Annotated in this window: 48 protein-coding genes (2 of these 48 running past the window's edge); 30 read left to right on the top strand and 18 right to left on the bottom strand. The window is 66.7% G+C overall.

Annotated features, from left to right (window positions below; genetic code table 11):
• From G481_RS0101620 to dnaE, 13 genes are all read right to left on the bottom strand, one after another.
• A protein-coding gene (locus tag G481_RS0101620; RefSeq protein WP_028028452.1) for a F0F1 ATP synthase subunit alpha crosses the window boundary here: on the bottom strand, positions 1-1188 show its 5' portion. 306 nt of this gene lie to the left of the window's left edge; the window shows 1188 of its 1494 coding nt (coding positions 1-1188); it begins with the start codon at positions 1186-1188; the stop codon falls past the left edge of the window.
• Entirely contained in the window at positions 1169-1897 is a 729-nt protein-coding gene (locus G481_RS0101615) for a F0F1 ATP synthase subunit B family protein (RefSeq protein WP_028028451.1), read from the bottom strand. The genes G481_RS0101620 and G481_RS0101615 overlap by 20 nt, the downstream gene beginning before the upstream one ends.
• Complete coding sequence (locus G481_RS0101610; RefSeq protein ID WP_028028450.1) at positions 1894-2142, bottom strand: F0F1 ATP synthase subunit C; 249 nt, start codon at positions 2140-2142, stop codon at positions 1894-1896. Before G481_RS0101610 ends, G481_RS0101615 begins: the two co-directional genes overlap by 4 nt.
• On the bottom strand, positions 2139-2828 hold the full coding sequence (locus G481_RS0101605) for a F0F1 ATP synthase subunit A (protein ID WP_035024768.1): 690 nt from the start codon (positions 2826-2828) through the stop codon (positions 2139-2141). Before G481_RS0101605 ends, G481_RS0101610 begins: the two co-directional genes overlap by 4 nt.
• Positions 2828-3091 (bottom strand): N-ATPase subunit AtpR, encoded by a 264-nt coding sequence (locus G481_RS0101600; RefSeq protein WP_028028448.1) that lies wholly within the window; start codon positions 3089-3091, stop codon positions 2828-2830. The genes G481_RS0101605 and G481_RS0101600 overlap by 1 nt, the downstream gene beginning before the upstream one ends.
• Positions 3088-3363 (bottom strand): AtpZ/AtpI family protein, encoded by a 276-nt coding sequence (locus tag G481_RS0101595; RefSeq protein WP_028028447.1) that lies wholly within the window; start codon positions 3361-3363, stop codon positions 3088-3090. The genes G481_RS0101600 and G481_RS0101595 overlap by 4 nt, the downstream gene beginning before the upstream one ends.
• Positions 3360-3800 carry a F0F1 ATP synthase subunit epsilon gene (locus G481_RS0101590; RefSeq protein ID WP_028028446.1) on the bottom strand — a complete coding sequence of 147 codons (441 nt, stop codon included), beginning with the start codon at positions 3798-3800 and terminating at the stop codon, positions 3360-3362. The genes G481_RS0101595 and G481_RS0101590 overlap by 4 nt, the downstream gene beginning before the upstream one ends.
• Positions 3797-5194: a F0F1 ATP synthase subunit beta gene (gene atpD / locus G481_RS0101585; RefSeq protein WP_035024766.1), complete on the bottom strand. Its 1398-nt coding sequence runs from the start codon at positions 5192-5194 to the stop codon at positions 3797-3799. Before atpD ends, G481_RS0101590 begins: the two co-directional genes overlap by 4 nt.
• A 207-nt stretch (positions 5195-5401) precedes the next feature.
• Positions 5402-7114, bottom strand: a complete 1713-nt coding sequence (metG, locus tag G481_RS0101580; RefSeq protein WP_028028444.1) for a methionine--tRNA ligase — start codon at positions 7112-7114, stop codon at positions 5402-5404.
• Between the two features lie 90 nt (positions 7115-7204).
• Positions 7205-8017: a glycoside hydrolase family 25 protein gene (locus G481_RS0101575; RefSeq protein ID WP_035024764.1), complete on the bottom strand. Its 813-nt coding sequence runs from the start codon at positions 8015-8017 to the stop codon at positions 7205-7207.
• Positions 8018-8405: 388 nt separating this feature from the next.
• Entirely contained in the window at positions 8406-8750 is a 345-nt protein-coding gene (locus tag G481_RS0101570) for a carboxymuconolactone decarboxylase family protein (protein ID WP_028028442.1), read from the bottom strand.
• A 94-nt stretch (positions 8751-8844) separates the two neighbouring features.
• Positions 8845-9921, bottom strand: coding sequence for an NAD(P)/FAD-dependent oxidoreductase (locus G481_RS0101565; RefSeq protein ID WP_051294233.1), 1077 nt, complete (start codon positions 9919-9921; stop codon positions 8845-8847).
• A 156-nt stretch (positions 9922-10077) separates the two neighbouring features.
• On the bottom strand, positions 10078-13575 hold the full coding sequence (dnaE, locus tag G481_RS0101560) for a DNA polymerase III subunit alpha (protein WP_028028440.1): 3498 nt from the start codon (positions 13573-13575) through the stop codon (positions 10078-10080).
• A gap of 243 nt (positions 13576-13818) precedes the next feature.
• Here dnaE and xdhA point away from each other — a divergent pair, with 243 nt between their 5' ends.
• From xdhA to dtd, 24 genes are all read left to right on the top strand, one after another.
• Positions 13819-15225 (top strand): xanthine dehydrogenase small subunit, encoded by a 1407-nt coding sequence (gene xdhA / locus G481_RS0101555; protein ID WP_028028439.1) that lies wholly within the window; start codon positions 13819-13821, stop codon positions 15223-15225.
• On the top strand, positions 15222-17585 hold the full coding sequence (gene xdhB / locus G481_RS0101550; protein WP_028028438.1) for a xanthine dehydrogenase molybdopterin binding subunit: 2364 nt from the start codon (positions 15222-15224) through the stop codon (positions 17583-17585). Before xdhA ends, xdhB begins: the two co-directional genes overlap by 4 nt.
• Positions 17578-18582 (top strand): xanthine dehydrogenase accessory protein XdhC, encoded by a 1005-nt coding sequence (gene xdhC / locus G481_RS22540; protein WP_051294232.1) that lies wholly within the window; start codon positions 17578-17580, stop codon positions 18580-18582. The genes xdhB and xdhC overlap by 8 nt, the downstream gene beginning before the upstream one ends.
• A complete protein-coding gene (locus G481_RS0101540; protein WP_028028437.1) occupies positions 18509-20059 on the top strand; it encodes an ABC transporter ATP-binding protein in 1551 nt (516 codons plus the stop codon). The genes xdhC and G481_RS0101540 overlap by 74 nt, the downstream gene beginning before the upstream one ends.
• Positions 20056-21141, top strand: coding sequence for an ABC transporter permease (locus G481_RS0101535; RefSeq protein ID WP_028028436.1), 1086 nt, complete (start codon positions 20056-20058; stop codon positions 21139-21141). Before G481_RS0101540 ends, G481_RS0101535 begins: the two co-directional genes overlap by 4 nt.
• Positions 21141-22070, top strand: coding sequence for an ABC transporter permease (locus tag G481_RS0101530; protein WP_028028435.1), 930 nt, complete (start codon positions 21141-21143; stop codon positions 22068-22070). The genes G481_RS0101535 and G481_RS0101530 overlap by 1 nt, the downstream gene beginning before the upstream one ends.
• Positions 22071-22127: 57 nt before the next feature.
• Complete coding sequence (locus G481_RS0101525) at positions 22128-23219, top strand: BMP family ABC transporter substrate-binding protein (protein ID WP_028028434.1); 1092 nt, start codon at positions 22128-22130, stop codon at positions 23217-23219.
• A gap of 295 nt (positions 23220-23514) precedes the next feature.
• Positions 23515-26976 carry a pyruvate carboxylase gene (locus tag G481_RS0101520; RefSeq protein WP_028028433.1) on the top strand — a complete coding sequence of 1154 codons (3462 nt, stop codon included), beginning with the start codon at positions 23515-23517 and terminating at the stop codon, positions 26974-26976.
• Positions 26977-27464: 488 nt separating this feature from the next.
• Positions 27465-28427 (top strand): malate dehydrogenase, encoded by a 963-nt coding sequence (mdh, locus tag G481_RS0101515; RefSeq protein ID WP_028028432.1) that lies wholly within the window; start codon positions 27465-27467, stop codon positions 28425-28427.
• Positions 28428-28604: 177 nt separating this feature from the next.
• Entirely contained in the window at positions 28605-28784 is a 180-nt protein-coding gene (locus G481_RS0101505) for a hypothetical protein (protein WP_028028431.1), read from the top strand.
• Between the two features lie 26 nt (positions 28785-28810).
• The gene (locus G481_RS0101500; RefSeq protein WP_035024762.1) at positions 28811-29482 is read left to right on the top strand and encodes a methyltransferase; all 672 of its coding nucleotides are present in this window, start codon (positions 28811-28813) and stop codon (positions 29480-29482) included.
• Positions 29483-29540: 58 nt separating this feature from the next.
• Positions 29541-30038 carry a hypothetical protein gene (locus G481_RS0101495; protein WP_154664494.1) on the top strand — a complete coding sequence of 166 codons (498 nt, stop codon included), beginning with the start codon at positions 29541-29543 and terminating at the stop codon, positions 30036-30038.
• Between the two features lie 67 nt (positions 30039-30105).
• Entirely contained in the window at positions 30106-31062 is a 957-nt protein-coding gene (locus G481_RS22535) for a hypothetical protein (RefSeq protein WP_051294231.1), read from the top strand.
• Between the two features lie 177 nt (positions 31063-31239).
• Positions 31240-32433 carry an ADP-forming succinate--CoA ligase subunit beta gene (sucC, locus tag G481_RS0101485; protein ID WP_028028428.1) on the top strand — a complete coding sequence of 398 codons (1194 nt, stop codon included), beginning with the start codon at positions 31240-31242 and terminating at the stop codon, positions 32431-32433.
• Between the two features lie 5 nt (positions 32434-32438).
• Complete coding sequence (locus G481_RS0101480; protein WP_028028427.1) at positions 32439-32912, top strand: hypothetical protein; 474 nt, start codon at positions 32439-32441, stop codon at positions 32910-32912.
• Positions 32913-32987: 75 nt separating this feature from the next.
• Complete coding sequence (sucD, locus tag G481_RS0101475; protein ID WP_028028426.1) at positions 32988-33872, top strand: succinate--CoA ligase subunit alpha; 885 nt, start codon at positions 32988-32990, stop codon at positions 33870-33872.
• 51 nt (positions 33873-33923) lie between these two features.
• On the top strand, positions 33924-34373 hold the full coding sequence (locus G481_RS0101470) for a DUF805 domain-containing protein (protein WP_028028425.1): 450 nt from the start codon (positions 33924-33926) through the stop codon (positions 34371-34373).
• Positions 34370-37336: a 2-oxoglutarate dehydrogenase E1 component gene (locus G481_RS0101465; RefSeq protein WP_028028424.1), complete on the top strand. Its 2967-nt coding sequence runs from the start codon at positions 34370-34372 to the stop codon at positions 37334-37336. The genes G481_RS0101470 and G481_RS0101465 overlap by 4 nt, the downstream gene beginning before the upstream one ends.
• A gap of 2 nt (positions 37337-37338) precedes the next feature.
• Positions 37339-38538 (top strand): 2-oxoglutarate dehydrogenase complex dihydrolipoyllysine-residue succinyltransferase, encoded by a 1200-nt coding sequence (odhB, locus tag G481_RS0101460; protein WP_035024760.1) that lies wholly within the window; start codon positions 37339-37341, stop codon positions 38536-38538.
• Between the two features lie 78 nt (positions 38539-38616).
• Entirely contained in the window at positions 38617-38853 is a 237-nt protein-coding gene (locus G481_RS0101455) for a hypothetical protein (protein ID WP_028028422.1), read from the top strand.
• A 29-nt stretch (positions 38854-38882) separates the two neighbouring features.
• The gene (locus G481_RS0101450; RefSeq protein ID WP_028028421.1) at positions 38883-39800 is read left to right on the top strand and encodes a glycosyltransferase family 2 protein; all 918 of its coding nucleotides are present in this window, start codon (positions 38883-38885) and stop codon (positions 39798-39800) included.
• Positions 39797-40186: an MAPEG family protein gene (locus G481_RS0101445; protein ID WP_028028420.1), complete on the top strand. Its 390-nt coding sequence runs from the start codon at positions 39797-39799 to the stop codon at positions 40184-40186. Before G481_RS0101450 ends, G481_RS0101445 begins: the two co-directional genes overlap by 4 nt.
• An 86-nt stretch (positions 40187-40272) precedes the next feature.
• Positions 40273-41661: a dihydrolipoyl dehydrogenase gene (gene lpdA, locus G481_RS0101440; RefSeq protein WP_028028419.1), complete on the top strand. Its 1389-nt coding sequence runs from the start codon at positions 40273-40275 to the stop codon at positions 41659-41661.
• A complete protein-coding gene (gene dtd, locus G481_RS0101435; protein WP_028028418.1) occupies positions 41661-42098 on the top strand; it encodes a D-aminoacyl-tRNA deacylase in 438 nt (145 codons plus the stop codon). The genes lpdA and dtd overlap by 1 nt, the downstream gene beginning before the upstream one ends.
• Positions 42099-42369: 271 nt before the next feature.
• Here the strand turns inward: dtd and G481_RS0101430 are convergent, their stop codons facing one another.
• Positions 42370-44148, bottom strand: coding sequence for a peptidoglycan -binding protein (locus G481_RS0101430; protein ID WP_028028417.1), 1779 nt, complete (start codon positions 44146-44148; stop codon positions 42370-42372).
• A 3-nt stretch (positions 44149-44151) separates the two neighbouring features.
• Positions 44152-45255 (bottom strand): hypothetical protein, encoded by a 1104-nt coding sequence (locus G481_RS0101425; protein ID WP_051294266.1) that lies wholly within the window; start codon positions 45253-45255, stop codon positions 44152-44154.
• Between the two features lie 259 nt (positions 45256-45514).
• Between G481_RS0101425 and eda the strand changes: the two genes are divergently transcribed.
• Entirely contained in the window at positions 45515-46165 is a 651-nt protein-coding gene (eda, locus tag G481_RS0101420; protein ID WP_028028415.1) for a bifunctional 4-hydroxy-2-oxoglutarate aldolase/2-dehydro-3-deoxy-phosphogluconate aldolase, read from the top strand.
• Between the two features lie 70 nt (positions 46166-46235).
• Entirely contained in the window at positions 46236-47165 is a 930-nt protein-coding gene (gene rocF, locus G481_RS0101415; RefSeq protein ID WP_028028414.1) for an arginase, read from the top strand.
• Positions 47166-47173: 8 nt separating this feature from the next.
• Here the strand turns inward: rocF and G481_RS26840 are convergent, their stop codons facing one another.
• The gene (locus G481_RS26840) at positions 47174-48832 is read right to left on the bottom strand and encodes a reprolysin-like metallopeptidase (RefSeq protein WP_051294230.1); all 1659 of its coding nucleotides are present in this window, start codon (positions 48830-48832) and stop codon (positions 47174-47176) included.
• Positions 48833-49010: 178 nt separating this feature from the next.
• Here G481_RS26840 and prpE point away from each other — a divergent pair, with 178 nt between their 5' ends.
• The 3 genes from prpE (at position 49011) to G481_RS0101395 (ending at position 52900) form a co-directional block, all read left to right on the top strand.
• The gene (prpE, locus tag G481_RS0101405; protein ID WP_028028413.1) at positions 49011-50903 is read left to right on the top strand and encodes a propionate-CoA ligase PrpE; all 1893 of its coding nucleotides are present in this window, start codon (positions 49011-49013) and stop codon (positions 50901-50903) included.
• Positions 50904-51069: 166 nt separating this feature from the next.
• Entirely contained in the window at positions 51070-51489 is a 420-nt protein-coding gene (locus tag G481_RS0101400; RefSeq protein WP_028028412.1) for an Hpt domain-containing protein, read from the top strand.
• Positions 51482-52900 carry a sigma-54-dependent transcriptional regulator gene (locus tag G481_RS0101395; RefSeq protein ID WP_028028411.1) on the top strand — a complete coding sequence of 473 codons (1419 nt, stop codon included), beginning with the start codon at positions 51482-51484 and terminating at the stop codon, positions 52898-52900. Before G481_RS0101400 ends, G481_RS0101395 begins: the two co-directional genes overlap by 8 nt.
• A 442-nt stretch (positions 52901-53342) precedes the next feature.
• Here G481_RS0101395 and uvrA read toward each other — a convergent pair whose 3' ends face one another.
• Positions 53343-56201: an excinuclease ABC subunit UvrA gene (gene uvrA, locus G481_RS0101390; protein WP_028028410.1), complete on the bottom strand. Its 2859-nt coding sequence runs from the start codon at positions 56199-56201 to the stop codon at positions 53343-53345.
• A 252-nt stretch (positions 56202-56453) separates the two neighbouring features.
• On the opposite strand from uvrA, the gene G481_RS0101385 reads away from it, so the two are divergent.
• Positions 56454-56777, top strand: coding sequence for a rhodanese-like domain-containing protein (locus tag G481_RS0101385; protein ID WP_245594905.1), 324 nt, complete (start codon positions 56454-56456; stop codon positions 56775-56777).
• A 75-nt stretch (positions 56778-56852) separates the two neighbouring features.
• On the opposite strand, the gene G481_RS0101380 is transcribed toward G481_RS0101385, so the two are convergent.
• Positions 56853-57375 carry the 3' portion of a 3-hydroxybutyrate dehydrogenase gene (locus G481_RS0101380; protein ID WP_028028408.1) on the bottom strand. Its footprint extends 251 nt past the window's final position, so only the last 523 of its 774 coding nucleotides appear in the window; the start codon falls outside the window, past its right edge; its stop codon occupies positions 56853-56855.

Here is a 57375-nt window from a genome sequence, read left to right as displayed (position 1 = left end):
GAACATCTTCATTTCCAGATATTGCGCATAGTCCAGCCGCAGCCGCCCCGCGACCGCCTTCAAGGCGCCAGGCTGGGCCTTGCCGCCCACCCGGCTGACCGACAGGCCCACATCCACCGCCGGGCGCTGGTTGGCGGCGAACAGCGTGGCCGAGGTGACGATCTGCCCATCCGCGATGGAAATGAGGTTGGTCGGGATATAGGCCGACAGGTTGCCCGCGTCGATCTCGGCCACCGGCAAGGCGGTGATCGCCCCGCCGCCGCGCGCCGCCGACAGCTTGCCCGCCCGCTCCAGCAGCCGGGCATGCAGATAGAAGATGTCGCCCGGATAGGCCTCGCGCCCCGGAGGCTGGCGCGCCAGCAGCGCAAGTTCGCGGTGCGTCGCAGCATGTTTGGTCAGATCGTCATAGACGATCAGCACATGATCGCCCCGGTCGCGGAACCATTCCGCCATGCTGGTGGCCGAAAATGGCGCCAGCCAGCGCAGCCCCGGCTGATCGGCCGCCGGGGCGATGACAAAGATCGTGCGATCCAGCCGGCCATGGCGGCGCACCGCCTCGATCACCCGGCGCACCGCCGACATGCGCTGACCGATGGCGACATAGATGCAGACCGTGCCGCGCAAGGACTGGGTGATCAGCGCATCGACGGCGATCGCGGTCTTGCCGGTCTGACGCTCGCCCACGATCAGCTCGCGCTGGCCCCGGCCGATGGCGAACATCGCATCGACGACCAGAAGCCCGGTCTCCATCGGCTCGCTGACGAAATCGCGTTCAATGATCGCGGGGGCGGGGCGTTCGGCGGGCAACAGGGCATCGACGTCCGGCGCGGGCGCACCATCCAGCGGGCGGCCCAGCGGGTCCAGCACCCGGCCCAGCAGCGCCGCCCCTACCGGCACCGACAGCACCTTGCCAGTGCGCAGCACGGTGGCACCGGCGGAAATGCCTTCGGGCGGGTCAAGGAACACGGCATGCAGCGCGTCTTCTTCCAGCGACAGCACAAAGCCGCGCGCGCCGGTGGGAAAATCCAGCACCTCGTTCAGCCCGGCGCCCGGCAGGCCGGCCACCCGCGCCAGCCCATCGGCCAGCGACAGAACGATCCCGCGCTCTTCGGTTGCCGCGCCAAGCGGAACGGCGGCGATCCGCGCCTTCAGCGCGTCGATGGCAGGATCAGAGGGGGCTGCGCTCAAGGGTCATGGCCTTTGCGATGGATTCCAGATCATGGCGCAGCGAATTGCGCAGCGATCCGCTGGCCGAGGTCAGCTCGACCCCGGCGATCAGAGCGGGATCGGTGGTGATTTCAGGCGCGGCCCCATGGCGGTGCAGCAGGTCCAGCGCGGCCTGCCGGTCTGCCGCCGTCAGCGGCCCGGCCAAGACCAGCCGCAGATCGCCCGCCCCCAGCAGCGCCGCGCGCGGCCCCGGCGCCATCGCGGCCAGCGCCTGATCCAGCCGGTCCAGATAGCCTGCAACCGTCGGCGGCTGCGCTGCCAGCGCCCGCGCGGCGATGCTCGAGGCCAGATCAAGCGCGATGCTCAGCACATGCTGCGCGCTGGCCGCCTGCTGACGGGTCAGCGCCGCCTGCCCGTCGGCGATGATCCGGGCGGCTTCGGTCCGCGCGGCCTCGAGCAGCTTGGCGCGTTGCACGGCGGCCTCGGCCTGCGCCTTGTCCAGCAGCCCCCGCCGGTCGGCGGCGGTCGCCTCGGCCTCGGCCCTTGCGCGGGCGCTGTCGGCCTCGGCCTCGGCGCGGGCCTTGCGGGCAGCGTCGAGTTCGGCCGCCGTGAGCGCGCGGCGCTCGGCGATGATCGCGGCCACGCGCCGGAACAGCAGCCGATGCAGGATCGCCAGCAGAACCAGCACATTGACCAGCTGCAGCGCAAAGGTGGTCCAGTCGAAGGTCATCGCACGAATGGATTTGCAAACAACAGCAGCAGCGCGATCACCAGGCAGTAGATCGCCATGGTCTCGATCATCGCAAGGCCCACGAACAGCGTGCGCGAGATGGTGCCGGCCGCCTCGGGCTGGCGGGCGATCGCCTCTAGTGCGGCGGCGACGGCGCGGCCTTCGGCAAGCGCCGGGCCGATGGCGCCAAGCCCGACCGCAAAGGCGGCGGACAGGATGCTGGCGATCTGGATCAGGTCGGTCATGCGGGCTCCTTTGATGCGGGCTCGCCCCCTTCGCCGGTCACGGCCGAGCCGATGAACACCAGCGCAAGGGTGGCAAAGATATAGGCCTGAACGGCGCCGGTCAGCAGATCCAGCGCCATCAGCGGAATGGGCACCAGCAGGCCGGCCAGCGACAGCACGATGCCGACGACGAAGACCCCGCTCATGACATTCCCGAACAGGCGCACCATCAGCGAGAAATGCCGCGTGATCTGTTCGACAAGGTTCAGCGGGATCATCACCCAGCTGGGCCGGGCGAAACTGGCCAGCCAGCCGCCAAAGCCCTGCGCCCGGATCCCCCAGCCGATCCCGGCGGCAAAGACGATGAAGGCCAGCGCGGCATCGGTTTCCAGATGCGCTGTCGGCGGCTCGACCCCCGGCACAAGCGAGGCCCAGTTCGCCGCCAGCACGACCAGCAGCAAGGTGCCGATCAGCGTGCGGAACCGGGCCGGATCGCCGGGCACGGTGCCCCGGATCTCGCTATCCAGCGTCTCGACGATCAGCTCCAGCACCGCCTGCGCGGGGCCGGGGTCATCTTTCAGTCGCCGTGTGGCCCACAGGCAGGCCAGCACCAGAACGGCCATCACCCCCCAGGTTGTCACCACCGTCCAGCTTATCGCCAGCGGGCCGAGGGTGAAGGCGGTCGTCGTATGCAGCGGCGTGTCCATCAGCGCACCCTCCGCAAGACGATGGCGCGCCCGGCCAGCACCCCGGCGGCGCCTGCCAGAAGCGGCGCGGCCCCCGCGCGGGCGCAAAGCCACAGGAACAGCGCCATCACCGCCAGCCGCGCCAGTTGCAGCCCCACGGCCACCAGCCGCCCGTTCAGCAGCATGTCACTGACCCGGCGCAGCGTCAGGAAATGCAGCGCGCCAAGGCCGCCGCCCGCCAATGCGGCGAGAATGGTGATCAGGGTGGGCGCCAGATCGCTCATTGCTCGTGCATCCATCGTAGCGCCAGCCACAGGCCAAGCGCCGCCCCGACCATCAGCAGCGCCGCCGACAGCATGATCCCGGTGCCCAGCCAATGGTCCAGCCGGTTGCCGGCGAACAGGCCCAGCAAGACCGGCCCGACGATCAGCCAGCCCAAAACGCCGATCTGGCCAAAGCGGCGGGCCAGCGTGGGTTCGGGGTCGGCCTGCCCGGCGGCCTGCCGGTCCTGCGCGCGCCGGGCCGCAGCTTCGGTCTTGTCGTCGGTCCCGCTCATGTCCCGCCATCCCCGTCAAAGACCAGCGTATCGCCGCCGCTGGCCAGATCCTGCATCAGCCGCCGGATCGCCCGCGAATGCAGCCGGGCCGAGCGGCTGCGCTGCTGCCGTCCGGCATCGGTGCTGTCCTGCCGGGCCTGCGCGATGCGTGCTTGCAGGCCGGGCAGATCATCGCCCAGGATCGCCTCGCGGCAGGCCACGGCAACCGCGGTGCCGCCCAGAACCGACAGAACGCCGCCCCGCACCGCGCCATACTGCCAGGGACCATCGGCGCCCCGCCAGCGCAGGACGCCCGCATCGATCACCGTCACGAAATCGGCATGGCCAGGCAGAATGCCGAAGCCCCCCGACGCATCCTCGCCCCGCAGCGAGGCGATGCCCTCTTGCCGCAGCGCGATGGACAGGGGCGTCGTGATGGTCAGGCTGAGCCCGGTCATGCCGCCGCCCCCTGCGCCCGCGCGCGCGCCTCGGCCAGGGTGCCGATCATGTAGAACGCCTCCTCGGGCCAGCTGTCGCACTGCCCGTCGATGATGGCCCGGCAGCCGGCGACGGTGTCGGCAATCGACACGCTGCGCCCCTCCATCCCGGTGAAGGGCGCGGCGACAAAGAACGGCTGGGTCAGGAAGCGCTGCAAGCGGCGGGCGCGGCCGACCAGCAGCTGTTCCTCGCGGCCCAGTTCCTCGACGCCCAGCATGGCGATGACATCGCGCAGCTCATCGTAATGTTCCATCAGCTCGCGCACATCGGCGGCGGTGCGGGCATGATCGGCCCCGACGATGGCCGGGTCCAGCATGGCCGAAGTGGTGCGCAAGGGGTCGATGGCCGGATAGATCCCCTGCGCTGCCAGATCGCGCGACAGAACGACGGTGCTGTCCATATGCGTGCTGATGACGGACACCGCCGGATCGGTGAAATCGTCGGCCGGGACATAGACCGCCTCGATCGCCGTGACCGAGGCCCGCGCGCCCGAGGTGATGCGTTCATGCAGCGCCGCAACTTCGGTTTCCAGCGTGGGCTGATACCCCACGCGCGAGGGCATCCGGCCCAGCAGCCCCGACACCTCGGCCCCCGCCTGCACAAAGCGGAACACGTTGTCCATCAGCAGCAGCACGTTGCGCCCGTCGGCATCGCGGATATGTTCGGCCATGGTCAGCGCGGTCAGCGGCACCCGCCAGCGCGCGCCGGGGGGCTCGTTCATCTGGCCATAAACCAGGACGGTGCGGTCCAGCACGCCATAATTGGCCATGTCGTGCAGCATCTCGTGCCCTTCGCGGGACCGCTCGCCCACCCCGGCAAAGACCGAGACACCATCATAGCCCGTCACCATGGCATGGATCAGCTCGGTCACCAGCACGGTCTTGCCGACCCCTGCGCCGCCGAACATCGCCGCCTTGCCGCCCTGCACCAGAGGCGCCAGCAGATCGAGGATCTTGATGCCGGTCGAGAACAGATGCACCTCGGCCCCGCGGGTGCCAAGCGGCGGCGCCGGCTGGTGGATCGCCCGGCGCGGGGTATCGGCGGGCAGCGAGGGGCCGCCATCGGTGGTGCGCCCGCGCACGTCCAGCATACGGCCCAGAACCGCAGCCCCCACCGGCACCGCCAGCGGCCCGCCGGTCAGCCGCGCGGGCATCAGCCGGGCCAGCCCCTGCGTGGGATCGAGCGCAATGGCGCGAAAGCGGGTCTCGGACAGATGGGCCTGCACCTCGCAGGTCACCGCAAGGCCGTCCGGGTCAGCGATCACTGCATCGTCAATCGCCGGCAAGGCGCCATCGCAGGCGAAATCCACCACCGGGCCGCGCACGGCCACGATATGCGGCGCCTGCGCGGTCATGGCCACAGCCCCCGACAGCGGTGGCCGCTTCTGCGGCCTGCCGGTGGCCCGGGCAGATCAGTGGTGGGCAGATGGTCAGAAGCCAAAGCCAAGGCCCCTTTTCCCGATCACGGAGCGAGTCCGTCACCAGGAAGGTTAGCCAAGGTCGCGCCGCGCTTCAATTTCCTTTCGCGGCTGCGGCAGGTCGGATTGCCGCAGCCGGCACCGTCAGTCGCGGCGCCCGGCGAAGCGGGCCTGCCATTCGGCGCGTTCCTCGTCGGTGATCTTGCGGAACAGCACATCCGGGGTCTGGAAGGCGTGACCCGGTTTCAGCACCTGCAACGCCTCGGCAATGCTGCCCGGCCAGGTCCAGTCGTCGCAGCCCATCGCCGCCATGGTGCTGGTCGCCGCATCCGGGATGAACGGGCGCGACAGCACGGCATAAAGCCGGATCAGGTTCAGCGCGAGGCGGATCTGCGCCTCGGCCCGGGCCGGGTCGGTCTTGACGACCGTCCAGGGCGCGGCGGATTGCAGGTATTCGTTGCCCGCGACCCAGATCGCCCGCAACTCGATGGCGGATTTGCGCACCTCCATCGCGTCCATCGCGGCCTCATAGGCGCGCACCCGGGTTTCCAGCTCGGCCACCAGCTCTGCCTCGCGCTCGCCCGTGGTGCCGCCGGCCGGAACCGCCTCGCCAAACTTGGAGCGGCAGAACTTCGTGACCCGGCTGACCAGGTTGCCCAGCACATCGGCCAGATCCTTGTTCACCGAGGCCTGGAAGTTTTCCCAGGTGAATTCGCTGTCGGCTGATTCAGGCGCATGGGACAGCAGCCACCAGCGCCAGTAATCCGCCGGCAGGATCGACAGCGCCTGATCCATGAACACCCCCCGCCCGCGCGAGGTGCTGAACTGGCCACCATCATAGTTCAGATAGTTGAACGACTTGATGTAATCGACCAGCTTCCACGGCTCGCCCGAGCCAAGGATCGTCACCGGGAAGGACAGGGTATGGAAGGGCACGTTGTCCTTGCCCATGAACTGGGTATAGGTCACGTCATCGGCGCCCTTGTCGGTGCGCCACCAGCGTTCCCAGTCGGCGCCCTTGCCCGCGTCCACCCATTCCTGGGCGCAGGCGATATATTCGATCGGCGCGTCGAACCAGACATAGAAGACCTTGCCTTCCATCCCGGTCCAGGGCGCGCCGTCGTATTGCACCGGCACGCCCCAGTGCAGATCGCGGGTGATGCCGCGGTCCTGCAGCCCCTCGCCATCATTGAGCCATTTCTTGGCGATCGAGGTGGTCAGCACCGGCCAGTCGGTCTTGCTGTCGATCCAGGCCTCCAGCTCGGCCTTCATGGCGGACTGGCGCAGATGCAGGTGCCGCGTCTCGCGCAGCTCCAGCTCGGTCGAGCCCGAGATGACCGAGCGGGGGTTGATCAGCTCCCACGGGTCAAGCTGCTTGGTGCAGTTGTCGCACTGATCGCCGCGGGCGGACTCATAGCCGCAGTTCGGACAGGTGCCCTCGATGTAGCGGTCGGGCAGGAAACGGCCATCGGCGAGCGAATACATCTGCTTTTCGGTGACTTCGCGGATCAGCCCGGCCTCGGCCAGACGGGTGGCGAAATGCTGGGTCAGCTGGCGGTTCTGCGCGCTGGACGAGCGGCCGAAATGGTCGAAGGACAGGCGGAACCCTTGGGCGATCTGCGCCTGCACCTCGTGCATCTCGGCGCAATAATCGGCCACCGGCTTGCCGGCCTTGGCCGCGGCCAGCTCGGCCGGGGTGCCATGTTCGTCCGTGGCGCACAGGAACAGCACCTCGTGCCCGCGGCCGCGCAGGTAGCGGGCATACAGATCGGCAGGCAGCTGGCTGCCCACCAGATTGCCGAGGTGCTTGATCCCGTTGATATAGGGAATGGCGGAGGTGATGAGGTGCCGTGCCATGCGCTGTCGTATCCCATGCGGTTCGCCGCGCGGGTTTAGCCCATGGTGCCGCAGGATTAAACGGGATTCTGCATCGCCGCCGCAGTTGCCCTATTGCCGGCGCGCCTGAAGCCATCCGGCCCAGGCCGCCGGGCTGCCGCGAAAGGCGTTGATGTCGACCTTGCCGGGGATCCCCTCGATCAGGCCGGTTCCGGTATGTTGCCAGAAGGTCCAGTCGCCCCCCGGATAGACCGACGAGGGATGATCCGTCACCGCCCGCAGCCAGAATTCTGCCCGCAGCCTGCCAATGCCGGTGTCCTTGTAGAAATCCGGCGTGGTGTAGATGATCGGGCGCTGGCCATAATAGGCCTCGAGCCGGTCCAGGAAGATGCGCGCCTCGCGCCGCACATGCGCGCCGTCCGGACGATGCGGGCAATTGCGCGAGCGCGGCCATTCCAGATCCAGCACGGGCGGCAAGGCGCCGGCCTCGCGCGGGACATTGCGGATGAACCAGTCCGCCTGTTCGGCCCCGGTGCGGCAATGATACCAGAAATGATAGGCCCCGCGCGGCACCCCGGCCCGGCGCGCGGCGGCCCAGTGATGGCGGAACTCGGGGTCGACATGATCGCCGCCTTCGGTCGCCTTGATGAAGGCGAACGACACCCCGGCCGCCTGCGCGACCGGCCAGTCGATCCCGCTATTCCAGCGCGAGATGTCGATCCCATGCACCGCATAGGCACGCGGCGTGCGCCCCGGCCAATCCACCGGCTTGGCATCGTCAAAGCGCGGCGCCGATTGGGTGACGGGCGCCATCGGCCGATGATGCGGCGCAGGCCGGCCGCAGGCCGCCAGCAGCGCCAGAGCCGCGATGGGCAAAAGGGTCACGATACGGGGAAGCAGGCGGGCGGTCAGGTCGGCAGGCATGGCGGCTCCGGTCAGGCCGGCCCGTTGTGCCTTGCCGCTGCGGGGCTGTCACGCCCCGCCCAGGGGGCCGTCATTCACGAAATCGTCAGCCACGCAGGACCGGCGGCAAGACCTGCTCTCCGTCCCGGGCGCCAGCGCAAACGGCAAGGGTGGATGCCTCCGGCGGGGATATTTTCATCAAGGCGAAAGACCAGATTGATCTCGGAACGACAGATGAGGAGGAGCCGCGCCCCTCCTTTTCGCCTTGATCCAAATATCCTGGGGGGCCACGATGACAGGGCCAGAGGCGCGGCGCCAGATGTGGGGGCTAGCCCCCCCCTCGCGCCCCAGCCACCACACGCCCCACAGCCTTGCAAGGCAGAGGGCTGACGCCCCGGCATCTGTCGCCTCAGGACTGTGCCGCTGCCAGCTCATCCCAGCACGCAAAGGCCTTGGCCGCATACATCAGCGCCGGGCCGCCGCCCATCTGCACCGCCATGGCAACCACATCGCCCATTTCCTCGCGCGTGGCGCCTGCCTTCATCAGCGCCTCGACGTGAAAGCCGATGCAAGGCTCGCAGCATTGCGCCACGGCAATCCCCAGCGCGACATATTCCTTGTGCTTGAACTCCAGCACGCCGCCTTCCTTGACACCCTTCGACAAGGCGGCAAAGCCCTTGGCAGTCTCGGGAATGGCCTTGTTCAGCAGGCGCAGATCATCGCGTTGCTTGGCGTTCTTGGCAATCCAGTCCATGGCGGTCTCCTGTCTTTTGTCCCCTGTTGACCGATCCTGCGGTGCCCCGCCTTGATCCAGGTCAACACATTCCTGTTGTGCGATATGTCTCGCCTCATCCAAACCGTGCCGGGCTGACCGCCGCGGCCAGCGCAGCGCCCACCTCGGGCGCACGCCCCAGCACCAGGTCTGCCCCCAGCCGCGAGGCGGCCGGGGCCGTCTGGAACCCGTAGCCGCCCTGCCCGGCCTGCCAGAAGAACCCAGGCGCCACCGGATCTGGTCCGATCACCAGCACCCGGTCGGGCGAGAAGGTCCGCAAGCCCGCCCAGCTTGACAACAGCCGCGTGACCGGCGCGTCGGCATACTCCTCGAACCGCGCGATCCCCTCGGCCAGCACCATATCCTCGGGCCAGGCGTCATGCGGCTCCATCGGATGCTCTTCGGCAGGCGAGACGATCAGCGCCCCGGCATCGGGCTTGACATACCAGCTCTCGCCCGGGCCAAAGGTCATCGGCCAGCGCGACACATCCAGCCCCTCGGGCGCCGGCACCCGCGCCATCGACCGCCGATAGGGCTGGAACCGCGGTCCCGCCACCCCGGCCATGGCCGCCACCTCGTTGACCCATGACCCGGCCGCATTGACCAGTGCGGGTGCGCACAGCTCCTCGCCGCCCACGCGCACGCGCCAGACGCCGCCGTCACGCCGGATCGCCTCGGCCCGCGCCTTCAGCCGCACCTCGCCGCCGCCGGCCCGGATCGCCTTGACACTGTCTTGCAACAGCCGGTCGGTGTCGATGTCGAACACATCCTCGCGCCCGGCGGCCAGCGCCACCACATCGCGCCGCAACACTGGCATCCGGGCGAAAACCTCGTCCAGATCCAGCCGCGTCATCGCCATGGCCTGCAGATCATCCTCGAAGGTCTCACGCTCGTCGGCCCGCGCCACCAGCAACACCCCCCGCGGCGACAGAAGACCCGAGCCATGATACCAATCCGCGCTGGCAAACGACAGATCGCGCACCGGCGCCAGACCATAGGTCGGCTCGAACAGCGCGGCCGAACGGCCCGAGGTGTGGTACCCCACCGCCGCCTCGGCCTCCAGCACCACAACCCTGCTCGCCGCCTCGGCCAGCCGCGCGCCCAGCGTCAGCCCCGCAACGCCGCCCCCGATGATCAGAACATCCGCATCCATCGCCTGCCCCTTTGCCTTTTTCCAAATACCCCCGCCGGAGGCATCCGCCCTGTCCAACCCGCACACCGGCCGCGATCCAGCGCACGCCGCGCCAGCGGCGCCCGGCCCAAGGCCCTGTGACGGGCCCCGCCCGTCTCAGGGGTGCGGGAGCCGCCGCTACAGCTCTTCCACCGCCAGAACGCCTTGCACCGCCTTCAGCGCCCCCTTGACCTGCGGCCCCAGCGGCCACTGCCCCGGCAACGCGATGTCGATCTCCTGCCCGCTTGCAGCATCCGCAACGCAGACCGTCACCTGCCCCTTGGCCATGCGCCCCGCATCGGCCCGGGCGCGGTCCAGCAGCGCGGCCACCGCCGCCGCCGCATCCACCTCGGCCAGATGCACGCGCAAGGCCTGCGCCCCGGCGTCAGCCGCCAGTGTCTCGACCGGCTGCGCCCCGCGGGCCAGCAGCTTGAGGCTGTCACCCTCCAGCGTCGCCTCGACTGTCAGCACCACGTTCATGCCGGGCTCCAGGAACTGGCGCGCCTGATCGAGCACGTCCGAGAACACCGTTACCTCATAAAGGCCCGTCGGATCCGAACAGGCCACAAAGGCAAAGCGGTTCCCGCGCGAGGATTTGCGTTCCTGCCGCGCACCGACCGATCCGGCCAGCTTGGCCACCACCGGCCCGCCTTCGGCCCGGCGGGTGACCTCGGCCAGCGTCATCACGTTCTTGCGCTTCAGGGCCCCCATCCAGTCGTCCAGCGGATGGCCCGACAGATAGAACCCGATCGCCTGATGTTCCTGTTGCAGCCGTTCCACCGGCAGCCAGTCGTTGCGCCCGATGATGCGCGGGGGCGGCAGGTCGGCCCCTGCCTCGCCGAACAGCGACACCTGGGCCGAGGCGCGCGCCTCGTGCACCGCCGCCGACCAGGCCACCAGCCCGTCCAGCGCCTCGAACACCTTGGCGCGGTTGCCGTCCAGCAGATCGAACGCCCCGGCCCGCGCCAGCATTTCCAGCGGCCGCTTGCCGACCTTTTTCAGATCCACGCGGCTGGCAAAGTCGGCCAGATCGCGGAACGGCTGGCTGCCGCGCGCGGCCACGATCATCCGCATCGCCTCGACGCCCACGTTCTTCAAGGCGCCAAGCGCATAGACGACCCGGCCCTTGTCCACGGTAAAGGTCGCGTCGGACCGGTTGACGCACGGCGGGACCACCTCGATCCCCATCCGGTCCACCTCGCGCTTGTAGACGTTCAGCTTGTCGGTCAGGTGGATATCGCAGTTCATCACCGCGGCCATGAATTCGACCGGGTGGTTCGCCTTCAGCCAGGCGGTCTGATAGCTGACCACCGCATAGGCCGCCGCATGCGACTTGTTGAAGCCATAATTCGCGAATTTCTCCAGAAGATCGAAGACTTCTCCGGCCTTCTTCGCGTCGATCCCATGGGTCGCCTTGGCACCTTCGACGAATTTCGGCCGTTCCTTGGCCATTTCCTCGGGGATCTTCTTGCCCATCGCCCGGCGAAGCAGGTCGGCGCCGCCCAGCGAATAGCCCGCCATGACCTGCGCGATCTGCATCACCTGTTCCTGATAGACGATGATGCCCTGCGTCTCCTTGAGAATCGGGTCAATCGTCGGATGCAGCGATTCCAGCGGCTTGAGGCCGTGCTTCACCTCGCAATAGACGGGAATGTTCTCCATCGGGCCCGGACGATACAGCGCCACCAGCGCCACGATATCCTCGATGCAGGTGGGCTTCATGCGCCGCAGCGCATCCATCATCCCCGAGCTTTCCACCTGGAACACCGCCACCGTCCGGGCGGCGGCATAAAGCTGATAGGTTGCTTCATCATCCAGCGGTATGGCGTTGATTTCATTGACCGCGCCTTCGGGCGGGGCATACAGCTGCCGCCCGTCCGCGGATTCGTGCAGGTTGCGGCCCTGTCCCCGGATCAGATCCAGCGCGTTCTGGATCACCGTCAGCGTCTTGAGGCCGAGGAAGTCGAACTTCACCAGCCCCGCCGCCTCGACCCATTTCATGTTGAACTGGGTGGCCGGCATGTCCGACCGCGGATCGCGGTAAAGCGGCACCAGCTCGTCCAGCGGCCGGTCCCCGATCACCACCCCCGCTGCGTGGGTCGAGGCATTGCGCAAGAGCCCCTCGATCTTTTCGGCATGTGCCAGCAGCCGCCCGACCACCTCTTCCTTGGCCGCCTCGCGCAAGCGGGGTTCATCCGCCAGGGCCTTGGTGATGCTGACAGGTTTCACCCCTTCGACCGGGATCATCTTCGACAGCTTGTCGACCTGGCCATAGGACATCTGCAGAACGCGGCCCACATCGCGCACCGCCGCCTTGGACAGCAGCGCGCCAAAGGTGATGATCTGCGCCACCTTCTCGCGGCCGTATTTGCCCTGCACATACTGGATCACCTCTTCGCGGCGATCCATGCAGAAGTCGATGTCGAAGTCGGGCATCGACACCCGCTCGGGGTTCAGGAAGCGTTCGAACAGCAGCGCATAGCGCAAGGGGTCAAGGTCGGTGATCGTCAGCACATAGGCCACCAGCGAGCCTGCCCCCGACCCACGCCCCGGACCCACCGGGATACCATGCGCCTTGCCCCATTTGATGAAGTCGGCGACGATCAGGAAATAGCCGGGAAAGCCCATCTTCTCGATGATCCCCAGCTCAAAGCGCAGGCGTTCCTCGTATTCCTCGCGCGGGGCGGCCAGCGGGATCACCGCAAGGCGCTTGTCCAGCCCCTCCCAGGCCTGACGGCGCAGCTCCTCGACCTCATCCTCGGCAAAGCGCGGCAGGATCGGCTTGCGCTTTTTCGCGGCATAGGCGCAGCGGCGGGCAATCTCGACGGTGTTCTCGATCGCCTCGGGCAGGTCGGCGAACAGCGCGGCCATTTCCTCGGCCGTCTTGAAGCTGTGATGCGGGGTCAAGCGCCGGCGCGGCGCGGTCTGGTCGACATAGGCGCCCTCGGCAATGCACAGCAGCGCATCATGGGCCTCGTACATGTCGGCCTTGGGGAAATGCACATCGTTGGTCGCGACCAGCGGCAGACCCTTGGCATAGGCCATCTCGACAAAGCCGCGTTCGGTCGCGCGCTCGGCCTCGGTATGGCGGCCATCCTCGCCCGGATGGCGCTGCAGTTCGACATACAGGCGATCGGGATAGATCGCCGCCAGCCGGTCCAGCAGCGCTTCGGCCCGCGCGGCCTGACCGCCTTGCAACAGCCGCCCCACCGGCCCCTCGGCCCCGCCGGTCAGGCAGATCAGCCCGTCCGAATATTGCGCAAGTTCCTCCAGCGTGACCTGCACCGCCTCCATGCTCTGCGGCAGGTAAAGGCAGGAATTCAGCTTCATCAGGTTCATGTAGCCCGCCTCGGACTGCGCCAGCAGCACGATGGGGGCCGGGGCGCGGGGCTTTTCCCCTGGCGCCGCCGGATCATGGCGCACCGAGATCTGGCATCCGATGATCGGCTGCACCCCAGCCCCGCTTGCCGTCACCGAAAATTCCAGCGCGGCGAACAGGTTGTTGGTATCCGTCACGGCAATCGCCGGCATTCCGGCCGCCGCCGCCGCCTTGACCAGCGCCTTCAGCGGAAAGGCGCCTTCCAGCAGCGAATATTCGGTATGGGTGCGCAGGTGGATGAATCGGGGCGTGCTCATGGGCGCAGACTAGCCATGGCCAGCCCGCCAGTTCCACCCCGAAACCGCCTTGCCCGGAAATGCGGCAGACTTCCATTCTTCGGGCAAACCCGAAGCTGTTTCCGCCCAAACCGTAAACAAGCCGCTGGACAAACCCCATGCGCCCGCGCTTTGCTGGCCCTAACGGAGTGCGCCCTGCCTTACGCCGCATCGGGACGGGCGCGAAACTCCACCATCAGGGACGTATCGCGGCGGAACGACACGATGACCGAGATCGCGTTTCTTCTGAACGGAACGCCTGTCCGCCTGCGCGATATTGCGCCCACCCGGACCCTTCTCGACTGGCTGCGCGAGGAACGCGGCCTGACCGGCACCAAGGAGGGCTGCAACGAAGGCGATTGCGGCGCCTGCACGGTGATGGTGACCGATGCCCAGGGCGCGCGGGCGTTGAATGCCTGCATCCTGTTCCTGCCGCAACTGCACGGCAAGGCGGTCCGGACCGTCGAGGGAATGGCCGCCCCCGATGGCAGGCTCCACCCCGTCCAACAGGCCATGGTCGATTGCCATGGCAGCCAATGCGGCTTTTGTACCCCCGGAATCGTCAATTCGCTGGTGGCCGCCCATCTGACCGGCGAGACCGACCATGACACGGTGCTGGCCGGCAACCTGTGCCGCTGCACCGGATATGCCCCGATCATCCGCGCCGCCGAAGCGGCCCGGCAGGCGACACCGCCGGACTGGGTCCGTGACGACCCATCGTCCTTTGCCTTTTCCGAAATACCCTCGGGGGGGTCCGGGGGGGCAGACAGCCCCCCCGGCGCCGCCATCCCGCGCAGCGTTGACGAGCTGGCCGACTGGTATGCCGCCAATCCCGATGGCCGGCTGATCGCGGGCGCCACCGATGTCGGGCTCTGGGTCACCAAGGGACTGCGCGATCTGGGCCCGGTCGCCTTCATCGCCGGTATTCCCGATCTGCAAGGCGTCAGCGTCACCGAAGACGAGATCCGCATCGGCGCCGCCACCACCATCGCCGATCTGCGCCGCGCCCTTGCGCCCTTTCACCCGGATCTGGCCGAGATGCTGCGCCGCTATGGCTCGACCCAGGTGCGCAATGCGGCGACCATAGGGGGGAATATCGCCAACGGCTCGCCCATCGGCGACGGCCCGCCAGCCCTGATCGCGCTTGGCGCCACCCTGCACCTGCGGCGCGGCGGCGCGCGCCGATCCCTGCCGCTGGAGAAGTTCTTCATCGACTATGGCAAGCAGGACCGGCAACCGGGGGAATTCGTCGAGGCCGTCAGCATTCCGCGCCAGCCCGACCGGCTGAAATGCTACAAGCTGTCGAAGCGCTTCGATCAGGACATCTCGGCCGTTCTGGGCGCCTTCAGCATCACCGTTGAAAACGGCCGTGTCACCGCCGCCCGCATCGCCTTTGGCGGCATGGCCGGAACACCGAAACGCGCGGCAGGGGCCGAGGCTGCCTTGCTGGGCGCCGAATGGTCCGAGGCCACCATGAATGCTGCCTGCGCGGCGCTGCGCGCGGATTTCACGCCGCTCTCGGACATGCGCGCCTCGGCCGGCTACCGGATGGAGGCGGCCATCGGCATGCTGCGCCGCTACTGGCTGGAAGATCAGGGCCTTGCCCCCCGCGTGCTGGAGATCGAGGCATGAGCGTTGCAAAGCCCCTGCCCCATGATTCGGGCCCGCTGCATGTGACGGGCCAGGCCCGCTATGTCGATGACATGCCGCTGCCGGCCAATGCGCTGCATCTGGCCTTTGGCCTCTCCGAGGTGGCGCATGGCCGGATCCTGTCGATGGATCTGTCTGCCGTGCGCGCCGCGCCCGGCGTGGTGGCGGTGCTGACGGCAGCCGATCTGCCCTTTGCCAATGATTGCAGCCCCTCGGCCCATGACGAGCCGCTCCTGGCGGTCGAGACCGTGCATTATGTCGGCCAGCCGGTGTTTCTGGTCGTGGCCGAAACCCATCTGGCGGCCCGCAAGGCGGCGCGGCTGGGCAAGACCGTCTATCAGGAATTGCCCGCAATCTTGACCCATGATCAGGCGCTGGCGGCGGACAGCCGTTTCGGCCCCCCCGTGGTCTGGTCGCGCGGCGATGCAGCGGCGGCCATCGCGGCGGCGCCTCGGGTGATCGAGGGGCGGCTGGAGGTCGGCGGGCAGGAACATTTCTATCTGGAAGGTCAGGCCGCGCTGGCAATGCCCGGCGAATACGGGGACATGCATGTCATCTCCTCGACCCAGCATCCGACCGAGATCCAGCACAAGGTGGCCGAGGCGATCGGTCTGCCGATGCATTCGGTGCGGGTGGAATGCCGGCGGATGGGCGGCGGCTTTGGCGGCAAGGAAAGCCAGGGCAATGCGCTGGCCGTGGCCTGCGCGGTGGCCGCGCGGGCAAGCGGGCGGCCCTGCAAGATGCGCTATGACCGCGATGACGACATGGTCATCACCGGCAAGCGCCACGATTTCCGCATCGACTACCGCGTCGGTTTCGATGAGGGCGGGCGGATCCTGGGGGTGGAGTTCGTGCATGCCACCCGCGCGGGCTGGGCGCTCGATCTGACCCATCCGGTGGCCGACCGGGCGATGCTGCATGCCGACAACGCCTATTTCATTCCGGCCATGCGTATCGAGAGCCACCGTCTGCGCACCAACACCCAAAGCGCCACCGCCTATCGCGGCTTTGGCGGGCCGCAAGGCATGGTGGGGATCGAGCGGGTGCTGGATCATGTCGCCCATGCCGTGGGGCGCGATCCGATGGAGGTGCGGCGGCTGAACTTCTATGCCGCGCCTGTGGCAGCCCCGGGGGGCCGTCTGCCCCCCGGCCCCCCCGAGGGTATTTTGAAAAAGGCAAAGCAGGATGGGGGTATTCAGACCACCCATTATGGCCAGGAGGTGCGGGACTTCGTGCTGCATGATCTGGTGGCGCGGCTGGAAGAGACGTCGGACTATGCGGCGCGGCGGGCGGCGGTGCGTGCGTGGAATGCCCGGAATGCGGTGATCAAGCGGGGGCTGGCACTGACGCCGGTGAAGTTCGGGATTTCCTTCACGCTGACGCATCTCAACCAGGCGGGGGCCTTGGTGCATGTGTATCAGGACGGGTCCATCCATCTGAACCATGGTGGCACCGAGATGGGACAGGGGCTGTTCCAGAAGGTGGCGCAGGTGGCGGCCGAGGAATTCGGCGTGCCGATGGATCTGGTGCGCATCACCGCGACGGATACGGCGAAGGTGCCCAATACCTCGGCGACGGCAGCATCCAGCGGGTCGGATCTGAACGGGATGGCGGTGCAGGCGGCCTGCGCCGAGATCCGGGGCCGGATGGCCGCGCATCTGGCCGAGCGTCATCAGGTGGCGCCGGAGGCTGTGGTGTTCCGGGGCGGGCGCGTGCAGGTGGGTGGGGCGGACTATGGCTTTGGCGATGTGGCCGCCATGGTCTATGCCGCGCGGATCTCGTTGTCGGCGACGGGGTTTTATCGCACCCCCGAGATCACCTGGGACCGGGTCAAGGGTCAGGGGCGGCCGTTCTTCTATTTTGCCTATGGCGCGGCGGTGACCGAGGTTGCCGTTGACACGCTGACCGGCGAGAACCGCATCCTGCGCGCCGATATCCTGCACGATACCGGCGCCTCGTTGAACCCGGCGCTGGATATTGGCCAGATCGAGGGCGGCTATGTTCAGGGTGCCGGATGGCTGACCACCGAGGAACTGGTCTGGGATGACAAGGGACGGCTGCGCACCCACGCGCCCAGCACCTACAAGATCCCTGCCTGTGGCGACCGGCCGCGCGTCTTCAATGTGGCACTTTACGGGCGAGAGAACCCCGAGCCGACGATCTACCGGTCCAAGGCCGTGGGCGAGCCGCCGTTCATGCTGGGGATCTCGGCGCTGATGGCGCTGTCGGATGCGGTGGCGGCTTGCGGCGACGGGTCGGTCTATGCCGATCTGAACGGCCCGGCGACGGCCGAGCGGGTGTTGGCCGCGATCCGGCGCCAGGAGGGGCGGGGCGATGTTTGACCTGGCGGCGTTGCGCCGCGCGGTGGCTGCCCATGGCCGCGTGGCCCGCGTGGTGATCGCCGCGCATGAGGGATCATCCCCCCGCGAGGTGGGGGCGGCGATGCTGGTCTGGGCCGATGGCGCCGAGGGCACGATCGGCGGCGGCGCGCTGGAATGGGAGGCCATGGCGCGGGCGCGGGCGATGCTGGCCGCGGGCGGCACCCGACTGGACCGCGAGGCCCTGGGGCCCAAGCTGGGCCAGTGCTGCGGCGGGGCGGTCAGCCTGCTGACCGAGGTGCATGATGGCGCATCCGTCGCCGCGCTGGAGGGGTTTGAGGTGATCGCCCGCCCCGTGGTGCCGGGGCCGATGCCGCTGGCGGTGCGGCGCATCCTGGCCGATGCGCGGGGCAAGGGGCGGGTGCCGCCCTCGGCGCTGGTGCAGGGCTGGATGGTAGAGCCGGTGGCGCGGCCCGCGCGGCAGATCTGGATCTGGGGCGCGGGCCATGTCGGGCGGGCGCTGGTGGGCGTGCTGGCCCCCCTGCCCGGGTTGGCGCTGACATGGGTGGATACGGCGCGCGCGCGGTTTCCCGAGACCATCCCCGAAGGCGTCACGCCAATCTGGACCGAGGCGCCCCAGGGGTTGGTGCCCCATGTGCCGCAAGGGGCCGAGCATCTGATCGTCACCTATTCCCATGCGCTGGATCTGGAGCTGTGCCACCGGCTGCTGGGCACCGATTTCGGGTTTCTGGGCCTGATCGGGTCAGCGACGAAATGGGCGCGGTTTCGCGCGCGCCTTGCCGCGCTGGGGCATCCGCCTGCACAGATATCGCGCATCACCTGCCCGATCGGCGATATCGGCCTCGGCAAGCACCCGCAGGCCATTGCCATCGGGGTGGCCGCGCACCTATTGAGACGACAAGAAAATTCCGGGACGGAGATCACGGATGACATCAGGGAACGCGGATCTTCTGCGCATCGAGGGGCTGACCAAGGCCTATCCGGGCGTCGTCGCGAATAGCGACGTCTCGTTCGCCATCAGCCCCGGCGAAGTCCACGCCCTGCTGGGGGAAAACGGCGCCGGCAAGTCGACGCTGGTGAAGATGATCTATGGTCTGGTCCGGCCGGATTCGGGCCGGATGCTGCTGCGCGGGGCGCCCTATCAGCCCGCGAAACCCTCCGAGGCGCGGCAGAATGGCGTGGCGATGGTCTTCCAGCATTTCAGCCTGTTCGAGGCGCTGAATGTCGCGGAAAACGTCGCGCTTGGCATGGAAAACCCGCCGCCGATGCGCGAGCTGGCCGAACGGATCCGCGCGGTCAGCCAGGAATATGGCCTGCCGCTGGACCCTGCCAAGCTGGTGGGCGATCTGTCGGCCGGGGAACGCCAGCGGGTCGAAATCATCCGTTGCCTGCTGCAAGATCCCAAGCTGCTGATCATGGACGAGCCGACCAGCGTGCTGACCCCGCAAGAAGTGGGCATCCTGTTCCAGACCCTGCGGCAGCTGTCGGCCGAGGGCACCGCGATTCTTTATATCAGCCACAAGCTGGAAGAGATCCGGTCGCTGTGCGACGAGGCAACGATCCTGCGGCGTGGCAAGGTGGTGGCTACATGCACCCCGCGCGACAAGACCGCGCGCGAGCTGGCCGAGCTGATGGTGGGTCAGGTGCTGACCCCGCCGGCCAAGGCGCCCAAGCCCCCCGGTCCGGTCGCGCTGGAAGTGACGGGGCTGTCGGTTGCCTCGCCCAACCCGTTCGGGACGGCGCTGAAGGATGTGTCCTTCACGCTGCGCCAGGGCGAGGTGCTGGGCATCGCCGGGGTGGCCGGCAACGGGCAGGATGAATTGCTTCTGGCGATGTCGGGGGAAATCCTCTCGCCCGAGGCGGCGGTGAAGATCGCGGGCCAGCCGGTGGGACGGCTGGGCCCCAATGCGCGCCGCGCGCTGGGGCTGGTCGCCGCGCCCGAGGAACGGCTGGGCCATGCTGCGGCGCCGGACATGAGCCTGACGGAAAACGCGCTGCTGTCGAGCTATGTGCGCAAGGGGTTTCTCAAGCGCGGCTTCATCGGCTGGGGCGCGGTCGAGGAATTCGCCCAAGGCATCATCAAGGCCTTTGACGTGCGCACCCCCGGCAGCCATGTCGCGGCCCGCGCGCTCTCGGGCGGGAACCTGCAAAAGTTCGTCATCGGGCGCGAAATCCTGCAAGAGCCTTCGGTGATCGTGGTCAACCAGCCCACCTGGGGCGTCGATGCGGCCGCGGCTGCGGCGATCCGCCAGGCGCTGCTGGATCTGGCTGCGCGCGGGGCGGCGGTGGTGGCGATCAGTCAGGATCTGGATGAGCTGGTGGAAATCTCGGACAGTTTTGCCGCGCTGAACGAGGGACGCATGACCCGGCCCCGGCCGGCGCAGGGGCTGACGGTGGACGAGATCGGCCTGATGATGGGCGGCGCGCATGGCATGGATGTGGCGCACCACCATGAACAACAAGGGGCAAGCGCATGATCCGGCTGGAAAAACGGCCCACGCCGTCGCGGTTCTGGGTGGGGGCGACCCCGGTGATTGCGGTGATTTTGACCATGATCGCGGGCGGCATCATGTTCGCGGCCCTGGGCAAGAACCCGTTCGAGGCGATCCGCATCATCTTCTGGGATCCGCTGTTCGACCCGAACCTGTCCAGCTATTCGCGCCCGCAGCTGCTGGTCAAGGCCGGGCCGCTGATCCTGATCGCCATCGGGCTGTCGCTGGGCTTTCGCGCCGGGATCTGGAACATCGGGGCCGAGGGGCAATACATCATCGGCGCGATCTGCGGCGCGGCGGTGGGCCTTGCGTTCTATCCGGCAGCGGGCTGGTACATCTTTCCGCTGATGGTGGTTGCGGGGGCGCTTGGGGGGATCGTCTGGGCGATGATCCCGGCCTTGCTGCGCACCTTCTTCAACACCTCGGAAATCCTGGTCTCGCTGCTGCTGGTCTATGTGGCACAGGCGCTGCTGGCCTCGATGGCGCTGGGGGCGCTGCGCAATCCGCAAGGCGGCGGCTTTCCCGGCTCGCGCAATCTGGCGCAATACCCTGCGGCGTCGAACCCGGAGCTGTTCGCGGGCACCGGCATTCACTGGGGCGTGATCGTCGCCTTTGTCGCGGTGATCGCGGCCTATGTGATGCTGCAGCGCCATATCCTTGGCTTCAACATCAAGCTGACCGGACAGGCGCCGCGGGCGGCGAAATTCTCGGGCGTCTCGCCCATGGCGCTGGTGCTGATCTGCATGGGCACCTCGGGCGCGCTGGCCGGGCTTGCGGGCCTCTTTGAGGTGGCGGGGCCGTCGGGCAAGATCTCGATCGACTTTGCCAGCGGCTATGGGTTCACTGCGATCATCGTGGCCTTCCTGGGCCGGCTGAACCCGATCGGGATCCTGCTGGCCGGCCTTCTGATGGCGCTGACCTATATCGGCGGGGAACTTGCGCAGTTCATGCTGGGCCTGCCCAAGGCCTCGATCCAGGCGTTTCAGGGGATGCTGCTGTTCTTCCTGCTGGCGCTTGATCTTCTGTCCAACTACCGGCCCCGGCTGGCAAAGCGTGAGGCGGCGTGATGGATCTGTCGGCAATCAACCCTGCGGTCCTGTTCGCATCCTTGATCGTGGCGGCAACCCCGATCCTGCTGGCGGGCCTGGGCGAGCTGGTGGTGGAAAAGGCAGGCGTTCTGAACCTGGGCGTCGAGGGCATGATGATCGTCGGCGCGATCTGCGGCTTTGCGGTTGCGGTCAATACCGGCAGCCCGGCGCTGGGGTTCATCGGCGGCGCGCTTGGCGGCGCGGCGCTCAGCCTGATCTTTGCGGTTCTGACGCAATATCTGCTGGCCAATCAGGTGGCGACCGGCCTTGCGCTGACACTGTTCGGCCTGGGGTTCGCAGCGCTGATCGGTCAGGGCTATGTCGGCATCAAGCCGCCCTTGACCGAGCGGCTGTCGTTCGGCCCGCTGTCGGATATTCCGGTGCTGGGCACGGTGCTGCTGCGCCATGACCTGATGGTCTATCTGGCGCTGCTGGCGGTGGCGGGCATCTGGTATGTGCTGAACCGCACGCGGGTCGGGCTGATCTTGCGGGCGGTCGGGGAAAACCATGATGCCGCCCATGCGCTTGGCTACAAGGTGGTGCGCATCCGGCTGCTGGCCATCATGTTCGGCGGCGCGATGGCGGGTCTGGGCGGGGCCTACCTGAGCCTTGTGCGCGTGCCGCTCTGGACCGAGGGGATGACCTCGGGCGCGGGCTGGATCGCGCTGGCGCTGGTGGTCTTTGCCAGCTGGCGGCCGGGGCGGCTGATGCTGGGGGCCTGGCTGTTCGGCGGGATCACCGTGTTGCAGCTGAACCTGCAGGCGGCGGGGGCCAAGGTGCCGGTCGAATACTTGCAGATGTCGCCCTATGTGATCACCATCCTTGTGCTGGTCGTCATGTCGGCCCGCGGCGGGCGCGCGATGGGGGCACCAGCGGCGCTTGGGCGCAGCTTCCACGCAACCCATTGACTTGCCGCTTTCTTATGTAAACACAGGGGAAGAAACCCCATGAACAGGGAGACTACAATGTTCCGCAGAACCCTTCTGGCGACCAGCGCCGCAATCGGCCTTGGCCTGGCATTCGGCGCCCCCGTGGCGGCCGCCGGCATGGACAAGGTGAAAGCCTGCTTCGTCTATGTCGGGCCGATCGGCGATGGCGGCTGGACGTTCCAGCACGATCAGGGCCGTCTGGCGGCAGTCGAGAAGTTCGGCGACAAGCTGGAAACCATGTATCAGGAATCGGTTCCCGAAGGCGCCGATGCGGAACGCGTGCTGACCCAGATGGCGCTGTCGGGCTGCAACATCATCTTCACCACCTCGTTCGGCTACATGGACCCGACCAACACGGTCGCCGCCAAGTTCCCGAACGTGAAGTTCGAGCACGCCACCGGCTACAAGCGCGAGCATGCCAACGTGTCCACCTATGATGCGCGCTTCTACGAAGGCCGCGCCGTGATCGGCACCATCGCGGGCAGCATGACCAAGTCGAACAAGATCGGCTATATCGGGTCCTTCCCGATCCCCGAGGTCATTCAGGGCATCAACAGCTATTTCATCCACGCCCGCAAGGTGAACCCGGCGGTCGAGCTGTCGGTGGTCTGGGCCTATACCTGGTTCGACCCGGCGAAAGAGGCGGATGCCGCCAAGGCGCTGATCGAGCAAGGCGTCGACGTGATCGCCGCGCATACCGATTCCACCGCGCCGCTGGCCGAGGCACAAAAGGCCGGCAACGTGATCGGCTTTGGCCAGGCCTCGGACATGGCGGCCTACAAGCCCAGCCCGCGCGTGGCCTCGATCATCGACAACTGGGGCCCCTATTACATCGAGCGGATCGGCGCCCTGCTGGACGGGACCTATGAGCAGAAGGCCACCTGGGCGGGAATCCCTGGCGGCGAAGTGCTGATCGGCGAGATCACCGAGGCCGTCCCGGCCGATGTGAAAGCCGCCGCCGAGAAGATCCGCGACGATATCGCGGCAGGCACCTATCACCCGTTCACCGGCCCGCTGAAGAAACAGGACGGCTCGGACTGGCTGAAGGATGGCGAAGTGGCCGACGATGGCACGCTGGCCGGCATGATGTTCTTTGTCGAAGGCATCAAGGCCGACATTCCGAAATAAGCCTGACACCAGACAGGTTTGCGGCCCCGCGGCATCTGCTGCGGGGCCGTTTCGTTTCAAAGGGTTACGACGGGGCAAAGGGGGCCTTCTGCCCCCTCTGCGCGCCAGGGCGCGCATTCACCCCCGAGGATATTTGGATCAGGTCGAAATCAAGGATCAGAGCCAGGATCGAGGATCGCGGGCGCAAACTGGCGAATCCGGTCAGCAAATCTTGCCAATTCCAGCAGTTTCACCTTGCGCTGCATCGCGGCATCGGTAGTGTTACGCCCCAAACGAACCGGGTAGAGGAAGCACCATGGCCGAGTTCCGCAAGATCCTTGTTGCCAACCGGGGCGAGATCGCCATCCGCGTCATGCGGGCTGCGAACGAGCTGGGGAAGAAGACCGTCGCGGTCTTTGCCGAGGAAGACAAGCTGAGCCTGCACCGGTTCAAGGCCGACGAGGCCTATCGGATCGGCGAAGGGCTGTCGCCCGTCGGGGCCTATCTGTCGATCCCGGAAATCATCCGGGTGGCGAAGATGTCGGGGGCCGACGCGATCCATCCCGGCTATGGGCTGTTGTCGGAAAACCCCGAATTCGTCGAGGCTTGCGCGGCGGCTGGCATCACCTTCATCGGGCCGAAGGCGGAAACGATGCGCGCGCTTGGCGACAAGGCCAGCGCGCGGCGGGTGGCGATTGCGGCCGGTGTGCCGGTGATTCCGGCGACCGAAGTGCTGGGCGAGGATTTCGCCGCCATCCGCACCGAGGCCGAGGCGATCGGCTATCCCTTGATGCTCAAGGCCAGCTGGGGCGGCGGCGGGCGCGGGATGCGCCCGATCATGGCCGAGAACGAGCTGGAGACCAAGGTGCGCGAGGGTCGGCGCGAGGCCGAGGCGGCCTTTGGCAATGGCGAGGGCTATCTGGAAAAGATGATCCTGCGCGCCCGTCATGTCGAGGTGCAGCTCTTGGGCGATACCCATGGCGGGCTGTATCACCTGTATGAGCGGGACTGTTCGGTCCAGCGGCGCAACCAGAAGGTCGTCGAACGCGCCCCGGCCCCCTATCTGTCCGACGCGCAGCGCGCCGAGATCTGCGAGCTTGGCCTGAAGATCGGGCGCGCTGTCGGCTATCAGAACGCCGGCACGGTCGAGTTCCTGATGGATATGGAGTCGGGCAAGTTCTACTTCATCGAGGTGAACCCCCGCGTCCAGGTCGAGCATACCGTGACCGAAGAGGTCACGGGCATCGACATCGTGCGGGCCCAGATCCTGATCGCCGAGGGCAAGACGCTGGCCGAGGCGACCGGCACCCCCGGCCAGTCCGAGGTGCGGCTGAACGGCAATGCCATTCAGTGCCGTGTCACGACCGAGGATCCGCAGAACAACTTCATCCCCGACTATGGCCGCATCACCGCCTATCGGGGCGCGACCGGCATGGGGATCCGGCTGGATGGTGGCACGGCATATTCGGGCGCGGTGATCACGCGCTATTACGACAGCTTGCTGGAAAAGGTGACGGCCTGGGCGCCGACGCCCGAGATGGCGATTGCCCGCATGGACCGCGCCTTGCGCGAATTCCGTATCCGGGGGGTGGCGACGAACATCGACTTTGTCATCAACCTGCTCAAGCACCCGGTGTTCCTGTCGAACCAGTATACGACCAAGTTCATCGACACGACGCCCGATCTGTTCAACTTCCGCCGCCGCCGCGACCGGGCGACCAAGATCCTGACCTATATCGCGGACATCACCGTCAACGGTCACCCCGAAACCGCAGGCCGGGCAAAGCCTGCCGAGGCGCGCACCCCGCGCCCGCCAGAGCTGATGGCCGCACCCGCGCCCGGCACCGCCGATCTGCTCCGCGCGCATGGGCCGAAAGGCGTGGCCGACTGGATGCTGGCGCAAAAGCGCGTGCTGATCACCGATACAACGATGCGCGACGGCCATCAGTCGCTGCTGGCAACCCGGATGCGCAGCCTGGACATGATCCGCGTGGCGCCGGCTTATGCGGCCAACCTGCCGGGTCTTTTCTCGGTCGAATGCTGGGGCGGGGCGACGTTTGACGTGGCCTATCGCTTCTTGCAGGAATGCCCCTGGCAGCGCCTGCGCGATCTGCGCGCGGCCATGCCGAACCTGATGCTGCAGATGCTGCTGCGCGGCGCGAACGGGGTGGGCTATACCAATTACCCCGACAATGTGGTGCGGTCCTTCGTGCATCAGGCGGCGGAAACCGGGATCGACGTGTTCCGCGTGTTCGACAGCCTGAACTGGGTCGAGAACATGCGCGTTGCGATGGATGCCGTGCAGGAAACCGGCAAGATCTGCGAAGGCACGATCTGCTATACCGGCGACATGCTGGACCCGGACCGGTCCAAATATGACCTGAAATACTATGTCGGCATGGCGCGCGAATTGCGCGACGCCGGTGCCCATGTGCTAGGGCTCAAGGACATGGCGGGCCTGCTGAAACCCGCTGCCGCCCGGCTGCTGGTCAAGGCGCTGAAGGAAGAGGTCGGCCTGCCGATCCATTTCCACACCCATGACACGGCGGGCATTGCCAGCGGCACGATCCTTGCCGCCGCCGAGGCCGGGGTGGATGCCGTCGATTGTGCCATGGATGCGCTGTCGGGCAACACCAGCCAGGCGACGTTGGGCACGGTGGTCGAGGCGCTGAAGGGCGCCGAGCGCGACACTGGCCTTGACATGGCGCGGATCCGCGAGATCTCGGATTACTGGGAAGCGGTGCGGGGCCATTACGCGGCCTTTGAATCGGGGATGCAGGCGCCCTCGTCCGAGGTCTATCTGCACGAGATGCCGGGGGGCCAGTTCACCAACCTCAAGGCGCAGGCGCGCTCGCTGGGGCTGGAATCGCGCTGGCACGAGGTCGCCAAGACCTATGCCGATGTGAACCGGATGTTCGGCGATATCGTCAAGGTGACGCCCTCGTCCAAGGTGGTGGGCGACATGGCGCTGATGATGGTGGCGCAAGGTCTGACCCGCGCGCAGGTCGAGGATCCGGCGGTCGAGGTGGCGTTTCCCGACTCGGTCGTCGACATGATGAAGGGCAATCTGGGCCAGCCGCCGGGTGGCTGGCCGGCCGCGATCCAGAAGAAGGTGCTCAAGGGCGAGACAGCGTTCACCGACCGCCCCGGCCTGCATGCTGCCCCGGTGGATCTGGAGGCAACCAGCGCCGAGCTGCTGGAAAAGGTGCGCGCCGCCGCTGGCGAGGATGCCGAGACCGAGACCGTCGATGGCGAGGATCTGAACGGCTATCTGATGTATCCCAAGGTCTTCATGGACTACCGCGCGCGCCATGCGATCTATGGCCCGGTGCGGGTGCTGCCGACGCGGACCTTCTTTTACGGCATGGAGCCGGGCGAAGAGATCACCGCCGAGATCGACCCTGGCAAGACGCTGGAAATCCGGTTGCAGACCGTGGGCGAGACCACCGATGACGGCGAGGTCAAGGTGTTCTTCGAACTGAATGGCCAGCCGCGGGTGATCCGGGTGCCGAACCGCTCGATCAAGGCGGCCACCGCGCGCCGGCCCAAGGCCGAGGATGGCAACGCCGCCCATGTCGGCGCGCCGATGCCGGGATCCATCGCATCGGTCGCGGTGTCGGTCGGCCAGAAGGTCAGCGCGGGCGATCTGCTGTTGACGATCGAGGCGATGAAGATGGAAACCGGCCTGCATGCCGACCGGGCCGGAACGGTCAAGGCTGTCCATGTCTCTCCCGGTGCCGGGGTCGAGGCCAAGGATCTGCTGATCGAGCTGGACTGAGAGTAGGCGGGGGGCTGCCGCCCCCCGCACCCCCTGCTTCAAGGGGGCTTGCGCGCCCCCTTGAAAATCCCGCGGGGTATTTGCGGCAAGATGAGGCAAAGCCCGCCGCGGCCTTCGTCTGTTCAAGTTATCGCGGGGTGACTTGGCGCGGCAGCCAGCAAGCGGGAGCAACAGGGCCCCAAACCTGAGGCGACCCATGACCGGGCGTGGCCCGCGTGGCCCCAACACCTTGCGTGCCCCGCAGAATCGGGGGGCTGTGCGCCCTGCCCCCGGTGCCCGTCACGCGCCCGCAGCACGGCCAGCCCACCCCGTCCCACCCCACAGTGCCCTGAAATCCGGCGCAATCCGCCCTGGCCCGGTCTGCACCGGACGATTTAGCGCAAACGATCACATCCGCCGACCAGCCCGGATCACGCCCGGGCTTGCGCCGCGCGCGCGGGGGGCTTAAGCCCATGCCCGTCATTCACCCTCAACCGGAGAGGACCACCATGGCCAGACCCAAGATCGCGCTGATCGGCGCGGGCCAGATCGGCGGCACGCTTGCCCATCTTGCCGCACTGAAGGAACTCGGCGACGTCGTGCTGTTCGACATCGCGGAAGGCACCCCCCAGGGCAAGGCGCTGGACATCGCGGAATCGGGCCCCTCGGAAGGGTTCGACGCGACGCTCAAGGGCACCAACACCTACGAGGACATCGCGGGCGCCGATGTCTGCATCGTCACCGCCGGCGTGCCGCGCAAGCCGGGCATGAGCCGCGACGACCTGCTGGGGATCAACCTCAAGGTCATGAAATCGGTCGGCGAAGGCATTGCCAAATACGCCCCCGACGCCTTCGTGATCTGCATCACCAACCCGCTGGACGCGATGGTCTGGGCGCTGCGCGAATTCTCAGGCCTGCCGCACAACAAGGTCGTCGGCATGGCCGGCGTGCTGGATTCGGCCCGTTTCCGCCACTTCCTGTCGGTGGAATTCGGCGTGTCGATGAAGGACGTCACCGCCTTTGTTCTGGGCGGCCATGGCGACACGATGGTCCCGCTGGTCCGTTATTCGACCGTTGCCGGCATCCCGCTGCCCGATCTGGTCGAAATGGGTTGGACCACGCAGGAAAAGATGGACGCCATCGTCCAGCGCACCCGTGACGGCGGCGCCGAGATCGTTGGCCTGCTGAAGACCGGCTCGGCCTTCTATGCCCCGGCGACCTCGGCGATCGAGATGGCGGAAAGCTATCTGAAAGACCAGAAGCGCCTGCTGCCCTGCGCGGCCTTCGTCAAGGGCGCCTATGGCCTTGACGGCATGTATGTCGGCGTTCCGACCGTGATCGGCGCCAAGGGCATCGAGCGCATCGTGGACATCAAGCTCAACAAGGACGAGCAGGTGATGTTCCAGAAGTCGGTCGACGCGGTGAAGGGCCTTGTCGAGGCCTGCAAGGGCATCGACCCGTCGCTGGCCTGATCCAGCTTATGCAAGGCCCGCCGCGCCCCATCTGGTGGCGCGGCGGGCCGCTTGATTCCGGGCCCTGTCCGAGCTGTCACAGCGATCAGCTGGCCAAGGGCCTTTCGGCGGACCCCGCCTGATGCTAACCGGAATGCAACCGTCCCCGGCAGGGGCGACGGACAGCAGGAGACCACCATGGATTATTCGAAATCCGGCAATCCGAAATCCGGCAAGGGCACGCCCCGTCATATCGAACACAACCAGAAGGGTCAGGCCGCAAACCCCTTTGGCCGCAAACCCTCGCGCGAGGATCTGCTGGAGCGGATGAAATCCGCCGCCGCGCGCAACGCCGCCAAGACCACTCCGAAACCTTAAGCCGCGCCCAGGTCAGGATGACGGCGATGTCCGGCCATGTCTCGCCCTATCTGGTCCCCGGGTTCTACGAGACCGCCCTGACCCGCGGCCGGCACCGCGACATCATCGGCGGGCGCTGGGACGAAACGGGCAGGATCCAGATGGACATGCTGCTGCGGCTGGGGTTGCAGCCGCAGCACAGGGTGCTGGACATCGGCTGCGGGCCACTGCGCACCGGCTGCCGGCTGGTGCCGTTCCTTGATCCGGGCAACTACTGGGGCACCGATCTGTCTGGCGCGCTGATGGCGACCGGCTATCGGCAGGAACTGACCGAGGCTGACCGCGCCCGCCTCCCCGAAGGCCAGCTGGTCGAGGATGGCAATTTCGACTTCCCCGGCCTGCCACGCGCCTTCGACCTCGTGCTGTGTTTTGCGGTCTTTACCCATCTGCCCCTTGCCCATCTTGGCCATGGTTTGCGTCGGGTGGCCGAGCGGCTGGACTTTGGCCTGTTCGCCTTTACCGTCTTTCTGGCGCCCGATGCGGTGGCCGCCGCCCGCCCCTATCGCCAGCCGGATGGCGTGGTCACCCATGGCGACCGCACGCCCTGGCATGTTCTGGCCGAGGATGTGACCCGCCTTGCCGCAGACGCCGGGCTGAAGGTCGACTTCCGCGACGACCGCCTGCCCCGTGGTCAGGTGCTGTGCGTGGCGCAAAGATGAGCAACTTGAGGTTGCGTCACGGCTGAAGCCATGCCACCCTGTGCCCATGCGCTTTCCGTTGATCATCGCCGCATGTCTGGCACTGGGAGCCTGTGTCGAACCCGGCGCCGAGGGCTATGAACTGGCCAATATGCGCCCCTCGAACATCGTGCCAAAGTCCTCGCCTGCCCGGCTGGTCGCCATTTTCGAAGACATATGCCTTGACGGTCCGACCGATGCCAATGCGACGGCTGGGCGCCTGCGGACAATGGATTATGTCGAGGTTCCCTCTCGCCAGCCACGGGCAATCCGCAGCTTTGTGGTGGATGACAGCCGCCCCGCCATCATGTTGGGTTCTGACGGGCGGTCCTGCGCCGTCGCTGCCCGGTCCCGGACCGGCCAGACCGAACGGCTGCGCAGCCTGATCGCCCGGCGATATCCCGGTGCCACCGCGCTTGGCGGTGCGGGGATCGAGCAGGGTTGGTCCCTGGGCGGCGGCAACGGCGCGGTGCTGGTGCGCCGCGTGGTCCGGCCCGGCTATCCTTCGGAACTGATCGTCATCCACCAGCGAAGCTAAGGCCGCTCTGGCAAAGCGGTCACAGTCCCGCTAGCCTGTGCGGGTAGTTCCCAGTCTGGACCGACCCTTGAGCGATCCGTTCCGTGCCCTTGCCGCCCGCTTTCAGCCCGGCCCCACAGCAACGCCCCTGCCCCCCGGCCTGGATCGGATCCGCGCGATCTGCGAGGGCGAGGGCGGGTTCTGGCTGGAAACCGATCACCACATCCTGTGCTACCGGCCTGGCGCGGATCGGCTGGTGGTCAGCTTTGACAACCTGTCCTCGGACCGCGAGACCAGTTTCCGCAAGCCCTTTGGCCATGATCTGATCATCGCGCAGGGCTGGGGCAACCTTGGCGTGATCGTCAAGCGCAAGGACTGGTTCCAGTGCCCGCAGCTCAAGGCCGCCATGGTGGCGGTGGCTCAGGCGGGGCTGTTTGCGCGCTATCCGGCGGTCAGCCTGTATGGCTCGTCGATGGGGGCGTTCGGCGCGGCGGCCTTTGCCGGGCTCGCGCCGGGGGCGGTGGTGCTGGCCTATGCGCCGCAATCCACCTTGCGGCCCAGGATCGTGCCGTTCGAGACGCGCTATCGCTATGGCCGGGGCCTTGGTGACTGGTCGGGCGATTTCACCGATGCCGCGCGCAGCATCCGCACCGCAAGCCGGGCCTATGTGCTGTTCGACCCTTGCGTCCCCGAGGACCGTCAACATGCCGCCCGGCTGGCCGGGCCGCAAGTCGTGCAGATCCCGCTGCGCCACTTTGGCCACAAGTTGCCGCCGATGCTGCTGCGCATGGGTGTCTTGCGCGAGATGACACTGCTGGGGCTGCGCGGCACGCTGGACGCGCCACAGGCGCAGCGCCTGCTGCGCAAGCGGCGCGATGCCATACCCTATGTGCTCTCGGTGCTGGGCGCCGCGCAGGCGCGGGGCCATGCGCGGCTGGCGCTGGCCGCGGCCGAAAGCGTGGCGCGGCGCATCGACAATCACCGCTTGCGTGCCTTGCGCCGGTCCCTGTCGGCCGCGCTGCGCGGGGACCGGCCCGACAGCTGAATCGCTGCATCGCGGCATCCTGATTACGATTTCCATAATTGTGATCACAAGGAAAAATCGTGTGATCACATCGGGCGGATTTCCGCTGCTTCCATGGTGTTCGGGCCGGAATCCGGTTTGTTACCGCGCCGACATGTGCCATGACGCCACCAAATCTAACCAGGACGGGACGACGTCATGAACATCCATGAATATCAGGCCAAGGCGCTGCTGCGCAGCTACGGGGTTCCGGTTTCGGATGGCCGCGCGGTTCTGCGCGCCGAGGAAGCCAAGGCCGCCGCAAGCGAGCTGGGCGGGCCGCTCTGGGTCGTCAAGGCCCAGATCCATGCGGGTGGCCGTGGCAAGGGCAAGTTCAAGGAAGCCGAAGCCGGTGAAAAGGGCGGCGTGCGCCTGGCGAAATCGGTGACCGAGGCCGCCGAGATGGCGCAGCAGATGCTGGGCCGCACGCTGGTGACGCACCAGACCGGCCCGGCCGGCAAGCAGGTCAACCGCATCTACATCGAAGACGGCAGCGACATCAGCCGCGAGCTGTACCTGGCCCTGCTGGTCGACCGTGGCACCAGCCGCGTGTCCTTCGTCGTCTCGACCGAAGGTGGCATGGACATCGAGGAAGTCGCAGCCCATACCCCCGAGAAAATCGTCTCCTTCTCGGTTGATCCGGCGACCGGCATCCAGCCGTTCCACGGCCGCAAGGTTGCCTTTGCGCTGGGTCTGGAAGGCAAGCAGGTCAAGCAGTGCGTCGATCTGATCGGCAAGCTCTACAAGGCGTTCGTAGAAAAGGACGCCGAGATGATCGAGATCAACCCGCTGATCGTGACCACCGATGGCGATCTCAAGGCGCTGGACGCGAAAGTCGGCTTCGACAACAACGCCCTGTTCCGCCAGCCCGACATCCTGGCCCTGCGCGACGAGACCGAGGAAGACCCCAAGGAACTGGTCGCCTCGAAGTTCGACCTGAACTACATCGCGCTGGACGGTGAAATCGGCTGCATGGTGAACGGCGCGGGCCTGGCCATGGCGACGATGGACATCATCAAGCTTTATGGCGCAGAGCCGGCCAACTTCCTGGACGTCGGCGGCGGCGCCACCAAGGAAAAGGTGACCGAAGCCTTCAAGATCATTACCTCGGACCCGAACGTCAAAGGGATCCTGGTCAATATCTTTGGCGGCATCATGCGCTGCGACATCATTGCCGAAGGCATCATCGCCGCGGTGAAAGAAGTCGGCCTGCAGGTTCCGCTGGTCGTGCGTCTGGAAGGCACCAACGTCGATCTGGGCAAGCAGATCATCGCCAATTCCGGTCTGAACGTGATCGCGGGCGACGACCTGTCGGACGCGGCGAAGAAGATCGTCAAGGCGGTCAAGGGCTAAGGCTGATGGCGCGCGGCGCGATCCATCTGGGGCTGTGCGGGGCGATGGGCCTTGCTGGCTGTTCGGGTCCGGCTGTGCCGGAGTCGGCAACCGGCGCCATGTCCGCGCTGGCCGCCGAGGTGGTCGCCGTCACGCGCCTGTGCCTTGACAACGGCCTTGCGCCCGAGCCGGTGCAACAGGGGCTGCGCGCCCGCGGCTATGCTGCGCGCGTGCCGCTCAGCCCGCTGATGGCGCCTGCCGACCCTGCCGTCGGGCTGCGGGTCCTGCGCCCTGCCCCCTGCACGCTCTATGTCGCACGCTCCGAGGCCCGTCTGGCCTCGCGCGCGGTCGAAAACGAGCTGCGCCGGCAAGGCTTTGCCCGGACCGACGACAAGGCGGTCTGGTCAGACGGCCCCCGCCGCATCCGGGTGGATCGCGAGACGGCCCCAACCGCCCGCTACATCGAGAACAACGCCGCCATCAGCCTGACCTCGGGCTGAGCGCATCCGAAATCGCGGCCTTGCCGCATCCGCATGATCACGGGGCTTGCCCCGTCAGAACAAAGGAACGTCACGATGGCAGTCCTCGTCGACAAGAACACCAAAGTCATCTGCCAGGGCATCACCGGCAGCCAGGGCACCTTCCACACCGAACAGGCCATTGCCTATGGCACCCAGATGGTCGGCGGCGTGACCCCGGGCAAGGGCGGCTCCAGCCACCTGGGCCTGCCGGTCTTCAACTCGGTCCATGAGGCTGTGGAACGCACCGGCGCCGATGCTTCGGTGATCTACGTCCCGCCGCCCTTCGCGGCCGATTCCATCCTTGAAGCGATCGACGCGGAAATCCCGCTGATCGTGTGCATCACCGAAGGCATTCCGGTGCTGGACATGATGAAGGTCAAGCGCGCGCTGATCAATTCCAAGTCGCGCCTGATCGGGCCGAACTGCCCGGGCGTGATGACCCCCAGCGCCTGCAAGATCGGCATCATGCCGGGCAACATCTTCTCGGTCGGCTCGGTCGGCGTCGTGTCGCGCTCGGGCACGCTGACCTATGAAGCCGTGAAGCAGACCACCGACGTTGGCCTTGGCCAGTCGTCGGCCGTGGGCATCGGCGGTGACCCGATCAAGGGCACCGAGCATATCGACGTGCTGGAAATGTTCCTGGCCGACCCGGACACCCATTCGATCATCATGATCGGCGAAATCGGCGGCTCGGCCGAAGAGGAAGCCGCGCAGTTCCTGGCCGATGAAAAGAAGAAAGGCCGCTGGAAACCCACCGCCGGCTTCATCGCGGGCCGCACCGCGCCGAAGGGCCGCCGCATGGGCCATGCCGGCGCCATCGTCTCGGGCGGCAAGGGCGACGCGGAATCGAAGATCGAGGCCATGAAGTCGGCCGGGATCATCGTGGCCGACAGCCCGGCCGGTCTGGGTGAAGCTGTGCTGAAAGCGATCAAGGGGTAAGGGCATGGCGGGGGAAACCCCGCCTCCTCATAAGAAGAGACATGGAGCACTATGGCATCGTTGCTAGCCATCGTGACCGGGAAGCTCCGGTCGTATCGCTCCTCGGGGGGCACCAGCCGCTCAGAGTTCTTGTGGCGCGCAGCATTTTTGCTGCCGATTGCGTTTACCCTGAGTGCATACACCTTTCCAAACGTCTCAACTTTGGCCGACGTCCAGTCCACTTTAATCCTGACCCTTGCCTATTGGTGGCCAATCGCTGCCGCGCTGGTTCACCGCGCACGCGATGCCGGGCTGAGCTCGAACTGGCCAGCGGCAACCGCAGGATTCGCAATTCTGGCATGGGGCCTGACACTTCTGCGTTCCGTGCCAGAGAACCCGCTGTCCGAGGATCACCTGTGGTATATCAGCATCGGTTCGGCCGTTGTTGCCATCCTCATGCTGCTGCGTGTCATTGTCAGCCCCACCAGCCCCTCACTCAACTCCCATGAGGTCTCGCCATGACCGATCAATCTTCCAACAGCCAGTTCCACGCCTCGTCCTTCATGGATGGCGCCAATGCCGATTACATCGATCAGATGGCGGCCAAGTTCGCGCGTGATCCCTCGTCGGTCGACGCCTCGTGGGCGGAATTCTTCCGCGCCCTGGGCGAAAGCCCGGTCGATGCGGAACGCGCCGCCGCCGGCCCCAGCTGGGCGCGCGCCGACTGGCCGCCGCAGCCCGCCGACGATCTGACCCTTGCGCTGACCGGCGAATGGCCGATCGTTCCCAAGGAAGCCAAGGGCGCCGGCAAGAAGATTGCCGAAAAGGCCGCCGAGGCCGGGGTTCAGGTCTCCGAGGCGCAAATCCAGCGCGCCGTGCTGGATTCGATCCGCGCCATCATGCTGATCCGCGCCTATCGCATCCGGGGCCATCTGGCCGCCAATCTTGACCCGCTGAACATGCGCGATGAATCGCTCCACCCCGAGCTTGATCCGCGCTCCTACGGGTTCACCGAGGCCGACATGGACCGGCCGATCTTCATCGACAACGTGCTGGGGCTGGTCCATGCCAGCATGCGCCAGATCCTCGACATCGTGAAGCGCACCTATTGCGGCACCTTTGCGCTGCAATACATGCATATCTCGGATCCCGAACAGGCCGCCTGGCTCAAGGAACGGATCGAGGGCTATGGCAAGGAAATCAGCTTCACCCAACAGGGCCGCAAGGCGATCCTGAACAAGCTGGTCGAGGCCGAGGGCTTTGAAAAGTTCTGCCATGTCAAGTTCATGGGCACCAAGCGCTTTGGCCTTGACGGCGGCGAGGCGCTGATCCCCGCGATGGAACAGATCATCAAGCGCGGCGGTGCGCTGGGTGTGAAGGAAATCGTCATCGGCATGCCGCACCGTGGCCGCCTGAACGTTCTGGCGAACGTGATGGGCAAGCCCTACAAGGCGATCTTCAACGAATTCCAGGGCGGCAGCTACAAGCCCGAGGATGTCGACGGCTCGGGCGATGTGAAATACCACCTGGGTGCCAGCTCGGACCGCGAATTCGACGGCAATGTCGTCCACCTGTCGCTGACCGCGAACCCCTCGCACCTCGAGGCGGTGAACCCGGTCGTGCTGGGCAAGGTGCGCGCGAAACAGGACCAGTATCACGACACCGAGGAACGGATCGCCGTCCTGCCGATCCTGCTGCATGGCGATGCGGCCTTTGCCGGCCAGGGCGTCGTGGCAGAATGCTTTGGCCTGTCGGGCCTGAAGGGGCACCGCACCGGCGGGACGATGCATATCGTGGTGAACAACCAGATCGGCTTCACCACCGCGCCGCATTTCTCGCGCAGCTCGCCCTATCCGACCGACATCGCCCTGATGGTCGAGGCGCCGATCTTCCACGTCAACGGGGATGATCCCGAGGCCGTGGTCCACGCGGCCCGCGTTGCCACCGAATTCCGCCAGAAGTTCCACAAGGACGTGGTTCTGGACATCTTCTGCTACCGCCGCTTTGGTCACAACGAAGGCGACGAGCCGATGTTCACCAACCCGGCGATGTATACCCGGATCAAGAAGCACAAGACCACGCTTCAGCTGTATACCGAGCGTCTGGTCGCCGATGGCCTGATCCCCGAAGGTGAGATCGAGGACATGAAAGCCGCGTTCCAGGCCCGCCTGAACGAGGATTTCGAGGCCGCCAAGGACTACAAGCCCAACAAGGCCGACTGGCTGGATGGCCGCTGGAAGCATCTGGGCCGCGAAAAGGCGGACTATGAGGCGGGCTCTACCGCGATCACGCCCGAGACGCTGGCCGAAGTCGGTGCCGCGCTGACCCGCGTTCCCGAAGGCTTCGACATCCACAAGACCGTGACGCGCCAGCTGGACGCCAAGGCCAAGATGTTCGAGACCGGCAAGGGCTTTGACTGGGCAACCGCCGAGGCGCTGGCCTTCGGCTCGCTGGCGGTCGAGGGCTATCCGGTCCGCCTGTCGGGCCAGGACTGCACCCGCGGCACGTTCAGCCAGCGTCATTCGGCCTTCATCGACCAGAAGACCGAAGAACGCTATTACCCGCTGAACAACATCCGTGCGGGTCAGGCGCGCTATGAGGTCATCGACTCGATGCTCTCGGAATATGCGGTGCTGGGCTTCGAATACGGCTACTCGATGTCGGAACCCAACGCGCTGGTGATGTGGGAAGCCCAGTTCGGCGATTTCGCCAACGGCGCGCAGATCATGTTCGACCAGTTCATCAACTCGTCCGAGTCGAAATGGCTGCGCATGTCGGGTCTGGTGATGCTGCTGCCGCATGGCTTCGAAGGTCAGGGGCCGGAACATTCCAGCGCCCGGCTGGAGCGGTTCCTGCAACTGTCGGCCCAGGACAACTGGATCGTCGCCAACTGCTCGACCCCGGCGAACTATTTCCACATCCTGCGCCGCCAGATCCACCGCAGCTTCCGCAAGCCGCTGGTGCTGATGACGCCGAAATCGCTGCTGCGCCATCCGATGTGCATCTCGGCGGCCGAGGATTTCACCACCGGATCGACCTTCCACCGCGTGCTGTGGGACGATGCGGAGCGCGGCAACAGCGATCTGACGCTGAAGCCGGATGCGCAGATCAAGCGCGTCGTGATCTGCTCGGGCAAGGTCTATTACGACCTGCTGGCCGAACGCGACAAGCGCGGGGCGGATGATGTCTACATCCTGCGTCTGGAACAGTTCTACCCCTTCCCGGCCCTGTCGCTGATGAAGGAGCTGGAACGCTTCAAGACCGCCGAAATCGTCTGGTGCCAGGAAGAGCCCAAGAACCAGGGCGGCTGGACCTTTGTCGAGCCGAACCTCGAATGGGTGCTGACGCGGATCGGCGCCCGGTTCTCGCGTCCGACCTATGCGGGCCGCACGGCCTCGGCATCGCCGGCGACCGGCCTTGCCTCGAAACACAAAGCTGAACAGGAAGCGCTCGTGAACGAGGCGCTGACCATCGAAGGAAAGTGACAATGAGCATCGAAGTCCGCGTTCCCGCCCTGGGCGAAAGCGTCACCGAGGCCACCGTCGCGACCTGGTTCAAGAAGCCGGGCGATGCGGTGGCACAGGACGAAATCCTGTGCGAGCTGGAAACCGACAAGGTGTCGCTGGACGTGCCGGCCCCGGCCGCTGGCGTGCTGGCGGAAATCCTGGCGCCCGATGGCACCACGGTTGCCGCCAATGCGCTGCTGGCCATGATCGCCGAAGGCGCTGGCGCCGCTGCCCCCGCGCCCAAGGCCGAGGCCGCGCCGGCCCCGGCCCCGGCCGCCGCCCCGGCGGCCAAGGATGTCGAGGATGCGCCCTCGGCCAAGGTCGCCATGGCCGAGGCTGGCCTGACCCGCGATCAGGTCACCGGCTCGGGCCGCGATGGCCGCGTGATGAAGGAAGACGTGGCCGCCGCTGTCGCCGCGATCAAATCGGCCCCTGCCGCCGCCCCTGCGGCCCCGCGCGCGCCGGTGGCCGCCGATGACGCCAGCCGCGAAGAGCGGGTCAAGATGACCAAGCTGCGCCAGACCATCGCGCGCCGCCTCAAGGAAGCGCAGAACACCGCCGCCATGCTGACCACCTACAACGAGGTGGACATGTCCGGCATCATGGAGCTGCGCAACGAGTACAAGGACGCCTTCGAGAAGAAGCACGGCGTGAAGATGGGCTTCATGTCCTTCTTCGTCAAAGCCTGCTGCCATGCCCTCAAGGAAGTCCCCGAGGTCAACGCCGAAATCGACGGCACCGACATCGTCTACAAGAACTACGTCCACATGGGCGTGGCTGTCGGCACGCCGACGGGTCTTGTGGTGCCGGTGGTGCGCGATGCCGACCAGATGTCCTTTGCCGCGATCGAGAAGAAGATCGGCGAGCTGGGCCTGCGCGCGCGTGACGGCAAGCTGACCATGGCGGAAATGCAGGGCGGCTCGTTCACCATCTCGAACGGCGGCGTCTATGGCTCGCTGATGTCCTCGCCCATCCTGAACCCGCCGCAATCGGGCATTCTGGGCATGCACAAGATCCAGGACCGCCCCGTAGTGGTCAAAGGGCAGATCGTCATCCGACCGATGATGTATCTGGCGCTGTCCTACGATCACCGCATCGTGGACGGCAAGGGCGCCGTGACCTTCCTGGTCCGCGTCAAGGAAGCGCTGGAAGATCCGCGCCGCCTGCTGATGGATCTGTGATCAGCTCGGGGCGGAACCGGAAACGGCTCCGCCCCGTTCCTCCTGCGGCGCCACCCGCGCCGTTTCCGGAGACCCTTGATGCAGCTTCTTCTCCAGACCAGTGCCCGCGATCTTGACGCCTGGAAAACCGCCTTCGACGCCAGGGCCGAAGACATTACCGGTGCCGGGCTGACCACCTTGCAAATCTGGCGCGGCGAAGACGCCACCATCCTTGTCCTGTTCGAGGTTCACAACCGCGAACGTGCTACCGACTGGCTTGGCCGCCAGGTTGCCCTTGGCACCGCCCTGACTGCCCAGTTTCTCGAAACCCTCTGACTGCTGTCCACGAGTGATCTGCTCCTGCCATGTCCGTCGCCGTCCTTGCCTGCATGCGCAACGAAGGGCCATTCCTGCTGGAATGGGTCGCGTATCATCGCGTGATCGGCTTTGATCGCGTGATCGTGGCGACGAATGCCTGCACCGATGGCTCGGACCGGCTGCTGGACGCGCTGGCGGCTGGTGGCGCGCTGACCCACCTGCCGCATGTGCCGCCCGTCGGGGCAACGCCGCAAGACAGCGGGATGCGCGCGGCGCTGGCACATCTGGCCGATGCCCCGGCCGACTGGCTGCTGCACATTGACGCCGATGAATTCCTGAACCTGCGGGCCGGCAGCACCCTGACGGATCTGCTGGCGCTTGGCGATCAGGCCCATGTCATCGCCCTGCCCTGGCGCGCCTTTGGCGACAGCGGGCACGCACAGTGGCCCGGCGCCACCTTGCCTCATTTCACCCGATGCGAGGCGGCGGCAAATCCCGAAACCACCAAGTTCAAGTCGCTGTTCCGCCCGGCCGCCTTTGTCCATGCCCACGATCACATGCCGGTCGGCCCCCGCATCCCCGCGCCGCGCGTGGTCGCGGCCAGCGGGGCCGCGCTGGACCCGGCCCCGCTGCTCTCGCACAGGCACCATTCCCGCTACCGCCCGCTTGATCTGTCGCTTGCCCCGGGCCTGGCGGTGATCAATCACTACGCCATCCGCTCGACCGACTGCTTCCGCCTGCGCGCGGCCCGGGGCGACGGTCAGGGCAAGGACGGAGCGAAATACCGCCCCGGCAGCCGCTGGCACCGCATCGCCAACCGCAACGAGGCCGAGGACCGCAGCATCCTGCGCCATTGGCCCGCCACCCTGACCGAAATGGCCCGCCTGCGCGCCCTGCCCGGCGTCGCCGAGGCCGAGGCCGCAACCCTTGCCGATTTCAACACACGACGGAGCGCCCTGACATGACCCCGGAACTGACCGCCCTCGTCCTGGCCTGCCTTGTGCAGGTGGCAAGCGTCCTTGCCGCCGGCAGGGCAATGGGGCGCGATGCCGGATCACAATGGTCGGCCGGCCCGCGCGACGAGGTGCCGGATTTCTCGGTTGCCACCCGCCGGCTGCAACGCGCCGCCATCAACGGATTCGAAGGGCTGGCCTTCTTCACCATCGCCGTCCTCGTCCTGACCCTTGCCGACAAGGCGGGCACGCTGACCGCCCTCTGCGGCTGGGTCTATGTCGGCGCCCGCATCCTCTACATCCCCGCCTATGCCAGGGGCCTTGCCCCCGGCCGCTCGATCATCTGGGGCATCGGCTTTCTCGCCACCATCATCATGCTGATCGCCAGCTTGCTCTGATTGCCCCTTTGCCTTTTTACAAATACCCTCGGGGGGTCCGGGGGGCAGACAGCCCCCCGGCGCCGCCGGACACAAGGAGACCCGAAATGGCCAACTTCGACCTCATCGTCATCGGCGCCGGCCCCGGCGGCTATGTCTGCGCGATCCGCGCCGCACAGCTCGGGCTGAAAGTCGCCTGCGTCGAGGCGCGCGACACCCTGGGCGGAACCTGCCTCAACGTCGGCTGCATCCCGTCCAAGGCGCTCTTGCATGCCACCCATTCGCTGCACGAGGCCGAAGAAAACTTCGCCAAGATGGGCCTCAAGGTCGATCTCCCCAAGGTCGACTGGGACAAGATGCTGGCCTACAAGGGCGATGTGATCGGCTCGAACACCAAGGGCATCGAGTTCCTGTTCAAGAAGAACAAGGTCACCTGGCTCAAGGGCTGGGGCTCAATCCCGGCGGCCGGCAAGGTCAAGGTCGGCGACGACATCCACGAGGCCAAGGCCATCGTCATCGCCACCGGCTCGGAACCCTCCAGCCTGCCGGGCGTGCCGGTCGATGAAAAGACCATCGTCACCTCGACCGGGGCGCTCGCGCTGCCGAAGATCCCCAAGTCGATGGTGGTGATTGGCGCCGGCGTCATCGGGCTGGAAATGGGCTCGGTCTATGCCCGTCTGGGCGCCGAAGTGACGGTCGTCGAATATCTCGACGCGATCACCCCCGGCATGGATGCGGAAATCGCCAAGGCCTTCCAGAAGATCCTCGCCAAGCAGGGGCTGAAATTCGTGCTGGGCGCCGCCGTCCAGGGCGCCGAGGCGACCAAGAAAGGCGCCAAGGTCAGCTACAAGCTGCGCAAGGACGACAGCGCGCATGAGATCGAGGCCGATGTCGTGCTGGTTGCCACCGGCCGCAAGCCCTATACCGCTGGCCTTGGCCTCGAGGCGCTGGGGGTCGAGATGCTGCCGCGCGGTCAGGTCAAGACCGACGATCACTTCCGCACCAATGTGCCCGGCGTCTATGCCATCGGCGATGCCATCGTCGGCCCGATGCTGGCCCACAAGGCCGAAGACGAAGGCGTTGCCGTGGCCGAGATCATCGCGGGCAAGCATGGCCATGTGAACTATGGCGTGATCCCTGGCGTCGTCTACACGACGCCCGAAGTTGCCTCGGTCGGCGCGACCGAAGAACAGCTCAAGGAACAGGGCCGCGCCTACAAGGTCGGCAAGTTCAGCTTCATGGGCAATGGCCGCGCCAAGGCGGTGTTCCAGGGCGATGGCATGGTCAAGCTGCTGGCCGACAAGGCGACCGACCGCATCCTTGGCTGCCACATCATCGGGCCGGGCGCAGGCGATCTGATCCACGAAATCTGTGTCGCGATGGAATTCGGCGCCTCGGCCGAGGATGTGGCGCGCACCTGCCATGCCCACCCGACTTTCTCGGAAGCGGTGCGCGAGGCCGCGCTTGCCTGTGGCGATGGCGCGATCCATTCCTGATGCGCGCCTTGATCCAGCGGGTGACCGAGGCATCGGTCACCGTTGATGACCGCGTGACCGGGGCCATTGGCCCCGGTCTGCTGGTTCTGGTGTGCGCCATGCAGGGCGACACCGAGGCCGAAGCCGACCGGCTGGCCGCGCGCCTTGCCAAGCTGCGGATCTTTGCCGACGAGGCGGGCAAGATGAACCGCTCGGTGCGCGATATTGGCGGGGCGGTGCTGGCGGTCAGCCAGTTCACCCTGGCCGCTGATACCTCGCGCGGGAACCGGCCCGGGTTTTCCACCGCCGCAGCCCCGGATGTGGGCGAGCGACTTTACGAACATTTCATGGCGGCCCTGATGCGTGAGGGCCTGCCGGTCGAGCGCGGCGAATTCGGTGCGGACATGGAGGTCCGGCTACTGAACGATGGCCCGGTGACGATCTGGATGGAAAGCTGAGCCCGGCGCGCTTGCGCCCAGCGACGGCCCCGGCCCGACCTGCGGATTTGGGTATTTGGGGCAAGATGATGCAAACGGGCGAGATGCCGGGCCAGGCCGCCGTGGCGTTCCGGGCAACATCGACAGTCAGCGCAGCGGCGCGGACGCCCTTGCAAGCCCGGTTTCCCCTCATTCATCTGTCCACAAATATCCCACGGGGAGGTCTGGAGGGGTGTGAAACCCCTCCAGCGGCCAGCCAAGGGGCGCCAAGCCATCCGCAGGCCGATCCGTTCTAGCGTTCGGTCAGCTTCAGCTCGATCCGGCGGTTCTGGGCGCGGGCCTCGGCGCTGTCGCCAGGGGCCACGGGGCGATATTCGCCAAAGCCTGTTGCGGCCAGGCGGTCGGGCGGGAATCCCAGCTGGTCCTGCATGAAGCGCACCACCGACAGGGCGCGGGCCTGGCTGAGTTCCCAGTTGTCCTTGAACTCGCCCAGACCGGACAACGGCACATTGTCGGTATGGCCATCGACTCGCAAGATCCAGTCGATGCCTTCGGGGATCTCGCGCGCGGCATCCAGCAAGGTCGCGGCAACGCGGGCGATCTGCGCCTGGCCTTCGGGGGCCAGATCGGCCGAGCCGGGGTTGAACAGCACCTCGGACGAAAAGACGAAGCGATCGCCCACGATGCGAACCCCTTCGCGCCCCGACAGAACCTGACGCAGCTGGCCAAAGAATTCCGAGCGGAAGCGTTCCAGGTTCTGCTTTTCCGCCTCGAGCCGCTTGCGCTCTGCGGCCTCAAGTTCCGCGCGGCGTTTCTGCTCCGAGGCGACCTGGGCCAGAGCCGTGTTCAGCTGGGTTCCCAGCGCATCAAGTTGCAGCCGCTTGTCGGCATCGGCGCTTTCGGCAGCCTCGAGCAGGGTCTGCAAGCTGCCAAGCTGGGCACGCAAGGCAGCCACCTGTTCGTTCAGCAGGGCGACCTGCCGGGCCTGTTCGGCGGTGCGGGCCTGTTCCTGGCTGAGCTGCGTATTGGCCGCGGCCAGCAGGGCAGCGCGGCGTTCGGCCTCGGTCGTTGCCAGGGTCGCGGCATCTTCGGCGGCCAGTTGCGCGGCGATGGCCGCGGCCAGCTCGCGGCGCACCTCTGTCATATCGGTGCCCTGGGCGCGCAGGGCGGCAAGGTCGGCCTCGGTGGCGCGTTGGGCCAGCAAGGCGGCGGCGAGTTTGGCATCAATGTCGCGGCGGGCGGCCTCGGCGGCGGCAAGCTGGGTCAGGGTTTCTTCGGCCCGGCGGCGCTGATCTTCCAGCGCCAGTGTCATCGCAGTCAGTTCGCTGTCGGCCGTCTCCAGCCGTTTGCGCAGGGTCTCGGCCGCGGCGATTTCGGCCAGACGGGCGGCTTCGGCCTCGGTCAGGGCCTTGCCTTGCTCGGCCAGCTGGCGTTCGGCCTCGGTCAAGGCGGTCCGGCCCTCTGCCTCGCGGTTGCGCAGATCGGTGACCAGCGCCTCCAGCGCCTCGCGGCGGGCGGCGGCAAGGCGCGCAGCCTCGGCGGCCGCGTCGATTTCTGACCGGGCGCTGGCCAGCGCAAGGTTCAGCGCCTCTTGCTCGGTCAAAAGCTGTGTGCGCGCGGCCTCGACCTCATTGAGGGTGGCTTGCAGGCGGCTGCCCTCACCCCGGGCCGCATCGCGTTCCGCGATCAGGGCCAGCACCTGTTGTTCGAACCCGGTGATGCGGGCATTGGCCGCGTCAAGTTCGCCTTGCCGCGCGGCAAGCTGGCCGGTCAGCGAGGCAATCAGCGCCGCCTGCGCCTGACCTTCGGCCTGCGCGGCCGTCAGATCGGTCTGAAGCCGGGTGGATTTGGCGGTCTCCAGCCCCAGCGCATCGGCCAGCTGGGCGACCTGCGAGGACAGCGAGTCCAGCTGGCTGTCTTGCGTGGTGATCGTATCGCGCAGCACCGACTGAACGATCATGAAGACCGACAGCACGAAGATCAGCACCAGCAACAACGAGCCGATGGCGTCGACAAAGCCCGGCCAGATGTTCGTCGACATCCGCTGCGAGGCGCGACGCCCGAGCGCCATGGCCTAGCGCCCGCCCAGGCGGGACAGCTGGCGGATCGCCTGCGTCAGCGCGCCAAGGTCAGAGCGCAGATCGGCAATGCTTTCCTGCCGGCCGGCGCTGATTTCCTCAAGGATGCGCAGCAGTTGCACGTCGATGGAGCGCAGGCGCATCCGCGCCTCGGCATCCGAACCAAGGCCGCCGTCCTGATCGACCACCGCCAGCAAGCGATCCTGCGCCGCCGCCATCCGGTCCTGGCCATCGGCGATCCGGGTCAGGATCGGGGCATCGCCCTGACGGTCGGCCAGCCTGCGGAACCCGTCGGCCAGCGCCTCGAGCCCGGCGGCAAGGGTCGCGCGATCTTCGGCGGCGCGGGCCTCTTGCGCCTCGAGCCGGGTGACGATCTGGTCCAGCGCTTGGGCCAGCGCGGTGGCATCGCCGCTGCCTTCGCCGTCGCCCGAGGCAAGGCCGATCCGGGTGATCGACGAGAGCCATTCTTCAAGTTCGCGGTAAAAACGGTTCTGGCCGTGTCCTGCGAACAGCTCGAGCAGGCCGACAACCAGCGACCCCGCCAGCCCCAGCAGCGACGAGGAAAACGCCGTGCCCATGCCGCCCAGCTGGCTTTCAAGGCCGCTCATCAGCTTCTGGAACACCTCGACCGCAGTTTCGCCCTCTTTGGGGGCAAGGGCGCGGATGGTTTCGACAACGCCGGGAACGGTGGTGGCCAGGCCATAGAACGTGCCCAGAAGGCCAAGGAAGATCAGCAGGTTCGACAGATAGCGCGCGATGTCGCGCGCCTCGTCGATCCGAGTGGCGACCGAGTCGAGGATCGACCGGGTGCTGGTCGCGGAAATCTGCGTGCGCGCCCCGCGCGAGCGCAGCAGCGCGGCCAACGGCGCCAGCAGACGGGGGGCGAGGGTGTAATCAAGGCCGGGGCGCTGCGCGACAAAGGCCTCGAGCCAGCTGACCGAAATCATCAGCTGGATCACCTGCCAGAAACAGGCCAGCACGCCGATCAGGAACACCAGCGCGATGAAGCCGTTCAGCCAGGGGTTGGTCAGGAATATCCCCTCGACCGCCGAATGGATGACCCAGGCGCCGCTGGCCACCAATGCGATGACGGCCAGCATCACCACGATCTGGCGCACCGGCTGGGTGAACAGCGCAGTTTCGCGCGCGGTCTTATCGGAAAGTGTCGTCAACGGAACGGTCTGCCCTGTGCCCTGCCCGAGATTGCCGCATCCTAGGCTGCGGTGCAGCAACTGCCAACAGACTTTCGCATCCGAGAGGCGGCGATCTTGCCCCGATCCGGCCCGCAGCGGTGCCGGCTCTGGCCAAGCCCCCCGTATCGGCGCTAGTCTGGGCCGGACCAAGCAGGAAGGGCCCGCCATGACCCCGCACGATGCCGCACTTCGCACGCGCGAGATTTGCGCGCTGGCGCCGGTGGTTCCGGTTCTGGTGATCGAGGAGGTCGCCCATGCCCGCCCGCTGGCCGAAGCGCTGGTCGCAGGCGGTCTGCCCGCGCTGGAGGTCACCTTGCGCACCCCTTGCGCGCTGGAGGCGATCCGCGCGATGGCTGCGGTTGCGGGCGGCGTTGTGGGGGCGGGAACGCTGCTGACCCCGGCCGATGTGGCGGCGGCCAAGGCGGCAGGGGCGCGCTATGGCGTCTCGCCCGGGGCCACGCCCGCGCTCTTGGCGGCGGCCGAGGCCGAGGGGCTGCCGCTGCTGCCGGGCGCGGCCACGGCCTCTGAGGTGATGGCCCTGCTGGAACGGGGCTATGACATGGCCAAGTTCTTTCCCGCAGCCAATATCGGCGGCGCCGCGGCGCTGAAGGCCCTGGCCGGGCCCTTGCCGCAGATGGGCTTCTGCCCGACCGGCGGGATCGGCGCCGCGACGGCCGCGGACTATCTGGCGCTGCCCAATGTGCTGTGTGTCGGTGGCAGCTGGGTTGCCCCGGCCCCGATGGTGGCGCAAGGCGACTGGGCGGGGATCGAGGCGCTGGCCAAAGCCGCCTGCGCCCTGAAACCTGCCGGAAAATAAGTCATTCTGACGGGTGACACCGACCGGCCTGCCTGCATCCTGCGCCCATCCCCCGGAACCGGAGAAGACCATGCCCCACGATATCACCCTGATCGGCGCCCCCGTGGACGAAGGCCAGCGCCGCGCCGGTTGCCTGATGGGGCCGGCGGCCTATCGCGTGGCCGGGATCGCTGCCGCGATTGCCGATCTGGGCCACGATGTCGAGGACATGGGCGATGTCAGCCATGGCCCGCTGGAGACTGCCACTTGCCCCAACGCTGCCGTGCATCATCTGGCCGAATGCATCGGCTGGACGAGATCGCTGGCCGCCGCCGGACAAGACGCCATGGCGCGCGGGCGGTTCCCGGTGTTCATGGGCGGCGATCATGCCCTGTCGATGGGATCGGTGGCCGGGGTGGCGGCCCATGCTGCCGCCATCGGGCGCCCGCTGTTCGTGCTGTGGCTGGATGCGCATTCCGACTTTCACACCCCGCTGACCACCACCTCGGGCAATCTGCACGGAACGCCCGTCGCCTATCTGTCGGGGCTGGAAGGGTTCGATGCCTTCCCCGCCTTTCCTGCCCCCGTCCCGCCCGAACGGATTTGCCTATACGGCATCCGCTCGGTCGATCCGGCCGAACATCGGGCACTGAAGGCGCATGGCATCACCGTGCATGACATGCGCGTGCTGGACGAGCAGGGCATCGTCGCGCCCTTGCGCGGCTTCCTCGATCAGGTCGCGGCGGCAGGCGGGCTGCTGCATGTCTCGCTGGATGTCGATTTCCTTGACCCGTCGATTGCGCCGGCGGTCGGCACCACGGTGCCTGGCGGCACCACCTTCCGCGAGGCGCATCTGGTGATGGAACTCTTGCATGAAAGCGGGCTGGTCAGCAGCCTTGATCTGGTCGAGCTGAACCCCTTTCTGGACGAGCGCGGGCGCACGGCCAGGCTGATGGTCGATCTGGTCGGCAGCTTGATGGGGCGCAAGGTGTTTGACCGGCCGACCCGCAGCTTTGGCTGAGCGGCCGGTCAGATCAGCTCCAGCCCAGAGGCGATGTCGGTCAGCGACCCGGCCCCGACGATGACGATCACCGTGCCTGCGCTGCCAAAATCCAGCACCGCATCGCCCTCGGCGCTGATCCGTCCAAAGGTGTCGACCACCTGCTGGCGGGTCAGGATGCCGTGGTCGGCCCGCCAATGGCCGCTGCCGATCACGATATGGTCCGATTCGGACTGCGCATAATCCTCGATCCGGTTCCAGCCGGCACCCCGCCAGAATTCGAAGCGGTCCGCCCCCGCGCCGCCCCACAGCCGGTCGAACCCCGGTCCGGCAAGCAACGTGTCGTTGCCGGCGCCGCCTTGGCCGGTATCATTGCCCGCACCAAGGTAGATCAGATCGCTACCATCGCCGCCCTGCACGCTGTCATTGCCGGTGCCGCCCATCAGCGTATCCCACCCCGCGCCGCCCTGCACCAGATCGTCGCCCGCGCCGCCCCCTGCAACATCGCCCCAGTCTGCGGCGGTCAGCGTGTCGCGCCCGTCGGCGCCCCACAGCGCGTTGCCGGTGCCATCTTGCGCCACGATCAGATCGTCGCCCGCGCCGCCCCCCAGGGTGTCGGACCCGCTGCCCCCATAAAGGCTGTCCTGCCCCGGTCCGGCCCAGACCTCGTTCTGACCATGATAGAGCAGGACGACATCGTCCCCCGTGCCGCCCCAGACGGTATCGCCCGCCATCCCCTCGGGCCAGGCCGAGGGGCCCTCGATCCGATCATCCCCCGCACCGCCGACCAGCAGGTTGTTGCCCGCACCGCCGCGCAGCGTGTCATTGTCGCTGCCGCCATAAAGCGTGTCGTTGCCCTGCGCGCCGATGATCAGGTCATCATCGCCCCCGCCCGACAGAACGCTGGCGGTGCGGATGCCGATGATCGTGTCGGCCCCCGGCCCTGCGGTCAGGTTGAAGACCTCGCCGGCAAAATGCCAGAGCCAGCCGTCGCTTTGCCCCGGCGCGCCATAAAGATGCTGAAGCGATTCAATATCCAGCTGGGAATAGGCCGCACCTGGTGACCCGGTCCGGGAATAGGACATCAGGGTATGAAACGTCGTGTCCATATCTTCGGCCAGAACGACACCGCCTTCGAACGGATGTTTCAGCCCGACGACATGGCCCAGCTCGTGCAGCACGATCTCATAGGCCCAGCCACCAGGCGGGAACCCCCCGGCCTGGTCGATGACCATATAGGCAGCACCTGTTCCCCAGCTTTCACCGATCCAGGGGTAATGCGCCCAGCCGCCATAGTTCGATCCCGAGGTGCCAAAGATCTGCACCATTGTCTCGGTCCCGGTGGTCTCGACGAAGGTCACGCCGCTGATCGCAGAGACCGCCGCCATCGCCGCCCGGGTGTTCGCGCGCTGATCGGCGCTGAAGCTCCAGTAGCCGTCATTCGGATGGGGCTGATAGTCGACCAGTGACGGAAGCTCGGCCGCCTCGAGAAAGCTGTAGGATACGAAAACCTGCGTCCCAAGCTGGGTCATCGCGTTGAAGCGGGCTTCGGGATAATCCAGATAGGCCAGAAGCGCCGTATAATCGCGCACCTCGCCGGTCGCGGCATCGGCGGTCAGACCGAATGTCGGGGCACCGTCACAGTCCTTGATGCCCGAGCAGGACCACTGGAAACACACAAGGCACATGAACAAGGCTCCGACACCCGGGAATCGTGACGCCGAAGACTTGCCGCACTTGCCGGCGGACGCAAGGGCCGGTCGCTGCGCGACATGTTGCAGCGGCAGAGCGCATTGGCATTCGCCGCAATAGTTGCGAAACATTTGCCTGTCACGGGGCCACGAGTCAGGCCGGAGGGGAAGAATCATGAGCTACAGGTCAGTCTATTCGGCATGGGCCGCCGACCCTGAAACCTGGTGGATGGACCAGGCCAAGGCCATCGACTGGGTCAAGCCGCCGTCGAGGGCGCTGTTCGCGGAAAACGCGCCGATCTATGAATGGTTCGCCGACGGCATGGTCAACACCTGCTGGAACGCTGTCGACCGCCATGTCGAGGCCGGTCGCGGCAGCCAGTATGCGATCATCCATGACAGCCCGGTCACCGGAACCGTCCACAAGATCACCTATGCCGAATTGCAGGACCGCGTCGCCCGTCTGGCCGGCGCGCTGGCGGCCAAGGGGATCGCCAAGGGCGATCGGGTCATCATCTACATGCCGATGATCCCCGAGGCGCTGGAGGCGATGCTGGCCTGCGCCCGGATCGGCGCGATCCATTCCGTGGTGTTCGGCGGCTTTGCAGCGGCGGAACTGGCCACCCGGATCGACGATGCCAAGCCCAAGGCGATCCTTGCGGCATCCTGCGGGATCGAGCCGGGGCGGATCGTGCATTACAAGCCGCTGCTGGATGGCGCGATCGACCTCGCCAGCCACAAGCCCGAGTTCTGCGTGATCTATCAGCGCGAACAAGAGGTTGCCAAGCTAATCGAAGGGCGCGACTTCGCCTGGCACACCTTTCAGTATGGCGTCGAGCCTGCGCCCTGCGTCCCGGTCGAGGGGAACCACCCGGCCTATATCCTTTATACCTCGGGCACGACGGGCCAGCCCAAGGGTGTCGTGCGCCACACTGCCGGCCATCTGGTCGCGCTGCACTGGACGATGAAGAACATCTATGGCGTCCATCCGGGCGAGGTGTTCTGGGCGGCCTCGGATGTCGGCTGGGTCGTCGGGCACAGCTACATCTGCTATGGCCCGCTGATCCATGGCAACACCACCATCGTGTTCGAAGGCAAGCCCGTCGGCACCCCCGATGCCGGCACGTTCTGGCGGGTGATCGCCGATCACAAGGTCTCGGCGCTGTTCACCGCGCCCACCGCCTTTCGCGCCATCAAGCGCGACGACCCCGAAGGCAAGCTGGTCGGCAAATATGACCTGTCCAGCCTGCGCACCCTGTTCCTGGCCGGTGAACGCGCCGACCCCGACACGATCCAGTGGGCGCAGGCCAAGCTGGGCGTGCCGGTGATTGACCACTGGTGGCAGACCGAAACCGGCTGGGCCATCGCCGCGAACCCCGTCGGCGTCGAACTTTTGCCGGTCAAGCTGGGCAGCCCTTCGGTCGCGATGCCGGGCTATGACGTGCAGGTGCTGGACGAAGGCGGCCACCCCGTCGCCCCCGGCACGCTGGGCGCCATCGCGGTGAAACTGCCGCTGCCCCCGGGCACCTTGCCGACGCTGTGGAATGCCGAGGATCGGTTCCGCAAAAGCTATCTGTCGCATTTCCCCGGCTACTACGAGACGGGCGATGCCGGCTATATCGACGAGGATGGCTATCTCTACATCATGGCCCGCACCGATGACGTGATCAACGTCGCCGGCCACCGCCTGTCGACCGGCGCGATGGAGGAAATCCTGGCCGGCCACCCGGATGTGGCCGAATGCGCGGTGATCGGGGTGACGGATGCGCTCAAGGGGCAATTGCCGCTGGGCTTCCTGTGCCTCAACAAGGGCTGCAACCGCGATCATGCCGAGATCGTCGGTGAAACCGTGAAGCTGGTGCGGGACAAGATCGGGCCGGTGGCGGATTTCAAGAAAGCCGTGGTGGTGGACCGCCTGCCCAAGACCCGCTCGGGCAAGATCCTGCGTGCAACGATGGTCAAGATCGCCGATGGCGAGACGTTCAAGGTGCCGGCAACCATCGACGATCCCGCCATTCTGGACGAAATCCGCAGCGCCTTGCAGACGATCGGATATGCACGGTCGTGAATGACGCGAATTGCGCGGCAGCCATTCAAACCGGCTGCCGCGCGATTTTGACCATGCGTTCAACTCAAGGGCTTTTCCCCGCACGAACACTCGCCTAGACTTGGTCACAGTGATGGACGATTTGGCCGGGATAGTGACCCGGAAGATGAATTGATCAGGAAGGGCCATGACCGCAGATATGCCGCCCATTCAGCAGGCACATGATGCTGGACTTCCTGTTTTCTATGACCAGCCAGAACTTTGCATCAACAGATACAATAGCCTGATGCGGATGGTCGGCCCCGCGCGCGGGGTGGACCTGCTGGATCAGCTGGCCATCGACATTCAGGATGCCAGGCAGCGGATCGGGGCTGCCGTCACCATCCCCGATTGGACAGTCGTGCGCGCGCAATGCCATATCCTGATCGGGGTCTCGGGCACTGTCGGCGCCGAACGGCTGCAAAGGATTGCCGAAATCGTCAATCGCACGGCTTGCGAGCAAACCGATGGCGCGGAAATTCGGGTCCTGATGCCCGACCTGTTGCAACAGCTTGATCGGCTGGCCGCCTTCATCGCGGATCGCCGGAGCGAACTGCCTTATGAGTGATATCCCCACACTGCTGCTGGTCGAAGATACCGCCTCGCTGCAGGTCGTCTACCGATCCGTGCTCGAGGCGGCAGGCTATCAGGTCGAGATCGCCCCCGATGCCGCGCGCGGCCTTGTGGCCTTTCGCAAGCTGAACCCGGCGGCCGTGCTGCTCGACATCATGTTGCCCGACCGCGATGGCCTGTCGCTGATGAGCGAGATGCTGGAAGAGCGCCCCGAGACGCGGGTGGTGGTCATCACCTCGAACGGCTCGATCAACAAGGCGGTCGAGGCGATGCGCGCAGGCGCGCAGGACTTTCTGGTCAAACCCTTTGACGAGGCCCGGTTTCTGGCGACGGTCCGCAATGCCCTGCGCGCCGATCCCGATGCCGGCGCCCCGCCCGCGCAGGGCGGGCCGACAATGGCGCGCCCGTCCCCGACAGGGTTTCGCGGCCTGCTCGGATCGTCCCCGGCCATTCGCCAGGTCGAGGATCGCATCCGCTCGGTCGCGCGGTCGATGGCCAGCGTCTTCATCACCGGCGAAAGCGGCACCGGCAAGGAACTGTGCGCCCAGGCGATCCACGATCTGTCGCCCCGGGCGCGCGGGCCGTTCATCGTGCTGAACTGCGGGGCGATCCCGTCGGATACGCTGGAATCCGAAGTGTTCGGCCATATTCGCGGCGCCTTTCCCGGCGCGGTGAATGACAAGGCAGGCGCGGCGGTGGTGGCCGATGGCGGCACGCTGTTCCTCGATCAGGTCTGCGAGATGGATCTGGCGCTGCAACCCAAGCTGCTGCGGTTCTTGCAAACCTCGTCGGTCACGCCCGTGGGCGCGGCGCGGCCCCGCCGTGTCGATGTGCGGATCATCTGCGCCACCAACCGTGACCCGCTGGACGCCGTGCGGCGCGGCACCTTCCGCGAGGATCTGTATTACCGCCTGCATGTCGTGCCGATCCGCATGCCCGCGCTGCGCGATCGCGGCGACGATGTGATCGAGATCGCCGAAGCCGCGCTGGCCCGCTACACCGTCGAGGAAGGCCGCCGCTTTACCGGCCTGTCCGACGAGGTGCGCGCGCTGTTCCGCACCCTGCCCTGGCCTGGCAATGCCCGCCAGGTGCTGAACGTGATCCGCAATGTGGCCGTGCTGCATGATGGCGATCTGGTGACCTCGGACATGCTGCCCGAGGATCTGATGGTGGCCGAGATCGCCGACCCCGTGCCCCTGCCCCCTCCCGCACCCGACGCCCCGACTGACGTGCCGGATCAGCTGGGCCACTTGCTGGCAGGCCGCACCCTGGCCCAGATCGAACGGCTGGCGGTCGAGGCCGCGATCGAACGCCATGGGGGATCGCTGCCACGCGCGGCGCGCGAACTCGGGGTGGCGCCTTCAACCCTCTATCGCAAGCGCGAGGGCTGGCTGAGCGGCGAGTGACCTGCCCACTCGTGGCAGGCCGCCCCCAGCCCGATGGCGCCCGGCACATCCCCTCCGCTCGTGGCAGGGCCGGGCCGTGGGACAACACGCACCGCCCGGATCAAGACAATGCCCGCACCGGCAAGGCTGCGGCCAGCCCAGATCGGCGCAAACGGCACCGCCCCCCACCTGCCGCTCGGCTTTGCCTTTTTCCAGATACCCGCCTGCGCCGGGGCCAGGCGCACCTGCAACCGAGGTATGGATCAGACTCAACAGAAGGCCGCAGCGCGTGCCAGCACTGATACCGCCGAAGTACTCTGCACAAGCCGCGCCAGCCCCTCGAAAACCGCTTGGCTTTGCCTTTTCCAAAATACCCTGCGGGGAGGTCCGGAGGGGTGCAAAACCCCTCCGGGGCCGGGGCCATGCACACCGGCAACCCAGGGTCGACCACAGCCAGGCCAGATTACTCCGCCGCCACGCGGCCCTTTTTCAGCAGCGGGCCAAGATAGCGGCCGGTGTGGCTGTGCGGGTTTGCTGCGATATCCTCGGGCGTGCCGGTGCCAACCACCTGCCCGCCGCCATCGCCACCTTCGGGGCCGATGTCGATCACCCAGTCGGCGGTTTTCACCACGTCCAGGTTATGTTCGATCACCACGACCGTATTGCCCTGTTCGACCAGCTCGTGCAGCACTTCCAGCAGCTTGCGCACATCTTCGAAATGCAGGCCGGTGGTGGGCTCATCCAGGATATACAGCGTGCGCCCGGTGGCCCGGCGGCTAAGCTCCTTGGACAGCTTCACCCGCTGCGCCTCGCCGCCCGACAGGGTGGTCGCCTGCTGCCCGACCTTGACATAGCCAAGGCCGACGCGGTTCAGCGCCTCCATCTTGTCGCGGATCGCAGGAACCGCGCTGAAGAACTCGCGTGCATCCTCGCAGGTCATGTCCAGCACATCGGCGATGGACTTGCCCTTGAAGCGGATCTCCAGCGTCTCGCGGTTATAGCGCTTGCCCTTGCAGGTTTCGCATTCGACATAGACATCTGGCAGGAAGTGCATCTCGATCTTGATGACGCCGTCACCCTGACAGGCCTCGCAGCGCCCGCCCTTGACGTTGAAGCTGAAGCGCCCCGGCTTGTAGCCGCGGGCCTGGGCTTCGGGCAGGCCGGAAAACCAGTCGCGGATCGGGTCGAAGGCGCCAGTATAGGTGGCGGGGTTTGACCGCGGCGTGCGTCCGATGGGGCGCTGGTCAATGTCGATCACCTTGTCGAGCTGTTCGAACCCCTTGATCGTCTCGCAAGGCGCAGGCGTTTCGCGCGCGCCGTTCAGACGGATGGCGGCGGATTTGTAGAGCGTCTCGATGGTTAGGGTGGACTTGCCGCCACCGGAAACGCCGGTCACGCAGATGAACTTGCCCAGCGGGAAATCGACCGTGACGTTCTTGAGGTTGTTGCCGCTCGCGCCGACCACGGTCAGCTTTTTCCCGTTGCCCTTGCGCCGGGTGGCTGGCACCGCGATTTCGCGCGTGCCGGACAGGTATTGCCCGGTCAGGCTGGCCGGATCGGCGGCGATCTGGCCTGGCGTGCCATGGGCGATCACCCGGCCACCATGCACCCCGGCACCAGGGCCGATGTCAAAGACGTAATCCGCCTCGCGGATCGCATCTTCGTCATGTTCGACCACCAGCACCGTATTGCCCTGATCGCGCAGCCCCTTCAGCGTGTCCAGCAGCCGGTCGTTGTCGCGCTGATGGAGGCCAATCGACGGCTCGTCCAGCACATAAAGCACCCCGGTCAGGCCCGACCCGATCTGGCTGGCCAGCCGGATGCGCTGCGATTCCCCGCCCGACAGCGTGCCGGCGTTGCGCGACAGCGTCAGGTATTCAAGACCGACGTTGTTCAGGAACCCCAGCCGCTCGCGGATTTCCTTGACGATGGCGCGGGCGATTTCCTGGCGCTGGGGTGTCAGCGTGTCCATCACGCCCTCGATCCAGTGCAGCGCCTCCTTGATCGACTTTTCCACCACCTGCCCGACATGATGCCCGGCGATCTTCACCGCCAGCGCCTCGGGCTTGAGCCGGTAGCCACCGCAGGCCCCGCAGGCGCGGTTGTTCTGATAGCGCTCCATCTCTTCGCGCGACCAGGCGCTGTCGGTTTCCTTGTAGCGCCGTTCCATGTTGGGAATGACGCCTTCAAAGGTGCGCGTGACCTGATAGACGCGGCCGCCTTCGTCATAGCGGAAGGGGATTTCCTCGCCCTTGGACCCATACAGGAACATCTGCCGGACGTTTTCGGGCAGATCCTTCCATTTCTTCTTGCGGTCGAACTTGTAGTGGGTGGCCAGCGCCTCGATGGTCTGGACGAAATAGGGGGTCTTGGATTTCGCCCAAGGCGCAATGGCGCCTTGCAGCAAGGTCAGCCCCTGATCGGGCACCACCAGGCGTTCGTCAAAGAACAGCTCCACCCCCAGCCCGTCACAGACCGGACAGGCCCCAAACGGCGCGTTGAAGGAAAACAGCCGCGGCTCGATTTCCGGAATGGTAAAGCCCGACACCGGGCAGGCGAACTTTTCGGAAAACACCAGCCGCTCGGGCTCGCCTTCAGAGGGGGCGGTTTCCAGAATGGCAATGCCATCGGCCAGGTTCAGCGCGGTGCGGAAACTGTCGGCCAGCCGCACCTGAAGCCCGTCGCGCACGACGATACGGTCGACCACTACGTCGATGTCATGGCGGAATTTCTTGTCCAGCTCGGGCGGCTCGTCGAGCTCATGGAACTTGCCGTCCACCTTGACGCGCTGAAAGCCCTGCTTGCGCAGCTCCAGCATTTCCTTGCGGTATTCGCCCTTGCGGTCGCGGATGATCGGCGCCAGCAGATAGCCGCGGGTGCCTTCGGGCAGCGCCATCACCCGGTCCACCATGTCCTGCACCTGCATCGCCTCGATGGGCAGGCCGGTGGCCGGGCTGTAGGGAATGCCGACGCGGGCGAACAGCAGGCGCAGATAGTCGTAGATTTCCGTGACCGTGCCAACGGTCGAGCGCGGGTTCTTGCTGGTGGTCTTCTGTTCGATGCTGATGGCCGGGGACAGACCGCTGATATGGTCCACATCCGGCTTTTGCATCATGTCGAGGAACTGGCGCGCATAGGCCGACAGCGATTCCACATAGCGCCGCTGGCCTTCGGCATAGATCGTGTCGAACGCCAGGCTGGACTTGCCCGACCCGGAAAGCCCGGTGATCACCACCAGCTGGTCGCGCGGAATGTCGACGTCGATGCCCTTGAGGTTATGTTCGCGCGCCCCGCGCACCTCGATGAACTTCTGCTCGGCCATAGGACACCCCCGGACACACACCCCGCGATACATAGACCGATTTCCGACCATCGCCAACCGGAAAGCATGAACGATTGGTGAACATACGGCAGTGCAGCGATGCAGCTGCAACACAAATTCGAGAAATTGAATGTTTTAGCCGCGCGCCCCCTTGCACTGTCCGCGCCAGACGCCAGATTACGCGGCAACCAACCATGAAAGGCAGCCCGAATGTTCGGCTTTTCTCGTTCCTCCGGCCCGGCAGTGGGCCGCATGTCTGCCAAGGATGCCGTGGCCCGGCATGACCGCGGCGACCTCGTCGTGGTCGATGTGCGCGACATCTCCGAGGTGCGCGCCTCGGGCACGGCTTCGGGCGGGGTGCATGTGCCGCTTATGAAGCTGGCCATGGCCGCCGACCCGCGCCACCCCGACCACAACCCCGCCCTGGACCCGGCCCGCCCCATCGCGCTGTTCTGCGCGGCCGGTGGCCGCTCGCAGATGGCCTGCGAGATGCTGCTGAAGATGGGCTATACCGAGGTCTACAACATCGGCGGCTTTGGCGACTGGTGCGCGGGCGGCGGCAAGGTCGCGCGCTGATCCAAGGCGCCGGTTCCTTGCGCGGAACCGGCCAAGCTATCAAAGGGTCGGCGCCCGCAGACGGGCGCCGATCTTTTACATGGCGGTCCAGCCGCCATCGACGCTGATGGTCGTGCCGGTGATCTGCGCGGCAGCGTCTGAGCACAGGAACACCGCCGTCCCGCCCATCTGCTCGACCGTGGCGAAATCGCCCGAGGGCTGGCGCGAGAGCATGACCTTCTTGATCACCTCTTCGCGGCTCATGTTGTGGACCTTCATCTGGTCCGGGATCTGCTTTTCCACGATCGGCGTCAGCACATAGCCGGGGCAGATCGCGTTGCAGGTGATGCCTTGGCCGGCGCATTCCAGCGCCGTGGTCTTGCTTAGCCCGACGATGCCATGTTTCGCCGCCACATAGGCCGATTTGAACGGCGATGCGGTCAGCCCATGCGCCGAGGCGATGTTGATGACCCGGCCCCAGCCCCTGGCCCGCATCCCCGGCAGCGCGGCCGCCGTGGTGTGGAAGGCCGAGGACAGGTTGATCGCGATGATCGCGTCCCAGCGGTCGGCCGGGAATTCCTCGATCGGCGCGACGAACTGGATCCCGGCGTTGTTGACC

Origin of the sequence: Gemmobacter nectariphilus DSM 15620, assembly GCF_000429765.1 — a bacterium.
Classification (GTDB): domain Bacteria; phylum Pseudomonadota; class Alphaproteobacteria; order Rhodobacterales; family Rhodobacteraceae; genus Wagnerdoeblera; species Wagnerdoeblera nectariphila.
Note: the sequence above shows the minus strand (reverse complement) of the source record. Positions and strands in the feature narration are given on the sequence as shown.

What these genes read in the sequence shown, in the direction of transcription:
- G481_RS0101615 (WP_028028451.1), bottom strand. Translation starts at nt 1,897, where the DNA reads ATGACCTTCGACTGGACCACCTTTGCGCTGCAGCTGGTCAATGTGCTG.
- G481_RS0101610 (WP_028028450.1), bottom strand. Translation starts at nt 2,142, where the DNA reads ATGACCGACCTGATCCAGATCGCCAGCATCCTGTCCGCCGCCTTTGCG.
- G481_RS0101605 (WP_035024768.1), bottom strand. Translation starts at nt 2,828, where the DNA reads ATGGACACGCCGCTGCATACGACGACCGCCTTCACCCTCGGCCCGCTG.
- G481_RS0101600 (WP_028028448.1), bottom strand. Translation starts at nt 3,091, where the DNA reads ATGAGCGATCTGGCGCCCACCCTGATCACCATTCTCGCCGCATTGGCG.
- G481_RS0101595 (WP_028028447.1), bottom strand. Translation starts at nt 3,363, where the DNA reads ATGAGCGGGACCGACGACAAGACCGAAGCTGCGGCCCGGCGCGCGCAG.
- G481_RS0101590 (WP_028028446.1), bottom strand. Translation starts at nt 3,800, where the DNA reads ATGACCGGGCTCAGCCTGACCATCACGACGCCCCTGTCCATCGCGCTG.
- atpD (WP_035024766.1), bottom strand. Translation starts at nt 5,194, where the DNA reads ATGACCGCGCAGGCGCCGCATATCGTGGCCGTGCGCGGCCCGGTGGTG.
- metG (WP_028028444.1), bottom strand. Translation starts at nt 7,114, where the DNA reads ATGGCACGGCACCTCATCACCTCCGCCATTCCCTATATCAACGGGATC.
- G481_RS0101575 (WP_035024764.1), bottom strand. Translation starts at nt 8,017, where the DNA reads ATGCCTGCCGACCTGACCGCCCGCCTGCTTCCCCGTATCGTGACCCTT.
- G481_RS0101570 (WP_028028442.1), bottom strand. Translation starts at nt 8,750, where the DNA reads ATGGACTGGATTGCCAAGAACGCCAAGCAACGCGATGATCTGCGCCTG.
- G481_RS0101565 (WP_051294233.1), bottom strand. Translation starts at nt 9,921, where the DNA reads ATGGATGCGGATGTTCTGATCATCGGGGGCGGCGTTGCGGGGCTGACG.
- dnaE (WP_028028440.1), bottom strand. Translation starts at nt 13,575, where the DNA reads ATGAGCACGCCCCGATTCATCCACCTGCGCACCCATACCGAATATTCG.
- xdhA (WP_028028439.1), top strand. Translation starts at nt 13,819, where the DNA reads ATGACCGAGATCGCGTTTCTTCTGAACGGAACGCCTGTCCGCCTGCGC.
- xdhB (WP_028028438.1), top strand. Translation starts at nt 15,222, where the DNA reads ATGAGCGTTGCAAAGCCCCTGCCCCATGATTCGGGCCCGCTGCATGTG.
- xdhC (WP_051294232.1), top strand. Translation starts at nt 17,578, where the DNA reads ATGTTTGACCTGGCGGCGTTGCGCCGCGCGGTGGCTGCCCATGGCCGC.
- G481_RS0101540 (WP_028028437.1), top strand. Translation starts at nt 18,509, where the DNA reads ATGACATCAGGGAACGCGGATCTTCTGCGCATCGAGGGGCTGACCAAG.
- G481_RS0101535 (WP_028028436.1), top strand. Translation starts at nt 20,056, where the DNA reads ATGATCCGGCTGGAAAAACGGCCCACGCCGTCGCGGTTCTGGGTGGGG.
- G481_RS0101530 (WP_028028435.1), top strand. Translation starts at nt 21,141, where the DNA reads ATGGATCTGTCGGCAATCAACCCTGCGGTCCTGTTCGCATCCTTGATC.
- G481_RS0101525 (WP_028028434.1), top strand. Translation starts at nt 22,128, where the DNA reads ATGTTCCGCAGAACCCTTCTGGCGACCAGCGCCGCAATCGGCCTTGGC.
- G481_RS0101520 (WP_028028433.1), top strand. Translation starts at nt 23,515, where the DNA reads ATGGCCGAGTTCCGCAAGATCCTTGTTGCCAACCGGGGCGAGATCGCC.
- mdh (WP_028028432.1), top strand. Translation starts at nt 27,465, where the DNA reads ATGGCCAGACCCAAGATCGCGCTGATCGGCGCGGGCCAGATCGGCGGC.
- G481_RS0101505 (WP_028028431.1), top strand. Translation starts at nt 28,605, where the DNA reads ATGGATTATTCGAAATCCGGCAATCCGAAATCCGGCAAGGGCACGCCC.
- G481_RS0101500 (WP_035024762.1), top strand. Translation starts at nt 28,811, where the DNA reads ATGTCCGGCCATGTCTCGCCCTATCTGGTCCCCGGGTTCTACGAGACC.
- sucC (WP_028028428.1), top strand. Translation starts at nt 31,240, where the DNA reads ATGAACATCCATGAATATCAGGCCAAGGCGCTGCTGCGCAGCTACGGG.
- G481_RS0101480 (WP_028028427.1), top strand. Translation starts at nt 32,439, where the DNA reads ATGGCGCGCGGCGCGATCCATCTGGGGCTGTGCGGGGCGATGGGCCTT.
- sucD (WP_028028426.1), top strand. Translation starts at nt 32,988, where the DNA reads ATGGCAGTCCTCGTCGACAAGAACACCAAAGTCATCTGCCAGGGCATC.
- G481_RS0101470 (WP_028028425.1), top strand. Translation starts at nt 33,924, where the DNA reads ATGGCATCGTTGCTAGCCATCGTGACCGGGAAGCTCCGGTCGTATCGC.
- G481_RS0101465 (WP_028028424.1), top strand. Translation starts at nt 34,370, where the DNA reads ATGACCGATCAATCTTCCAACAGCCAGTTCCACGCCTCGTCCTTCATG.
- odhB (WP_035024760.1), top strand. Translation starts at nt 37,339, where the DNA reads ATGAGCATCGAAGTCCGCGTTCCCGCCCTGGGCGAAAGCGTCACCGAG.
- G481_RS0101455 (WP_028028422.1), top strand. Translation starts at nt 38,617, where the DNA reads ATGCAGCTTCTTCTCCAGACCAGTGCCCGCGATCTTGACGCCTGGAAA.
- G481_RS0101450 (WP_028028421.1), top strand. Translation starts at nt 38,883, where the DNA reads ATGTCCGTCGCCGTCCTTGCCTGCATGCGCAACGAAGGGCCATTCCTG.
- G481_RS0101445 (WP_028028420.1), top strand. Translation starts at nt 39,797, where the DNA reads ATGACCCCGGAACTGACCGCCCTCGTCCTGGCCTGCCTTGTGCAGGTG.
- lpdA (WP_028028419.1), top strand. Translation starts at nt 40,273, where the DNA reads ATGGCCAACTTCGACCTCATCGTCATCGGCGCCGGCCCCGGCGGCTAT.
- dtd (WP_028028418.1), top strand. Translation starts at nt 41,661, where the DNA reads ATGCGCGCCTTGATCCAGCGGGTGACCGAGGCATCGGTCACCGTTGAT.
- G481_RS0101430 (WP_028028417.1), bottom strand. Translation starts at nt 44,148, where the DNA reads ATGGCGCTCGGGCGTCGCGCCTCGCAGCGGATGTCGACGAACATCTGG.
- G481_RS0101425 (WP_051294266.1), bottom strand. Translation starts at nt 45,255, where the DNA reads ATGCTGGCCGTCATCGCATTGGTGGCCAGCGGCGCCTGGGTCATCCAT.
- eda (WP_028028415.1), top strand. Translation starts at nt 45,515, where the DNA reads ATGACCCCGCACGATGCCGCACTTCGCACGCGCGAGATTTGCGCGCTG.
- rocF (WP_028028414.1), top strand. Translation starts at nt 46,236, where the DNA reads ATGCCCCACGATATCACCCTGATCGGCGCCCCCGTGGACGAAGGCCAG.
- G481_RS26840 (WP_051294230.1), bottom strand. Translation starts at nt 48,832, where the DNA reads ATGTGCCTTGTGTGTTTCCAGTGGTCCTGCTCGGGCATCAAGGACTGT.
- prpE (WP_028028413.1), top strand. Translation starts at nt 49,011, where the DNA reads ATGAGCTACAGGTCAGTCTATTCGGCATGGGCCGCCGACCCTGAAACC.
- G481_RS0101400 (WP_028028412.1), top strand. Translation starts at nt 51,070, where the DNA reads ATGACCGCAGATATGCCGCCCATTCAGCAGGCACATGATGCTGGACTT.
- G481_RS0101395 (WP_028028411.1), top strand. Translation starts at nt 51,482, where the DNA reads ATGAGTGATATCCCCACACTGCTGCTGGTCGAAGATACCGCCTCGCTG.
- uvrA (WP_028028410.1), bottom strand. Translation starts at nt 56,201, where the DNA reads ATGGCCGAGCAGAAGTTCATCGAGGTGCGCGGGGCGCGCGAACATAAC.
- G481_RS0101385 (WP_245594905.1), top strand. Translation starts at nt 56,454, where the DNA reads ATGTCTGCCAAGGATGCCGTGGCCCGGCATGACCGCGGCGACCTCGTC.